Below are 55,318 nucleotides of genomic sequence, written 5' to 3'. Positions count from 1 at the left end.
ATCGGCGTGACGCGTGCGGGCTTTTCCGCGGCGACGTTCGCGCTTGCCACGGCGATATTTCCTGCGCTGGTCGGCTTTCGTATGGTCGCTACGTGGCGTGAATATCCGGATTATCAGCGTGTGCTGCTGAACACATTCATCTTTGGCGCCATTCTGATGGGTGTTTATGGCATCTACCAGTTCATCTCGCCGCCGCCGTGGGACGTGTTCTGGCACGTCGCATCCGGGATGACATCGGAAGGCGAACCGGTGCCATTTGGATTGCGGATATCGAGCACGATGAATTCGTCCGGTCCGTTCGCCAATACCGCGCTGGTATGCATCCTGATGGCGCTCGCGGGTAAGGGCAAGCTGCGCGTAGCCGCTTCGATCGCGTTGCCGGCGCTGATGTTTACCTCGGTGCGCAGCGCATGGGGCGGTCTTCTGCTTGGCCTGATCTATCCGGTCATGATGCTCGATGGACGCAGCCGGATGCGCCTGATCGCCGGCATCGTTGCCTGTGTGGTGATCTGCCTGCCGGTCACGATGATCGATGAGGTATCGAAGAATTTCGGCTCGCGGCTTGGAACGGTCCAGAACCTTGGCGAAGACAACAGCTACCAGGTGCGCGCCGCGATGTATTCGAGTTTCATGACGCGTGCACTGACCGACATCTCGGGCCAGGGCTTTGGTACGACGGGGACCGCGAGCAAGCTCGCCGACAATGGCTCGGAGGTGATCGCCGTGCTCGATAGCGGTCTGATGGAAGTGCCTTACACGATGGGCTGGCCGGGCACGCTGCTCTACGTTGCCGGCATTGCCACGCTGATCACCCGCGCGTTCGCGGCGAGCCGTGCGCGGCCGCATGACCGCTTCGCTGTGTCGGGTGTCGGTATCGCTGTCGCCATCGTCGCGATGATGATTTTCTCCAACACGCTGGCAGGGATGACAGGCATGTTCTTCTTTATCGGCGTGCTGATGCCGGTCAACGGGCTACGCTATGCACGCGAGGCTGAAGCGGCCGCGCGTCGCGCGGCCGCGAAACGTCGGGCCGACGCGCCCGCGCCACCCCCAGTCGTCGTTCCTCAATACGGACCGCGCACGGTACCGGCCGTTTCAACACGTGACGGAGTCACGTCATGAAAATACTGATCGTGACGCATGTCGTGGGCAATCACGATGGCCAGGGGCGCGTGAACTACGAGATCGTGCGCGCGTTGCTCGCGGCCGGTCATGCGGTGACGGTGCTCGGTTCGCAGATCGACGACACGTTGCGCGCGCATCCATTGTTGCGTTTCGTACCGATCCGTGAGAGCCGGCTTCCGACGCGGTTGCTGAAGTATCAGGTTTTCGCATTGAAGAGCGGTGCATGGATCGCGTCACATCGCACGGAATTCGACCTCATCCACGTGAACGGTTTCATCACGTGGGCGCGCGCGGATGTGAACAGTGTGCATTTCGTGCACGACGGCTGGTATCGGTGCGGTTTCTATCCGTTCAGTCTTCGCCACGGCGCGTACGCGGCCTATCAGGTGGCCTTCACGCGGGTCAACGCATGGTGCGAGAAGCGGGCGTTCCGCGCGGCACGCAGGGTGGTGCCGGTCTCGCAGAAAGTCGCCGCTGAAGTGCAGGCCACCGGTATCGACGCGGGGCGTCTGCATGTGATCCATAACGGTGTCGACGTCGACGAATTCGCGCCGGGAACGTCGGAGCGTGAGCGCTTCAATCTGCCGGCCGCGCCGTTCCTGCTGCTGTTCGCCGGCGATCTGCGGACGTCGCGCAAGAATCTCGACGCCGTGCTGCACGCGCTGGTCTCGACGCCGTCTCACGTGCATCTGGTGGTGGCGGGCGGCTTGCGCAACAGTCCGTATCCAGCGCTCGCGGCCACGCTTGGCGTCACCGGGCGCGTTCATTTCGTCGATTTCGTGCGCGATATGCCTGCGTTGATGCGCTCGGTGAATGCGTTCGTGTTTCCGTCGCGCTATGAGGCGATGAGCCTCGTCGTGCTCGAAGCGCTCGCCAGCGCGTTGCCGGTCGTGACGGTCGCGACTTCCGGCGGCGCCGAAGTGATCGACCCGGCGTGCGGCGTCGTGCTCGACAGTCCCGAAGATATCGAAGGTCTTGCCGCCGCGATCAGCACGATCGCCGCCGATCCGCAGCGCGCGCGCGCGATGGGCGCGGCCGCCCGTGAACTGGCGCGCTCGTTGAGCTGGGAGCAGATGGCCATGCGCTACCTGTCGCTGTATGAGGACCTGCTGAAGGCGCAGCGTGCGGGCGCGGGCGAAGCGGCGCACGATACCGTGTCGGCGGCGTCATGAGCGCGCCGATCGATTCGCTGCAGATCGGCATGCACTGGTTCGGCGAGCGGCCAGGTGGGCTCGATCGCGTCTTCAAGGCGCTGATCGAATCGCTGCCGGCCCAGGGCGTCAATGTGCGTGGCCTCGTCGCGGGCAGCGCCCGTGTGTTCGGCGATTCCGGCGGCCAGGTGCAGGCGTTCGCCGACGCCGAAGACCGCCTGTCGACGCGCATGTGGCAGGCGCGCCGCCATTCGCAGAAGATGAAGCGCGCGCTGCCACCCGATGTCGTGGCGTCGCACTTCGCGCTCTATACGGCGCCGACAGCGGGCGTGTTCGCCCGGATTCCGCGCGTCGTGCATTTTCATGGGCCGTGGGCAGACGAATCCGCCGTGGAAGGGCACAGCAGCGTCTCGCGCATCGTCAGACATGCAATCGAAAAATCGGTCTACCGCAATGCAAGCCGGCATATCGTGCTCTCGCGTGCGTTCGGCGACCTCCTGCGCACCCGCTATGGCGTCCGCGAAGACACGATCCGTATCGTGCCGGGCTGTGTCGACGTCAACCGTTTCAACGTGACGCAGACAAAAGCCGAGGTGCGGGAGGCGCTCGGTCTGCCCGCCGACCGTCCGCTGATTTTCTGCATCCGGCGGCTCGTGTCGCGCATGGGGCTGGAAGAACTCGTCGATGCAATGTTCGTCGTGCGTCAGACGGTGCCCGATGCGCTGCTGGTCATCGCGGGCACCGGCCCGCTCGAACCCGCGCTGCGCGCGACGATCGCGGCGCGCAGACTTGAGAACCACGTGCGTCTGGTCGGTTTCGTCGCCGACGAAACGCTGCCGTTCTGGTATCGCAGTGCCGACGTGACCGTGGTGCCGACGCTCTCGCTCGAAGGCTTTGGTCTGACGACAATCGAGTCGCTCGCGGCCGGCACGCCCGTGCTGGTGACGCCTGTGGGCGGCCTGCCGGAAGCGGTGGCGCCGCTGTCGCAGGAACTGGTGCTGCCGTCCGTCGGCTATCGGGCGATCGCTGCCGGTATCGCCGACGCGCTGCGCGGCAAACGCGTGCTGCCGGACGAGGCGGCCTGCCGCGATTACGCCCGTGCAAGGTTCGACAATGCCGTGGTGGCTGCCCAGGTCGCCCAGGTCTATCGCGAGGCCGTCGGCGAGCGGTAAGCCGCACGACGTGCCGGGATTTGTGTGTGCGCGCACCGAGATCGCAGAGGAACGCTGGTCCAATACGTCAAACGAGGCATTCCGGCTTGCGCGGGCCCGGTCCGCATGGCGACACGCAGCGAACTGACGATCGCCGCATGAACGGTGATGTCGCCAACCTGGGGGCAAGATGGACAGTCGGATCCTGCGCAACGTCGGCTTGAATCTGCTCGGAACCGCGGTCCCGATCGCGATTTCGCTCGTGACGGTGCCGGGTTACCTGATCACGCTTGGCGCAGAACGCTATGGCGTGATGAATCTTGTCTGGACGCTGATCGGCTATTTCGGCGTGCTCGACATGGGCATCAGCCTCGCCACCGAGAACCGCATATCGATCGCCCGCGCGGCAAGAGACCAGTCGCACGAACGCGTCGAGCAGGTGTTCTTCAGCGCGCTCTTCGTCAACTTCATGACCGGCACGGCCGGCGCGCTGCTGCTCTGGGGTATCTCGCTGACGTGGCTGAAAATGTTCGGGCATCTGTCGCCCGCGTTCAGCCATGAGGTCTATACGAGCCTGCCGTGGCTCGCGGTCGCGATTCCGCTCGCGAACGTCACGTGGGTGATGGCCGGTTCGCTGACGGGCGCCGAGCGCTTCGCCGTGTTCAACCTCAACCAGGTGTTCGGCATGGCGACGTTTCAGTGCCTGCCGCTGGCGGCCGCGCACTGGATCTCCCCGACGCTGCCCGTCGTGATCGCGACCGCGGTTGCCACGCGCTTCTTTGGCGCGATCATCTTCGGTGTGTCGACGTGGCGTGTGCTCGGCCTCACGCGCTGGCGACGGCCGCGCTGGCCTGTCATCAAGGAACTGTTCCAGTACGGCAGCTGGATTGTGATCGGCGGCAGCGCGGAGATGTTCGCGGCGAGCATCGATCGCGTGATCATCGGCACGATGCTCGGCGCACGTGCCGTTGCGTATTACTCGACGCCGCAGAATCTGGTGAGCCGCCTGTCGGTTCTGCCGACCGCGGTGATGCGCACGCTTTTTCCCCGTCTTTCTTCTTCGTCGCACGTCGATGCGCATGAACTGGCGCGCCAGGGCATCGCGCTCGTCGTCGGCATCCTGACCCCATGCACGATCGTCGCGATCTGCGCGTTGCAGCCGTTCCTGACGTGGTGGGTCGGCAGCGAAATGGCCAGCGCCGGGACGGCCGCGGGTCACATCATCGCGCTGTCGGTGTGGGTCGGCAGTTCGGCGAGCGTCGTACGCGTGCTGCTGCAGGCGCGTGCCGACCCGGGCCGCGCGGCGCGCATCAGCCTTGTCCAGTTGCCGGTGCTCGCGCTTCTGCTGTGGCTCGGGATCACGACGTTCGGTCTCGTCGGCGCGGCGCTTGCCGTGCTGCTGAAGACGCTCATCGACGGCGCGGTGCTGATCGTGCTGTCGCGCCTCGGCGGTCGTGCGTTGCTGGGCGTGCTCGTGCCGCACGCGCTCTGTCTGTGCCTTGCGATTGCGGTAGCGAGCCTGGTCGACAGCCGTCTGATGCTGGCGGGCGCGGCGATCGTGCTGACCGTGGCGAATCTGGCGTTGTCGCTGGCGCTTTCGGCGGAACTCCGCGAGTTCGTGCGCAAGCTCTCGGAACGCGCGGGCCTCGGCCGGCGGATCGCGCGGCGCGCCGAGCCAGTCGATGCGGAAACGTAAAGCGATGCAGAGCGCGGGTTCCGCGATTGTGTGCATGCGTACGGAAGCGCGGCGGGCCGCCTGCTCTAATGCGCGGGACAGGACTTCACGCGCCTTGTGCGCTGATGCGACGGGGGATTGAACGGGCGATGGAACCGATCATTTTTGGCGAGTGTGCTGGCTGGCTACACGGCGCGGAAAATCCACGTGCAGGGCGCGGCGTCGTGCTGTGCAGCCCGTTCGGCTACGACATTCTCTGCACGCATCGCGGCTGGCGCAAGCTGGCCGAGGGGCTTGCCGCGAGCGGCATGCCGACCTTGCGTTTCGACTATCCCGGCTCGGGCGATTCGGCGGGAATCGAGGAAGATCCAGGCCGCGTGGACGCGTGGCTCGACAGTATCGATGCCGCCATCGATACATTGCGCGCCCGCACGGGCGTCACCGAAGTGGCGCTGTGCGGCTTCCGGCTTGGGGCGCTGCTGGCCGCGCGGGCAGCCGAACGGCGCGGCGGCGTCGATGTGCTGGCGCTGCTCGCGCCGGTGATCTCCGGACGCCAGTACGTGCGCGAACTGCGCGCGCACCGTCAAAGCTGGATGACGACGCCCGCGGGCTTTAGCGCCGATCCGCTGCCGGAAACGAATACTTACGTCGAAGCCTTCGGTTTTGGCGTGCACGGCGACGACGTCGCGCAACTCTCGGCGCTCGACCTGACGAAGGTGGAATCCAGGGTTGCGAAGCGCGTGCTGCTGCTCGATTCGCGCGGCGGCAAACAGGTCGGCAATCTGGTGAGCCGGTACGAAGCACTCGGCAGCGAAGTGGAAACGGGTCCGTTCGACGAATGCGACAGGTTCCAGCTGGAGGCGCTGTACAGCGAAGTGCCGGAGCAGGTGTTCAGCACGGTGACGGAATGGCTGGCGCGCGATATGCCTCTACGCGATGTTGAGACGCCTGTCGAACAGCTGACACAAGGCGCACAGGGCGCACAAGGCGCACAAGGCGAGCTGAAGCTCCCCGCGCAGGGCGCCTGCGAGACACCGGTTTCGTTCGATGTGCCTTACCAGAGCGGTCGATATTTCGGCATCCATTGTGTGCCGGACCGCATCGATCCCGAATTGCCCACAGTACTCTTCTGCAATACCGGTGCAAGCCATCATATTGGCGACGGACGCCTGTTCGTGCTGTTCGCGCGACGCCTGGCCGGGCAGGGCATCGCATCGTTGCGCATGGATCTGGCGGGGCTTGGCGACAGCTCGCCGCTTTCGCCGACGGTCACGCTCGATACGATCTACGCCGATGAATCCGGCATCGATGTCGCGGCGGGCGCGCAGTGGCTCGCCTCGCAGGGTTATCGACGCGTCGTGGTGGTGGGTGTGTGCGGCGGCGCGTTCAACGGACTGCATGGCGCGCGCAGACATCCAGCGATTGTCGGTTGCGTCGGCGTCAATCTGCAGAAGTTCATCTGGGATGGCGAGGATCGCGCGCCCGGCACGCCGGTGTTTGCGCAGAGCCGTCTCTACTGGCGTTCCGCTTTCAGCCTGAAGAAATGGCTCGAAGCGCTGAGAGGCAAGGCGAACCCCGTGCGCGCGGCACGGGCCGTGTCGCAGCGCGCATGGCGTCTCGTGCGTGCGCGGACAGGCGACGCGCTGGCGCGCGTCGGCGGCGAGGATAAGGATCCGATCCGTACGCTTGCGCGCGATCTGGCAGAAAAGGGCGTGCAGGTGCGGCTCGTGTATGGCGAGTTCGATGTCGGCCTCGAAGAGCTCAAGATTCATTTCGGCACGCATGGCAGCGGTCTTAAGCGCTATCCGTCGATTCGCGTGGTGCTGCTGCCGAAACTCGATCACGCGCTTTTCACCGGCGCGGCGCGTGAAGCAGTGATGCGCGACACCGAAACATGGCTTACGCAGGCAATGCGCGAGCCCGCAGTTGCGAAGTGCGACGCGAAGGAAGCGTCGCAAGTGAGGCAGGGCGCGAACTGGCTGCACGCTGGCGTCGCGCTCGATGCAGCTAATCCTGCCGTCGCGGTTACGGAAAGAGACTCCGACCGTCAGGGCGGCACGGCGCTCCAAGGGGCGCATTTTCCAGGAGTCGGATCATGAATCTGGGCAAGGCACTCGATCACGTTAACCAGAGCGCGTGGAATTCGCGCGACGCCAAACGCGAGTTCACGCACAACCCGGGGTGGAGCGATCCGGGCGAACGGGCGGCCGTCGAATGGGTCGCCTCCCGTACCCGTGGCCAGCCGATTCTCGATATCGGCGTCGGTGCGGGACGCACAGTGCCGTTGCTGACGGCGCTGTCAAAAGACTACACGGCCGTCGACTACACGCAGAAGCTCATCGATCTGTGCAAGGAACGCTATCCGGAAATCGATCTGCGCTGGATGGATGCGCGCGACATGTCCGCGTTGCCTTCCAATCACTATGCATTCGTGCAGTTCAGCTGGAACGGTATCGATTGCGTCGACTACGACGACCGGATGCGCATCCTGCAGGAAATGAAGCGTGTGACGCGACCCGGCGGCCTGATTCTGTTCTCGTCGCATAACCGTGGAGGCCCGGGTTATCGTGAGCCGTTCAGCCGCATTCTGCCGGTGTTTTCGTTCAACCCGGTCAAGCTCGGCTGGCGGACGTTTCGTACGTTGCGCCGCATGCCGATAGCGGCTTACAACTATCTGCATAACGCGCGTCTGACGCGCGATTTCGAAGGTTATTCGATCGCGACGGCCGCGGCACACAACTTCGGCATTGTCATCGTGTACACAACGCTCGCGCATGAACGTCGCCAGATCGCGGACCTCGGTCTCGAACTCGAAGCAGTGTTCGGCAGCACCGACTCACAGCGCATTCCGGACGACGCGGCTTCGTCCGACGCGTGGTGGCTGCATTTCGTGGCGAAGAAGCCGGAGCAGGTGGTTTGAGGCTGCGAGGTGGTTTGAAGCGGCTTGACGCGGCTTGAAGCGGTTATGCGCCGCTTCAGGTCGCATTGACTGGTTTGAATAAAAAGGGCAGAACGTCACCGTGCTGCCCTTTTCTGCATTGACGGGCGTGCGCGCCCTTACACCCAGATCCACGGCGCGACGATCGACAGCACGTTACGCAGCAGATATTTCCCACGTCCACCCAGATGGTATCCCGCGCCATCCGCGCCGCGAATGCCCACGAGTTTCGGCGTCTTCCTGAAGCGATACGGCCCTGCAAAGCGGACGCGCGTCAGGTGCTCGCGCATCAGATGTTCGGCGGTCACCGGGCGGCCATCGGGATCGTCGATGAGTTGCGTATAAACGCCCGACAGATACGCGCGATACGACGCCGGCGTCCACGCCATCAGGTAAAGATCCATCCAGCCTTTCTTCGGCACGTCGCGATAGTTGCAATAGAGCGCGGAGCCGTGCGGGCGCGTGTCGATGATGCTGTGCAGGTTCTCGACGATATAGCGGCCGGTGATCTTCCAGATCGGGTCGTCATCGTGTGCCCTGCGGATGAACTGCGACGTCGCCATCGCGTGCTCGACCATCTTGAACTCGCCGTATCCGCGGCCATACGTCGGCGGAAAATCGTTGCCCGCGAAGCTCAGGAACTCGATCGAATCCGTGACGTTGAACCTGCGCGCGATGTCCTTCAGCGTTGTCAGATCCGAGGCGGAGTTCTCGCAGAAAACGATTTTCTCGCCCGGACGCAGCAGGCGTACGTAATGCTCCAGCGCCTGTTCGTAATCGCGAAGGCGCTGCAGCGGATCGGTACGGCTCAGGTTATTGATGTTCTTCAGCGGGGTGATCGTGGCTGTCAACAGCAGGATGTGCTGCTCGATGCGTCGGCTCATGCTGAATCCTTTCCGTGACGGGTCGTCCAGACCCACGGCGGCTCGGGCGGCAATGGACGTCGATGTGGCGCCCATTCCAGCTTTGCCAGTCTGCATTGACTCTAACGCGAAGACAGGCCGCTTTCCGTTCGCCAGGCCACGCTGAAACGCCCGCCTGGAACGCCTGATATGCCTGATACGCCTGAAACAGCCGTTTCGCGTGTGCGCAACCCGGGACGCACTTCCGGGCGGCACGCAGGCTTCTCTCCTTCTGTGTGACGTATCGCACGGCGGGCGCGCATTGCCGCCACTACGATGCTTCCATGATGCGTCGCAGACGTTCACGCGACGCCGGACCGGCGTTTGCAAAGGTATCCAAGGGATGAAGCGGACCTGTTCGTGGCTGACTTACCTGCTCGTAGGCGCCTCAATCTCACTGGTATGGGCCGTGACGATGTTGAACCCGGCGCATCTGAACTGGAGCCCGTGGGCCTATTCGGAATGGCTGATCAGCTATGACGCGGGCTTTATCCGGCGCGGCATCAGCGGCTGGCTGATCCGCCTCGTGCGCGGCGATGGCGCCGATGTCGCGACGGTCAATCTCGTCGTCTTTGCCAACTACGCGGCGCTCAGCCTGCTGATGGTGTGGGTCTGGGCCCGCTCGCGCGAACGCAGCCCTGCCGCGCTTGCGCTTGCATTCCTTGTGCCCGGTGGACTCTTCCAGATGGCGATCGGCAACGCGTTCTTCTTTCGCAAGGAGATCGTGTTTCATGTTGCGCTCGGCCTCGACTGCCTGCTGTACAGCGTGATTGCGCGTTCGACTGTCGAGCCACGCAGGCTGCGCGCGGCGTGGGTCTTTGCTGCGTTCTTTCTGGTGCAGGCCGCGGTTTTGCCGCTGCTGCACGAGTCGTATGCGTTCATTTCGTTTCCGGCGGCGTGGCTGCTCGCGCGACGTCTTGCCGCGATGTTCCCCGCACAGCCCGCGCTTGCCCGCGTGGTGAAGGCGGCGATCGCGCTGCAGGTCGTGATGTTCCTGATGTGCGCGGCGTTCAAGGGCAATCCGGATATCGCCAGCCAGATCTGGCACATGCTCGCGCCCTCCGACCGCTCGCTGATTTCTCCCGGCGCGCCGGCCGTGCCCGGTGGCGGCATCTCGGCAATCGGCTGGAGCACGGTCTTCAACCTGTCGGGCGTCGCGTTCCTGTTCATGGGCGGCCAGTTCTGGGTCTGGGGTTTCGCGGGCGTCGGCATCGCCGCGATTCTCGTGCTGGTGACGTTGTGGAACGGGCGCGGTTACGGCCTCGCGCACGAAGAGATGCTGCGCCGGCATATGGCGCAACTCGGTTTTCTCTTCGTCGCGTCGTTGCCGATGTATTTGCTCGGCATCGACTGGGGGCGCTGGCTTTCGTCGGTGTCGATTTCGTATCTGTTGCTGTTTTTCGTCGACGGACCGTCGGCGATCACCGTGCCCAACCTGACGCTTCTCGTGCCGCGCGCGCTGAGAACGCGAATGGCGTTGTCTTTCGACATCAGTCCGCTGGACGTGATGCACAGCATCGTTGCCTCGACGTCGCGGCACCGGAAGGCGCTGTTTCTTCTCGCGCTGTTCTTCTGTCTGACGTTCCGGGCGCCCGAGTGCTGCATGACGCTCGGCAGCCCGTTCTACCGGCTAAAGCCGGTACTGGAACAGATCTTCAAACCGGCCGCGTGACCACGCCGGGCGCAGGCCCGATATGTGGCGCCTCGTACAGAGGCAAGCGAGCCGGTCTGCTTCAATGAGCCTGTGATGCGCGCCGCGCGCATCACGTGCCTGTGCAGCGTGTGGTGTGTTGCGCGCGCTGAACGCTGTAGCCACGGGAGAGGGTCGGATGAACGATCTCGCATTGCCTTTAACGCTCCGTGACCGTGACGCGAAGTCGCGTTGCACGGTTCAGCCCGTGATTCTTGCGGGTGGGTCGGGTACGCGGCTGTGGCCGCTGTCGCGCGAGCAGTATCCGAAGCAGATGATCGGCCTCATCGACGACGAGTCACTGCTCGAAGCCACGCTGCGCCGTCTCGACGGCGCGTTCGTGCCGGCCTCCGATGACGCTGGCGACATCGATGTGGTCAAGGCCGCGCCGATGATCGTCTGCGGTGAAGACCTGCGCCTGTTGACCGTCGACAAGCTCGAACGCTGCGGCAAGGCCGCGCGGCTGGTGCTCGAACCGCTGCCGCGCAATACGGCGCCCGCATTGACCATTGCCGCGCTCGCTGCACTGGGCGACGCGCCGGCCGGCAGCGACCCGGTGCTGATCGTCATGCCGGCCGACCATCTGATCGCCGATCAAGCCGTCTTTGCACGTGCGCTCGAAGAGGCCGTCACGCATGCGGCGCGCGGTGCGATTGTCGCGCTCGGCGTGCCGCCGGAGCGTGCCGAAACCGGCTACGGCTATATCCGTACGGGCGTAGCGAGCGGCGAGAATGGCGCGCGCGCAATCGACCGCTTCGTCGAAAAGCCTGACGCCGAACTCGCCGCGCACTACGTTGCTTCCCGCGAATACTGGTGGAATAGCGGCATCTTCGTTGTGCGCGCATCGGTCTGGCTCGATGCGATCGGGTTGTGCTGTCCCGCGATCGCATCGGCGTGCGCGGATGCCTTCGCACGCGCATCGATCGAGGGCGATGGCGCGTTGCGGCTCGATCGCGCGGCCTTCGCGAACTGCCCGTCCGATTCGATCGATTACGCGGTGATGGAACAGATCACGAGCGACACGCGGCTCACCGGCGTCGTCGTGCCGTTCGTCGCGGGATGGTCCGATGTCGGTGCATGGGACGCCGTGTGGGACGTCTCGAAGAAGGATGCCGACGGCAACGTCGCGCGCGGCCGCGTGCTGTTCGAAGGCTCGCACGACAGCTTCGCGCATTCGGATGGACGTCTTGTGGCGTGCGTCGGCGTGAGCGGCGTGGTGGTCGTCGAAACAGCGGATGCGGTGCTCGTCGCGTCGAAGGATCGCGTGCAGGATGTGAAGGCGATCGTCGGCCGGCTGAAGGCCAGCGCCGGCACCGAAGCGAAGGAGCATCGCAAGGTGCAGCGGCCGTGGGGCTGCTATGACTCGATCGATCACGGCGAGCGTTTTCAGGTGAAGCGCATTGTCGTGAAGCCGGGCGGACGGCTGTCGTTGCAGATGCATCATCACCGCGCGGAGCACTGGGTGGTCGTGCGCGGCACGGCGCGTGTCACGCGCGGCGAAGAGCGTTTCCTGCTGTCCGAAAACCAGTCTACGTATATCCCGCTTGGCGTCACGCACCGGCTCGAAAATCCCGGCAAGACGCCACTCGAAATCATCGAGGTGCAATCGGGCAGCTATCTCGGCGAAGACGACATCGTGCGCTTCGACGATCAGTACGGACGCGCCGCGACGGGCGCCGCCGGGCAGGGAACCTTGAACGGAACCGTGACGGGGGCCGACGATGAATGCACGGGCACTTCCGGTCAGTGACACAGCGTGTCCTGACCGTGCGGCGAACGAGGCCGCCGCGGGTTTCGACGAGCGCCATTTTCGGCGCGCGCTCGGCCGCTTTGCAACGGGCGTCGTCGTGATCTCGACGGGTAGCGGGGATCATCTGCATGCGATGACCGCCAACGCGTTCATGTCGGGCTCGCTCAAGCCGCCGCTGATCGTCGTGTCGGTCGGGCATCGCGCGCGCATGCACGAGCGCCTGATGCAGAGCGATCTGTTCGGCGTCAGCGTGCTGTCCGACGAACAGGAGCCCCACAGCCGGCACTTCGCCGGCGAGCCGCAGACCTGGCTTGCGCCGAGCTTTACGGAGGTCGACGGCCTCGACGGTGTCGTGCTGCTCGATCGTGCAGTCGCGCGTTTTGGCGCGCGCGTCGTCGACCGGCATCCGTGTGGCGATCACACGCTGTTCGTCGGCGAGGTGCTGGCGTTCTCGCTGGACGAGCACGCGCCACTGGTGTTCTTCGGCGGCCGCTACGCTTCGGTCGCACGCGATCATTGACCCGCCTCGCGTGTTACCGCTCTTTCGAGGCCGCTACGCCTGGCCTTCCCCAGTTTCGAACCGGTGTGTCCCATTCTGTGCGCAGCCACGTGCACGAACGCGTGCGGGAACGCGGACGCGGCAGCCTTCCTGCGCGGACCGATCGCATGAACGACGCGAACGACCGTACGCGTACGTCTTCGCGGTTCTTTCATCTCATGCAAGGCAATGCAATTTTTTCACGTCGCATCCGTTGAGCGCCATGCGGCGTGCGCCTCTCGGGGCAATGCGTTACGCAGACGAAACAATTTGTCAGAGGGATAACCCTGTCAGGACGTATCCCAACTGGCGCATCTCTTATGAACGAAGCAACGTACAGAAAAACAATGAGTAAACACACGAGGGCGCACGGGTCAACGGGCAATGCAGGCGACAGACGCCAAATCGGGGAGAGTGTCATGGAACAGACGAACAAGGACCGCTCGCTGGTGAGCAAGGTCATGGATGGGCTCGTCACGGGCATCGTCGAAGAGAAATATGGTGCGGTGCTGCCACCGCAGGATGTGCTGTCGAAGGATTTCGACGTCAGTCGAACGGTGATGCGCGAGGCGCTTTCGATGCTGCTCGCGCGCCACATGCTCGACGTGCGTCCGAAGATCGGCACGCGCATCCGCCCCATGCACGACTGGCGCATGATCGATGAGGAAGTCGTGAACTGGCGCTTTCGGGCGAAGCCGGACCCGACCTTCCTGCGCGATGTGATCGAGTTCCGTATGCTGATCGAACCCCGCGCGTCGGCGCAGGCGGCCGCGCGCGCGACGCCCGCCGAGATCGCGGGCATCCGCGATGCGTACACGGCGTTCCGTGCGCTGCGCCCGGGCGATGCGGGTTACGTGGACGCGGACGAGCTGCTTCACACGCGGATCCTGGTGGCGAGCGGCAACCAGTTCTTCCAGCAGATGGCCGCGATCATTCGTGGCGCGCTGTCGGCGGCGCGTGAGGTGGTCGACCAGAAAGAAGGCGTCTGGCAAACGACCGTCGATACGCATGCCCGCGTGGTGGACGCGATCGAACGTCATGATCCGAAGGAAGCGGAGGCGGCCTCGCGCGCGCTGATCGACTTCACGTCCGATGAGATCTGCCGCATGTTCGAAGCGGAACGGCCCATGTCCGGCTGACGATGTGACACTGCAATTCCAGTGAAGGGCGGGTGGGCGATGCGGGCATCGTCTCCCGGCGGTGCTGACATGCGCGACAATGTCGCTGTCAGCCATTGCACTGGAAGCGCTACATCGATGAAAGAAGACACCGTGATCCGCTGGGGCATCGTCGGGACAGGGCGCATCGCGCGTCGTTTTGCGCAGGGTCTCGCGCACGTGCCCAACGCACAGGTCACCTCGCTATGGTCGCGCCGGGCTGAACCCGCTCACGCGTTCGCCGCGGAGTTCGGCGGCGCTGCGTACGGAAGCCTCGACGCGCTGCTCGCGAGCGATATCGACGCCGTTTATATCGCCACCCATCAGGACAGCCACGCAGACTACGCGATCGCCGCGCTCGCAGCCGGTGCTCACGTGCTGTGCGAAAAGCCCGCGACCGTCAACGCGGCGCAATTCGATCGCGTGGTTGCTGCGGCGCACGCCGCGCAACGGCTGTTCATGGAAGCGATGAAGCCGCCGTTCTATCCGCTCTATCGCAAGCTGCGCGCGCAGCTCGCCGACGATCCCATCGGCGCCGTCGGGCTTGTGCGTGCCGGCTGCTCGGTGCCGGGCGTGCCGCCCGATCATCCGTCGCTGTCGTTCGATCACGCGGGCGGCGCGCTGCTCGACATCGGCATCTACGAGATGTTTCTGGCAGTCGACTGGCTCGGCGCGCCGCTCGATGTGCAGACGATCGGCCGGCTGGGCGCGACGGGCGTCGATATGTTCGCGAGCCTCAACAGCCGTCATGAACACGGCATCGCGCAGTTATTCTGCGGTCTCGATCTGGCGGGCAAGGGCGATGCGCTGATTGCCGCGACGGGCGGCCACGTGACGATCCATGAGAACTGGTGGAACCCGGTGCGCGCGACGATCTGTTACACGGGTGGCCGCGTCGTCGAACTCGATGCGCCATTCGAAGGCGGCGGCCTCAACTATGAGACCGCGCACTTCTGCGAGCTGATTCGCGAGGGGCAAGCCGAAAGCCCGATTATGACGCATGCAAAGTCACGACAGATGATCTCGATGGCGGACGCCGCACGCGCGGCGCTCGGTCTGCGGTTCGCCGCCGACGAGTGATACGATCTGCACGTTCATGCCGCTGCAGACTGTCTGCAACGGCATGTTCGAGCTTTCGATTTCCTTGCCGCAGGAGCAGGTTGTGACCCGCATGTTGATGAGATTCTGGCGTAGCAATAAAAGCCTGATTGCCTTCCTCGCGCTGATGGTGCTGTTTCGCAGCGCGGTGGCCGACTGGAACGTCGTGCCGAGCGGCTCGATGCTGCCGACGATCCGCGAAGGCGACCGCATTCTCGTCGACAAGATGGCCTACGACCTGCGTATTCCGCTCACGCACATTGCGATTGCGCACCTGCACGATCCGCAGCGCGGCGATATCGTGACGATCGATTCATCGGCGGCGCATGAGCTGATTGTGAAGCGGCTGATCGGCCTGCCTGGCGACCGCATCGCGATGCGCAACAACGTGCTGTATGTGAACGGCGTGCGCGCGAACTATCAGCCGGTGCAGCTGATGCCGCTGCCGGGCGACGCGTTTTCGCCGGGCGACTATCTGCGGGAGCGCTTTGCGGGTGTGTCGCACGTGGTGCGGCTGTCGGAGATTTCGCCGAGCCCGCGTCGTTCGTTCGGGCCTGTGATCGTGCCCGCGAACGAATATCTGATGCTCGGCGACAATCGCGATGACAGCGCCGATTCACGCTACTTCGGCTTCTTTCCGCGCAAGGAACTGATGGGCCGCACGCGGCGCGTCGCGTATTCGCTCGACCCCGATCACTTCTACAGGCCGCGCTTCGATCGATTCGGCGCGGCCCTCGATGGCCTGGCGCGCGGCGGTTGAACTGCTTTACGCGCTGGCGGTAGCCGAGGCGAGCGCCCGCGCGCATTCCGAAACCAGCGCCGGGCCGCGATAGATGAACCCCGTGTAAAGCTGCACCAGCGACGCGCCGGCTGCGAGCTTGGCGCGCGCATCGTCGCCCGAGAAAATGCCGCCGACGCCGATGATCGGCACCGTCTCGCCAACTTCCGCGTGCAGCTTGCGGATCACTTCGTTCGATGCATCGAACACCGGACGGCCGGACAGGCCGCCCGCTTCGTCCGCGTGCGGCAGACCCTTGACGGCTTCGCGCGACAGCGTCGTGTTGGTTGCGATCACGCCTTCGAACTGGTGGCGCAGCAGCGTGTCGGCGATCGACTTGATCTGCTCGTCGTCGAGATCCGGCGCAATTTTCAGCGCGAGCGGGACCAGTTTGCCGTGCAGATCGGCGAGACGCTGCTGCTTGTCCTTCAGCGCCGCGAGTAGCGCGTCGAGTTCACCCGCGCCCTGCAACTGGCGCAGATTCTTCGTATTCGGCGACGAGATGTTGACCGTCACATAGCTCGCGAACGGGTACACACGTTCGAGACAGTACAGATAGTCTTCGGCGGCGCGCTCGATCGGCGTGTCGGCGTTCTTGCCGATATTCAGGCCCAGGATGCCGCGATAGCGCGCGGCCTGCACGTTCTTCACGAACTGGTCGACGCCCGCGTTGTTGAAGCCCATCCGGTTGATGACCGCATTCGCTTCCGGCAACCGGAACATGCGCGGCCGCGGATTGCCTGGCTGCGCGCGCGGCGTGACCGTGCCGACTTCGATAAAGCCGAAGCCCAGTGCAGCGAGGCCGTCGATGCACGCGCCATCCTTGTCGAGCCCGGCCGCAAGGCCAACCGGATTGCGGAACGTCAGACCCATGACGGTGCGCGGCGAGTCGGGCACACGCGGTGCGAGCGCGCCGGCAAGGCCGGTGCGGCCGGCGGCGCCGAGCATACGGAGCGTCAGATGATGAGCGTCTTCCGCGTCCATGCGAAAGAGCCGGGCGCGCACGAGCGGATACAGGGAGCTGAACAAGGGGGAACTGAACACGGGACGAAGCCGGGCGGCCGGAAAATGGGAACCCGCTATTTTAGCCGATGCCGCCGCCGCGTCCGTTGGGTCCGCTGCCTGGTCCGACGCTGGGTCCACCGTGTAAGGCCGGGCCGACCGGAGACAGGTCGAGGTTCCCGGTATCGAGCACTTTCCACAGGCCTTCGTGAAGCCCTTCGAGCGGCCGGAAATTCGCCTTGTACGCCATCTTCTGGCTCTCGCGAATCCAGTAGCCGAGATAGACGTACGGCAGGTTCAGGCTGCGCGCCTGTTCGATCTGCCAGAGGATGTTGTAGGTGCCGAAGCTCGCATGCTGCTGGTCCGGATCGAAGAACGTATAGACCGAGGACAGGCCATCGCCGAGGATGTCGATCATGCTGACCATCCGCAGGACGCCAGGCAGGTCCGGATGGCCGCTGTGCGGCGCCTCGCGGAACTCGACGAGACGCGAGTTGATCCTGCTTTGCAGCAGGAACTGTTCGTACTGGTCGCGGCTGTCGCGATCCATGCCGCCGCCGGCGTGCCGTGCCGACTGGTAGCGCATGTAGAGCGCGTAGTGTTCTTCGTCGTAGTGAAGCGGCGAGACGGACGCGATCAGCTGGCCGTGCTTTTTCCATACGCGACGTTGCGTGCGGTTCGGCTCGAAGCGCTCGACGGGCACACGCACCGGCACGCAGGCGCGGCAGCCGTCGCAGTAAGGGCGATAGGTGAAGACGCCCGAGCGCCGGAAACCCGCCTTGACGAGCTCGGTGTAGACGTCGGAGTTGATCAGGTGACTGGGCGTGGCGACCTGCGAGCGTGCGATACGCCCCTCCAGGTAGCTGCAAGGGTAAGGCGCCGTCGCGTAGAATTGCAGCGCCGAAAGCGGTGACAGCGGCAGCTCATTCGGGTGAGTCACGTTGGCAGCTCTCGAAGCGTTTTCTGGTCCCGCAAACCCGGCGGTGCTTTCCGTGGCGCGGATCTGAACGACCGCTTCGCGCCAGCGTTGCCCCACCGTTTGCCCTTCACGCCGCCCGCGTGACGACGTCGGACAGTACGGTCTTGTCGAAGCACCAGGGAATCGAAGGAGCATCGACAGACGCGCGGACATGCGCGACGAACGCCTTGCGCGCTATCTCGCGACCGCCCAGCGAAGCCAGATGCGACGTGTTCTGCTGGCAGTCTATCATTTCTATTTCATGACGTCGCAAGTGGGCGACCAGCGCGGAGAGCGCTATTTTCGAGGCATCCGAGACTTCGGCGAACATCGATTCGCCAAAGAACATGTGCCCGAACGACACGCCGTACAACCCGCCGACGCGCCTGCCTTCGTACCAGGTTTCGATGCTGTGCGCGTCGCCCGCGCGGTGCAGCGACGTATAGGCTTCCACCACATCCGCCGTGATCCACGTGCCGCGCTGGCCGTGGCGTGGCATCAGCGCGCAGGCGCGCATCACGCTCGCGAAGTCGTCATCGACGCGGATCTCCCACGCGTCGTCGCGCAGCACGCGTTTGAGCGTCTTCTTCAGCGAAGGTGAGATCTTGAATTCGCCCGTCTGCAGGACCATGCGCGGGTCGGGACTCCACCAGAGCACCGGCTGGCCGTCCGAATACCACGGGAAGATGCCGCGCCGGTAGGCGTCGATGAGCCGGGACGGCAGCAGGTCGGCGCTCGCGGCGAGGAGACCAGGCGCACCGCTGGCCGCCCCGAGCGCGCGCTCGACGGGCGGAAACGGATCGTCGGGTCCGAGCCAGGGCACCATGCTCGCGGCCCGCTCAGCCGTCGCGCAGCGAGCGGAAGATGTCGCCGGTATGCAGACCGTAGTTGCCCGACGCACGATCAGCGAAGAAGAACCGCAGCGTCTGGCCGACGGTCGGGAACGCGATGTCGTCCCAGGGGATTTCGTGTTCTTCGAAGAGGCGGACTTCGAGGCTTTCCTCGCCGGCGGCGATGTCGAGATCGAGCAGGCGCGCCATATAGAACAGATGGACCTGATGCACGTGCGGCACGTTCAGGAGCGAGAACAGGTTCTGCACTTCGACGCGCGCGCCGGCTTCCTCGAGCGTTTCGCGCGAAGCCGCTTCGGCCGTGGTTTCGCCCATTTCCATGAAGCCCGCGGGCAGCGTCCAGTAGCCGTAACGTGGCTCGATCGCGCGACGGCACAGCAGCACCTTGTCGTCCCACACCGGAACGGTGCCGACGACGTTGCGCGGATTCTGATAGTGCACGGTGCCGCAATCGGCGCACACGAAGCGCTCGCGGTTGTCGCCGGGCGGAATGCCGAGGCTGACCGCGTGGCCGCAGACGGAACAGAATTTCATGGAAAGGGGAGCGAGGAACGGTGATGGGAGTTTATCACCGGGGCGAGGGTTCACGACGGGCTGTCGATCTTCCCGCCGGGCGTTCCATCGTGAACCGCTGTCGCGATCCCGCCTTCAGGTCAGTGGCACGCGCGCCGTTCGAACAGCGACCAGTCGGGCACTGCCTTCACGAGTACCACCTCGCACTCGTCGTTCTTGAAGAGCGTGGCCGGCAGCGGCTGCGTGTGACGCACGAAGAAGTAGCGGTACGCGCGACCGTCCACTGCGTGCCAGTCGAAGCCATCCGCCGTCGACTCCTGCGGACCCGGCCGCACCGCAGGAATGCGATCCGGCCGGAACCGCACGATCTGTGGCAGGAAAAATGCGAAATTGAAATCGACGAAGCCCTGGCGCTCGGCCTGATACCAGAGCGGATACGTGTGATACGTCCACAGGTTATGGATGGTCGTGCTCTCGGGCGCGAAGATCAGGCTGAGCGCACGCTGGCCCGGTTCCGTCGCCGAAAGCAGCGTTTCGAACGGTGCGTTCTCGACCGCGAAGCGATGGTCGCGCACGGCCAGCATCCCCAGATACGACCAGCAGAACAGCGCCAGCACGATCGGCGTCAGCCGCGTGACGGCGGACGATGCCGCGCGGCTTGCCGATGCTGGATCAGCCTGAAACATCAGTGCGTACACGGGCAGCAGGAAAATCGCGAAGCGTTGATAGAGCAGGGCGATGCCGAGCGCGTCGGATGGCGCGCAAAACCAGATGAACACGATCGCGAGCATCGGCAGCAGTGCGGTCGGATCCCGATAGTTGAGTTTCGCGCGCAGCAGCCATGGCGCCGCCAGCATGAATACCGCGCCGAGGAAGAAGTACCCGTCCTTCATCTCGGAGGCGAGGGTATAGAGCAGAAAATTGTAGACACGGTGCCAGCCGATCGGACCCTTCCAGTCCCATGTCATGTCGGACGATGCCTGCGTCGCCGCGCCCGGTATGACGAGATCGTTGTGCCGCACGTAGACCAGATACGCGAGCGTCAGTGCGCCGAGCAGCACGTATGGGACGACCGCGCGCGCGATGCGCGCCGGTTGCCTGATGAAGCACGGAATGAACGCAGCGCCGACCGCGCACGCAAACAGGAAGACGAGGCCGTGAGAGAAGAACAGCACCACGCCGGCGACGGCCAGGCCGATCCCGCGTGCGACGGACGGCGCACTGGCAAAGCGTCGCGCGAGAACCAGGAAGTACAGTCCCACCGGCACGGCGAGCAGGTACGTATAGAAACCATATTGATACGCGAAGCCGAAAAAGCCAGGCACGTATAGCCAGTCGAGGCGCGCATCGGCATCGTATTCCTTGCGAAGCGCGACGCCGGCTGCGACGTACGCGTAGAACGCCAGCATCATGAAGAGCTTCAGCGCGCTGACGACCGGCATCACGAATGACAGCACGAACGCGAGACCATAGCCGAGCAGATAGGGCGTGAAGAAGTTGGCGCGGACGAGATCGGCCCAGGGCGACGTGCCCGTGACCAGATCGTGCAGCATCGAGACCTGGGCGGCGTGTTGCGGCAGATCGCCCATCGGCGGCCGGGGCGCTATCCAGAACAGCGCGCCCGCGAGCAGCACCGTGCACAAGAAAAGGAACCGGCCAAGCCGTGCGCCTGTGTTGTTGCGGTTATCGGCGACGATCGGCGGAATGGGGGCAGTGTTCAATTTATTAACCTCGTTTGCCGGATACGTTCGCCGTGGATGCGAAACGCCGCTGCATTCCTGTCACGTGAGCGCGACGGAAGTGCCTTGCTGGCCGCTCAGGCCTGCGGCGTAATGGATGAAAAAAGCAGAACCACGCCGACCAGCAGGAATCCCGCTCCCGTCAGCGTTCTTAATGTCAGTGCCTCGTTGCTCACCATTCCGAAAACGAAGATCTCGAACACCGTCACGCCGACCATTAACGGGTATGCGACGCTCAGTTCGATTTTCTTCAGGGCGATTGCATAAAAGATAAAGCCCAGACCATATGCGCCAAGTGCGCCGACGCGCAGCAACATCGCCTGATTGAGGAGTGCGGAGAGATGGCTGAAATCGTCCACCGATTTGCCGGCGATTCGAAGCAGCACGCTTGCCGTCGCACTGCAGGTGCCGCTTAGCAGCAGAAATATTATGTACATTTTGGCGTGTAGCTAGCGGTCAGGAGATCGGCATGCCGCTTTGACATCGCGCGACACTCTATTTTCGTGAAACATACAGGGCCGGTGAATAGACGTGTGTTCGCTATCCCACGTCGCGGAATATCGAGAGGCCTGGCGAGGCGGCGGAAGAAGGGAAAGGGAACGGCATGCGCGCTGGGTGTAGCGCATGTGTTTGATCAGGTGTAGTGCGGATTCGTGGATCGCGGCGAGCAAACACGCCGCCGCTGATCAGAAAGCAAAAAGCCCATCACAGGGATGGGCTTTGATGCTTCGAACTAATTCTTTCGAGGACTTAGGCTTTCTATTCACCATTCACAGGCGACATCTTTGAATGGTTGCGGGGGTAGGATTTGAACCTACGACCTTCGGGTTATGAGCCCGACGAGCTGCCAGACTGCTCCACCCCGCGTCCGTCGAAGAAAAGATTATAGGACAGATCGAGAGCCGGTGCAACAGCTATTCAAGAACCGGCTTAAATGTGCTTCGCTCCTGACTCCTGACGCTACCTGCGCGTGCTGCTTCAAGAGCGCCGCGGGAAGGACGCGCAACACGCTGCGCTAGAATTGAGCGCTTCCCGTGCCGCCCGAGCGCGGCCTCATCTCTCATCTCTGATTTTCTCCGCCCATGGACATCGCTCACGATCTTCAGTCGATTCTCGCCCAGGAAAAAGCGCTGGTGTTTCCCCGCTTCGATGCCGACCGTGCCTGGCAGGTCGGCGCATATCTGCATGAAGTGGCGAAGGCGCGTGGACTCGCGCTCGCGATCGACGTGCGTACGTTTGGCCAGCCGCTGTTTTTCAGCGCACTCGATGGCGCGACACCCGACAATGTCGACTGGGCGCGTCGCAAGGGCAACGTGGTCGCGCATTTTCGCCGTAGCTCGTATGCAATCGGGCTGCGCATGCAGCAGGCCGGTTCGACGCTCGCCGAGAAACATGGTCTGCCGGCGAGCGAGTACGCGTCGCACGGCGGCGCGTTTCCGCTGACCGTCGCAGGTGCGGGCGTTATCGGCTCGGTAACGGTGTCGGGGTTGCCGCAGCGCGCCGATCACGAACTGGTTGTCGAAGCGCTGTGCGCGCTGCTCGAAATGGACTACAGCAAGCTCGCGCTCGCGAAGGCCTGACCCCATGCGCCTGCCTCCTTACGCATGGCTCGCCATTGCGATCGTCGCGGAAGTGATTGCGACCTCCGCGCTGCGTGCATCCGACGGCTTCTCGCGGCTCGTGCCTTCGGCGGTCGTCGTGACCGGCTATGCACTGGCGTTCTACTGTCTTTCGATGACGCTTCGATCGATTCCCGTGGGCGTCGTCTACGCGATCTGGTCGGGTGTCGGCATTGTGCTGATCACACTCGTCGCGATCGTGATGTACCGGCAGGTGCCGGATTTCGCGGCCGTCTGCGGCCTCGGGCTGATCGTCGCGGGTGTCGTTGTGCTCAATCTGTTTTCCAGGATGCAGGCGCACTGAAGACGCGCCTGGCACCATCCGGGCGATTCGGGCGCAGCGTGGCCCGGGCGCTATTTGCAGCGAATGATCATCGAGCGGTTCTTCACGTTCGCCGACACCACGTTCGTGACGCCGCCGCCCGCGGCGCCGCCTTCGTCGTTGTCCTTCGAGATGATGTCGTAGCCCGTCGCGCCGCACGCATTGCCGGCCTGAACGTAGCACGATGCCCAGCTCGAGCCGGCATCGGCGCCGCTACAGTTCACCGCGAAGCCAGTCTGGCCGTTCGGCAGATTGATCAGCGATGTCGTATTCGACGATGCGCACGCGCTCAAGCCTGCAATCAGCAGCGCGGCACAGGGCAGGGCGGCAATGCGCGCCGCGGTAAAAAGGGCAGACGGGCGCATGCGCCGCTCGAATGACTTCATTGTGTGTCCTCGCGAATGATGTTGCGTGTGTTGCGTGTGTTGCGTGGTGTTCCGGTAACGCCGGCCGGCAGATGGACCGGCGCGCGTCATGCGATTTCGGGATCGATCCGGATCCCGGCGCCGCTGACGATGCGACGACTTTCGGCGCCGCTTTCGCTCGCCGCGTCTTCCCAGATGCTGATGGCTTTCGGTATGTCGATGCCGTGACGCCCGGCATACGCAAACCACTCACTGGCCGCATCGGGCTCGGGGACTTCATTGTCCCGCAGGAAATATTTTCCCATATCGACGTTCTCTCTCCGGATCTGCGTGGATTCAGGGAACTCCCTTCAACAGTTCGACTATTTGCGCGACGACAAGTGCGCTGCCATCGCTGCGCAGCTCGTCGCAGTGTATGCGGAGACGAAAGGGGCGCCGGCGGATCACAGGGGGCGCGCGGAGACGGCGAAATATGCCGGCACCGGTGGCCTCTTTGCATCGAACGCGCGTGGCTGGACCTTCATGTGTCCCTGCGAGTACCATTACCCCGCCATCCGCTCCTGCGCGCCGATCCCCTTTGGCATCTGCGCCACGAAGCGGTTTATGCCGGATTTTCCTGACGAGGCGACCATGGAAATTCGTTTTCTCGCGGACGCACCCGCTTACCGCGACTTCAACCTGACCCTCGTGTTTCCTGCACTCGTGGACGGCGAACCGGTGCCGTGCGCAATCTCGGTCGAAGCGCTCGAAGACCATTTTGGCGCGCAATCCCACGACAGCGAAGGCTGGCGCCGCGCGTTCGACGCGGGCCGCGCGCACATCGAAGCCGTCGCACGCGAGCATCTGCGGATCAGCAACGGCACACCGGTGCTTCTGAAGAGCGGCCACTTTCCGCCGGGCAACGTGCCGGGCGCGTGACTGCTCAGTGACTGCTCAGGCAGCCGCGCATTTCGCGTAGCGTTCAGGCGGCGCGCGCGACGGCGGTTCGCGCCGCCTCAAACGAACGTGCGATGCCTTCCTCGTACGATGTTTTGCGGATCGGCCCGATCAGCGTGCCGAGCGCGGTGTCGTCGAGCACGACCGGGTCGGTCACGAGGTAGTGCATCTCCACCAGTTCCCGCATCACCGGATTAAAGAGCCCCATCACGCGCAGCGTGGGCTTGCCCGCGACCATCAGCTTCGGTGCACGGCCCGCCAGCGCGTAAGCCTTTTCCGCGACTTCCCGCTGGGTAATCGTGCCCGCGCCGGCCAGATGCAGCACGCGGCCGTATGCCTGCGGCGTACGCGTCAAGGTTTCGACTACCGGGCCGACGTCTGGCATGAAAACGAACTCGTGCGGCACGTCGATCGGGCCGATCATCTGTGCACGCGTGCCACGCGCCGCGCCCTCGAACACGCCGTGCAGGAAACTGCGTTCGATGCCCGGACCGTAAAAATCCGGCAGCCGCAAAACGAGCGTTTCGAGCCCGTGATGGCCATGCGCGTCGAGCACGAGATTTTCCTGCGCAAGACGCATCTTGCCCTTGAAGGTATGCGGCTCGCGCGGATGCGATTCTGTGACCGGCATCGTCTGCGCCCGCCCGTATGGATACACCGTGCCGATCAGGACCAGCCGCTGCACGCCGGCTGCGATCAGTCCGTCGAGCGTTTTCTGCATCAGCGGCGGGTGCATCGCGAACTGGTCATACGGCACGCCGACGAGGTACACCGCGGTGTGCAGGCCCGCTGCGGCCGCCTTGACTGACGCCGGGTCGTCCGGATTCCACGTGACGATTTCCGCATTCGGGTCGCTCCCGAACGACGTTTGCAACGCCTTCCGCCCGCGTCCGATCACCCGGTATTGCCGGCCGGCCGCGCTCAACGCCGCCGCGATGCTTTGCCCAGCCGCGCCTGCGGCACCAAACAGACCTGTTTTTCCTGCAGTTTCCATGTCGACTCCGGGTTTCGCGATGACTTTGGACGGCCTCAGAACGCCATCCAGACTGGCGGTTGATTAACACTTGAGGGTTTACTGAACAACGTTCACTAAACGGTGTTCAGTTTAATTTGACTTTTCAGTTTGTCAACCCGAAAATGCATGACATGGGAATCGCCGAACGAAAGAACCGTCAGAAAATGGCGCTGCGCGAACGCATCCTCGATGCGTCACGGCGCATCGTGATGCGTGAAGGCTTCGCTGCGCTGTCGATGCGCAAGATCGCCGACGCCATCGAATATTCGCCCGCCACGCTGTATCTGCATTTCGCGAGCCGCGACGAGATCGCGCGGGCGTTGTGTGCGGAAGGCTATGCGCAGCTGCTCGCAAGCTTCGAGCCGCTCACGCAGATCGCCGATCCGGGCGAGCGTCTCCGGGCGCTGGGGCGCGCGTATGTCGCCTTCGGCATCGCGCATCCGGAAACGTACCGGCTGATCTTCATGGAGGATCCGACCTACACCGACGCCGCACTCGCCGAGGCCGCCGATGCATCGGACGAAGCGGGTGACGCATCGTTTCGTCTGATGGTCGACTCGATCGATGAACTCAAGGCGGCAGGGCGATTGCCCGCATCTGCGGAAGGCGCGGTGTGGGCCGAAGCGCTGTGGGCCACCATGCACGGCATCGTCGCGTTGAAGCTCACATGTCCCGTCTTTCCACGCACGCCGGTCGATACGCTGATTAACGTCGCGTTCGATGCGTGGTTCGGCTCCGCCACCGCCAGCACTGACGCCGCGACCGCCCAGACGGCACCGCAGGCGCATGCAATGGCCCAGCCCGAACCTGAATCGAAGCCGCGCCCCAAACGCGCGCGTCGCACGGCTGCGAAACCGGAATCGCCGGTCACGTGATACCGTTCAGTTCCCGATTCATTCAATCTCCCCGCAGCCCATGTCCATCACCGCAACGCCCGCAACCAGCGACGAAATCATCACCTATGTCGCAAACCATATTGGCTTCATCGAACTCGAGCGTCCCAAGGCGCTGAATGCACTGTCCACCGGCATGATCCGCGCGATGCATGCCGCGCTGGAAAGCTGGCGTGAAGATCCCGACGTGCTCGCGGTCGTCGTGCGCAGCCAGCATGCGCGGGCGTTCTGCGCGGGTGGCGATATCCGCTTTCTGTACGGGGCGGCGCAACGTGGCGATCGTGATCTGCTGGACACTTTTTTCACTGAGGAATACGCGCTCAATCACGCGATCTTCACGTATCCGAAGCCGTATATCGCGTTGATGAGTGGCGTCGTGATGGGCGGCGGCATGGGCATTTCGCTGGGCGCGCATCGCACGCACGGCTTGCGTGTCGTGACCGGCTCGACCCGCATGGCAATGCCCGAAACCCGTATCGGACTATTCCCCGACGTCGGCGCCGGCTGGTTTCTCGCGCGCACACCGGGCGCACTCGGCCGCTATCTGGCGATCACTGGCGAGACGATCGGCGCGGCCGATGCGCTCTATGCAGGTCTCGCCGATACCTATATCGACGATGCGGCGTTGCCTGCCCTGATCGATACGTTGAAGAGCGAGTCGTTCGAATCTGGCGCGGATATCGTGGCGTGCGTCGAGCGCGAAGCGGCCCGCTGCAAGGTCATGCCGAGGCCGGATGCATCGCCGCTTGCGCAGGCGCGTGCGCTGATCGACCGGCATTTTTCGAAAGCCGACGTCGCGCAGATTCTGAAATCGCTGGAAACGGAAGAGGAATGTGAGGCGGCCGAATGGGCCGAGCAGACCATCGCCGTATTGCGCGAACGCTCGCCGCTATCGATGGCGATTTCGCTCGAGGTGGTGACGCGCGCCGAAGGATCGATGGCGGAGTGTCTGCGTCGCGATCTCGATCTGACGCGCTCGTGCTTCAGTCACGGCGACGTGATCGAAGGCGTTCGGGCGCGCATCATCGACAAGGACAATCGTCCGGCATGGCGCTCCGCGCGGATCGAAGATGTGCCGGCCGAAGAGGTCGAGAAGATGTTCGACAGCCCGTGGCCGGCGGCAGAACATCCGTTGCGTGAGCTTCACGACTAGCCAGCTGGAGGCCGGGCTGTAATGGCCCGGTCGTTTCTGCCGCGCCGCAGTCCGTGCGATCCCGGCAGTTGCAACAGTCCCAATCCCCGGTCGCTCGGTCACGCGCCATTCGCCGGGGCATTCCGCAAACGCCTACTCCTCCTCATGCGCGGCCATGAACGCCCGCATGAAGACCAGCGCGCCCCAGCCCCACATCGCATTGGCCGCGAAGCCGACGGCAAGCCGCGGCAGCATGTTGCCGCTCGGCCAGATGCCGCGCAACGGATCGACAACGAACACGCTTGCTGCGGTCAGCACGATGCCGCCGAACACGAACGCCTGAACCCACGGCGCGATCCGCTCAGGCGATATGCGCAACAGCCACGCCATCAGCACGGCCCAGACCGAACTCCAGATTGCATTCGCGATGAATCCGGGCAAACCGAGTGGCAGAAAAGGGTCGGTCGAGAAGCCCGTCGGGTCGATCAGCCCGGCGGCGTGCAACAACGCGAGCGTCGATTCGTGAAAGAACAGGGAAGCCAGAAAGCCAGACACGAACGGCAGGATGATCTTTTGCATGCATTGCACCGCCAGGGGCACGTCGGCGAGGTTCGCAGCGCCGTGCCGGGATTATCGGAAAACGTGCGTCATTATATAGACCGCCAGCGCCCACACCGCGCACGCGGTGGCGCGTGCCACGCTCGCCGTGCCCGTATGCTAAAGCGTCGGGCAAATCACGAAAGTGGAAAACCTAAGCTCAAATAAATCGTTCAAAAGCTTCAACCCCGTCCCTAGACTGTTTCCCCATGCAGACGCTTTAGCCGTCGCCCCTCTGGCGCACGACAGTGCGCGTCGCGCGTTCCTCGATGATGCCGCTTCATCGCCGTTGTCATGGATGGCGAGGCGTGTTGTCGCGTGTGTCCGCCCGACCGGATTCACCCGTTTCGAATAAAAGCAGGAGCAGCCCATGAATGTGTTCTGGTTCATTCCGACTCACGGCGACAGCCGCTATCTCGGCACGTCCGAAGGCGCGCGCGCAGCCGACTACGACTACTTCCAGCAGATCGCCGTCGCAGCCGATACGCTCGGCTACGAGGGCGTGCTGCTGCCCACCGGCCGTTCGTGCGAAGACGCCTGGGTGGTTGCGTCGAGTCTGATTCCGGTCACAAAGCGCCTCAAGTTTCTCGTCGCGATCCGGCCGGGCATCGCGTCGCCGGGTCTGTCGGCGCGTATGGCGGCGACCTTCGACCGTCTCTCCAACGGACGTCTGCTGATCAACGTCGTGACGGGCGGCGACGCAGCCGAACTCGAAGGCGATGGACTCTTCGTCGATCACGATACGCGTTACGAAATCACCGACGAGTTCCTTCGCATCTGGCGTGCCCAGCTCACCGCCGCGCACACGAACGATTCGATCGACTTCATCGGCAGGCATCTGACGTCGAAGGGCGGCAAGGCGCTGTATCCGCCCGTGCAGAATCCGCATCCGCCGCTGTGGTTCGGTGGTTCGTCGCCGGCGGCGCACGAGATGGCGGGCGAGCACATCGATACGTATCTGACGTGGGGCGAGCCACCCGCAGCCGTCGCGAAGAAGATCGCCGACATCCGTTCGCGCGCCGAAGCGCGGGGCCGCAAGATCAGATTCGGCATCCGCCTGCACGTGATCGTGCGCGAAACCGAAGAAGAAGCATGGGCCGCCGCCGACAGGCTCATCAGCAAGCTCGACGATGAAACCGTCGCACGCGCGCAGGCTTCGTTTTCGAAGATGGATTCCGAAGGACAGCGTCGCATGGCCGCGCTGCACGGCGGCAAGCGTGGCAGTCGCCAGGAACTCGAGGTGTATCCGAACGTGTGGGCCGGTGTCGGGCTCGTGCGCGGCGGCGCGGGCACCGCGCTTGTCGGCAATCCGCAGCAGGTCGCGGCGCGCATGAAGGAGTATGCAGAGCTGGGCATCGAGACATTCATTCTGTCCGGCTATCCGCATCTCGAAGAATCGTATCGCTTCGCCGAACTCGTGTTTCCGCTGTTGCCGGACCGGCTGAAGAAGACCGCGAGCGGTCCGCTGTCAGGACCGTTCGGCGAGATCGTCGGCAACAACTATCTGCCGAAGGCAGCGCAGAGTTGACCGAGTGTTGAACGCGCGTTGCGCTGGTTGAACCGTTGACCTGAAACGGTCAGCTGACGCAACTGGCCATGAGCGGCAGTAACAGGCAACGTCGAAAAAGCATCGAAAAGGAATCACATCATGGCTGAATCGCGTATCAGGACGGGACGTCTCCGGCGGCTCGGCGCACACGTCGCACCGTGGATCGCACCTTTGCTGATCCTGCTCGCGTGGGAAGTGGCCGCGCGCAGTGGCGTGCTGTCCGCGCGCGTGCTGCCCGAACCGCTGGCGGTCGTGAAGGCCGCGTGGTCGCTGATCCGCTCAGGCGAAATGTGGGCCGACGTGAAGGTCAGCACGTGGCGCGCGGTGTCGGGATTTGTCGTCGGCGGGGGCATCGGTCTCGTGCTCGGTCTCGCGACGGGTCTCTTCGGGCCGGCCGAAGTCGTGCTCGATTCGACCGTGCAGATGATCCGCAACATTCCCGCGCTCGCGATGATTCCGCTAGTGATCCTCTGGTTCGGTATCGAAGAAGAGGCGAAGGTGTTTCTCGTCGCGCTCGGCGTGTTCTTTCCGGTTTACGTGAACACGTACCACGGCATCCGTTCAGTCGACGCGAACCTGGTCGAGATGGCGCGCAGTTACGGCGTGAAGGGCTTCGCGCTTTATCGACATGTGGTGCTGCCGGGCGCGTTGCCTTCGATTCTCGTCGGCGTGCGGTTCGCGTTCGGGCTGATGTGGGTCACGCTGATTGTCGCGGAAACGATCTCCGCGCAGTCGGGCATTGGCTATATGACGATGAATGCGCGCGAGTTTTTGCAGACCGATGTCGTGGTGGTCGGCATTTTGTTGTACGCGGCGCTGGGCAAGCTCGCCGACATGCTCGCGAAGCGTCTGGAGCGCGTCACGTTGCGCTGGCATCCTGCGTATCAACGAGGAGCGAAAGCATGAGCGCAACGCTTTTTTCCGCCTCGTATGCCGGCGTCTCGGGTCTCGATCTGGAAGCCGAACTGGCGCAACCGCGCACGCTCGATCACGATCGTGCCGAAGCCGCGGCGCTCGATGTTTCTGACAGTGCGTTTGATCTCGACAGCGTTTCCAGCGGGGCCCGCGTTGACACTGCATCGCAGGCACTCATCCGCGAAGCGCCGCGCGCAGCCGGCAACGCCGTCGAGCTGCGCGGCGTCGGTAAACGGTATGGCGAGCGCACGGTGCTGTCGGATTTCAGTCTTTCGATCGAGCGCGGCAGCTTTGTCGCGATCGTTGGCCGGAGTGGTTGCGGCAAGTCGACGCTGCTGCGCCTCGTCGCCGAACTCGAAGCGCCCGACGCCGGCGTGCTCGAAAAGCGCGACGCACACGGCGCGCCGCTCGACACGCGGATCATGTTTCAGGATGCGCGTCTCTTGCCATGGAAGACCGTGCTGCAGAACGTGATGCTGGGCCTCGGCCGTGGCGCCCGCGAAGACGCGCGTGCCGTGCTGGCCGAAGTCGGCCTCGCCGGGCGCGCGAACGACTGGCCTGCGCAGCTATCCGGCGGTCAGCGTCAACGCGTTGCGCTGGCGCGCGCGCTCGTGCATCGGCCGCAACTGCTGCTGCTCGACGAGCCGCTTGGCGCGCTCGATGCGCTCACGCGAATCGAGATGCATGCGCTGATCGAGCGGCTGTGGCGCGAGCATCAGTTCACCGCGCTGCTCGTCACGCATGACGTGCACGAGGCCGTGGCACTCGGCGATCGCATTCTGCTGATCGAGGAAGGGCGCATCGCGCTCGACCAGCCTGTGCCGCTCGCACGTCCGCGTGCGCGCGCGTCGGCGGCCTTTGCCGCGCTCGAAGAACACGTGCTGCAGCGTGTGCTGAAAACCGCATCGAACGACGACGCCCTGTCGTATCCCGCTGATGTCGCCGAAGGTGCCACGGGTGTCTTCGGGAACACCGATGTGACAGGTCATCCCGTGCGGCCGACGGAAGTCCGTTGGGCCGTTTGATGTTCGTTGCCTGACCGCTTTTTAATCGTTCTACTGGAGTCACTCGATATGAGCATTTCCGCAATCAATGTACGTAATCAGTTCAAAGGCAAGGTCAAGGAAATCATCCGCGGACCGGTCGTATCCGAAGTCGATGTCGATACGCCATTTGGCATCGTGACTTCGGTGATCACGACGCGTTCCGTCGATGAACTCGAACTGAAAGTCGGCGCGGAAGTGGTCGCGCTGGTGAAGTCGACAGAGGTGTCGATCGCACGCCTGTAAGACGTGATCCGCGCGTGTCCGTGACTGCGTTTCACGGCATGTCACGACGGGCGATCGCGTGCTGTTGCGGTATTACCCAGCCGAACCGGGGACGCGTGCGTCCCAGAATCGCCGCTGTGCGATTCCGTGGAAGTGCTAGGATGAATTGAGCATGTTGAAGGAGACAGCCATGCCGAAATCCCTGAGTACGGAAGCGATCGACGCGCTGCGGCTGCTGAACGAGGTTGGCATCGGGCAGCCCGCGCCCCAGCTGCCGTCAGGCGTCGCGGCTGAATTGCTGAGTGCCGGCGTTGCGACCCGCAGCGCGGACCACGTCGAAATTACCTGCGACGGCAGAAAATATCTATCCGGCGATTGCGATTGATCCGACCGCTACGGTCGATCGCACCCGTGTACGCTGGATCGTGATGACATGAAGCTGATTGCGGATGCGCCGTCGTCCGCGGGATGGTTGCGCGTTGCCGTTCAGAAAACGTGAGGAAAGGCATGAAACCCGTCGGCGCCGACATGGGCGACTACACAGAACGTTACGGGGACTACGACATCGAGGTCGCGGTCGAGCAGGTGCTGACCGGCGTCAAGGCGCACTTTCGCGTGCTGAAGGCGGGCGCCGTCGCGATCGACTGGCGCCTCGTGCATATCGACCGGCTGTGGTCGACGGAGCACGGCGCGGCCGAAGCCGGCTTTCGCGCTGCACGCGAGGCCATCGACGCAGCTGACGGCACCGGCACCGACATGCGCTGATCGTGCGCGAATCGTCGCGTCTCGCGATGTTCCCGGGCGTCGAGCAGACAGGCTGGGGCAGGGTGATGGAGGTTTTCGATCCGTTCGGGAACTGGATACGGTTCTGCGAATTGTCGAAGCAGACAGCGGGAGAAGACGCGCGGAGGAAGGCTGGATGAGCCGGTTAAGCGAGAGCGGTGAGGCGGTAACAGCGGGGCGGTAAAGCGGGGAAAACCGGAAAAGCGAAAGCCGGACGCCCTTGTGAGGCGTCCGGCTTGCAGTCAATTAATGACCGAAGAACACCGAGCCAGGGCCGGTTTGTTCTGCGCGGCTGCCGGATTGCGACGACGACGCGTTGACACCGCCGTAGGCGCTATTGGAAGCCTGAGCGGCACGCTCAGCAGCGACGGTCTGCGCATTCTGGCCTTGCTGCGAAGCAGGCGCGCCGACGGTCGGGTTGTAATGCGGCGCCGGGCCGTAGCCACTTGCGAAGGCAGGAGCTGCGATTGCAGCAGAGGCGGCGATCAGGACGGCGGCGATAAGCTTGCTCTTCATGGTGACTCTCCAATAAACGTTGATTTCGGTACGAAGCCGTTGCGGAAGCGTTTTGTTTTTCACCTGTCGCAACGTCGATGGAGCTAGTGTATTCCCCTACTATCGAAAATTTGTACCCATAATTTGAATTTACTATTCTGCAATCAGGAACAATGGTTCGAAGCCTTTGAGAACAGGCGTTCCGGACGTTTCGACCCCTGTTTGGGGCGTTCCGGACGGGTTTAAGTCCTCAACGTCGGCAGGGACAAGCTGTGTCGACGGCATGCTGTAAAATCGCGGTTTGATTCCCGCCGTCTGGCCGTTCCCATGTCTTCATCTCAATCCCCGAGTCCCCGTCGCGTCAGCGTTGCGCCGATGATGGACTGGACCGATCGCCACTGCCGCTCGTTTCACCGCATCCTGTCGCGCCACACGTGGCTCTATACGGAGATGGTGACGACGGGCGCGCTGATTCACGGCGATGTCGCGCGTCATCTCGCGTTTACGGCCGACGAAGCGCCCGTTGCGTTGCAACTGGGCGGGAGTGAGCCGGCGGACCTCGCGCGCGCAGCGAAACTGGGTGAGCAGTGGGGCTACGACGAGATCAATCTGAATTGCGGCTGCCCGTCGGAACGCGTGCAGCGCGGCGCATTCGGCGCGTGTCTGATGAACGAGCCGCAGCTCGTTGCGGACTGCGTGAAGGCAATGCGCGATGTGGTGTCGGTGCCGGTGACGGTGAAGCATCGGATCGGCGTTGACGCGGTGGAAGAGTACGGTTTCGTGAGCGACTTCGTCGGCACGATCGCCGACGCAGGCTGCGACGTGTTCATCGTGCATGCGCGCAATGCGATCCTCAAAGGGCTGAGCCCGAAGGAGAATCGCGAGATCCCGCCGCTCAAATACGATTACGCGTACCAGTTGAAGCGCGAGTTCCCGCACCTCGAAATCATCCTGAACGGCGGCGTGAAAACACTCGACGAGGTCGAGACCCATCTGCAGCATGTCGATGGCGTGATGCTCGGGCGCGAGGCGTATCACAACCCGTATGTGCTCGCGGATGTCGACGCGCGTTTCTACGGTTCGTCAGAACCTGCGCTGAGTCGCGAAGCCGCTGAAGCAAAGCTCATCGAGTATTGCGCGGCCGAGCTTGCGCGCGGGACGTTCCTCGGTGGCGTGACGCGTCATGCGCTTGGGCTGTATCGCGGTGTCGCGGGTGCGCGTGGGTGGCGTCGTGTACTGTCCGATAACAAAAAGCTCGCGTTGGGCGATCTCGCGATCTTCGACGAAGCGCGCACGCATCTGCGTGAGCCCGCCGAAATGTTTGAATAAGGGGCTAGGCAAACGCTATCCATGTTTGTATAATCTCGCTTCTTGATCGGCAAGCCAGTTCATGGCGAGCTACGAAGCAGTTCAAAGTTGTCCCAGTGGTGGCTGTAGCTCAGTTGGTAGAGTCCAGGATTGTGATTCCTGTCGTCGTGGGTTCGAGTCCCATCAGCCACCCCATCGTTTAAATTCCCCCTGTCTGTTTTATGGCTATTCCCGGAAGCGAATTCTTTCGTCGCGTCGTCGCGTTTGTACGCTTCGTCGAGCCTTCTTCGCCCTGCGTCGAGCCATCGCAAGACATACAACCGTCAAACCCCACTGCGCCCATGTCCGCTCACGTGTGCGCCTGCCCGCCGGTCGAGGCCGACCACGTCGACGATTGCCGCGAACCCCAGCGCGGCCACGATCAGAAACGCCAGGCTGAAGTCGGCGGTGGTCACCGTCTGGCCGTCGTGTCCGTGAACCCACGCCGCGATCCGCAGCGCGATCGCGCCGAATGCGACGCCCATGCCCACGGTCATCTGCCCGAGCGTGCTCGAGAGCGTCGACGCGCCGCTCATCTGCGATTTGGGGACGTCCGCGAAACTGAGCGTGTTGATCGCGGTGAACTGCAGCGAACGCGCGAGGCCGCTGACGAACAGCACCACGACAATCCAGAACGAGGGCGTCGTGGGCGTCAGCAGACTCATCGCTGCAAGCGACAATGCTGCGAACGCGCCATTCACCAGCAGCACGGAGCGGAACCCGTATCGTCGCATGATGGGCGTCGTGACGAGCTTCATCGACAGGTTCCCGGCGAACACCGCGAGCGTGAGCAAGCCGGACTGGAACGCGTTCAAGCCGAAGGCGATCTGGAACATCAGCGGCAGCAGAAAGGGCACCGCGCTGATCGACACGCGAAAGAGCGATCCGCCGCCCATCGCGACTGCAAAAGTCCTGATCGTGAACGCGGAAAGGTCGACCACCGGATGCGTCGTGCGCCGCAGATGAAACAGCGCGGCCGCGCCGGCCACGACGCCGATGACGAGGCACACCAGCGCCTGAATCCACGGCGCGTCCGCGCGACCGGTCAATTCCATCGCGTACATCAACGCTGTGCAGGCGAGCCCCGACAACACGAAACCCGGCGCGTCGAACGGGCGCTTTTCCGCTTCGCGTTCGTTGCCGATGAAGCGCCATGCCAGCACAAGGCCAATCAGGCCAAGCGGCAGATTCAGATAGAAGATCCAGCGCCACGATGAATACGTCGTGATCAGGCCGCCCAGTGGCGGCCCGATCACCGGCGCCACAAGTCCTGGCCAGGTGATGATCGAGATCGCGCGCATCAGGTTGTCCTTGGGCGTCGCGCGCAGGACCGCCAGCCTGCCGACCGGCACCATCATCGCGCCGCCGATGCCCTGAAGGATGCGCGCCGCCGTGAATTCAACGAGACCATTTGTGATGCCACACAGCACCGACGAAGCGGTAAACACCGCAAGCGCGGCGGTGAACACGTTGCGCACGCCGAAGCGGTCGGCTGCCCAGCCGCTGATCGGGATGAAGACGGCGAGCGTCAGCAGATACGACGTGATGCCGATGCTGAGATCGACCGGATGCACGTTGAACGATCGCGCCATCTGCGGCAGGGCGGTTGCGATGATGGTGCCGTCGAGGTTTTCCATGAAGAACGCGGCGGCCACAAGCACGACGATCAGCGACGAATCACCGGGATGTGGTGTGACGGACGATGAACCTGACATCTACATGACACTCCGGAGCGAAGTGAGGCGGGGCGGCGCATCCGCATGCGTCGCGCGAGAGCGTCATTCTAGCGGTCCTGCACGCGTTGCGGCGGCGTGGTAACTTCGATGCTCTCCGCCCACATCAAGCATAAGGAACAGTTCGATGGAATACCGCAGACTCGGCGCAACGGACGTAAAGGTCAGCGTCATCGGCCTCGGCACGATGACGTGGGGTGAGCAGAACACCGAAAGCGAAGCGCATGCGCAGATCGACTACGCGCTCGACCACGGCGTCAACCTGATCGATGCCGCGGAAATGTATCCGGTGCCGCCGCGTCCCGAGACGCAGGGTTCGACCGAGCGCTACATCGGCACGTGGATCGCGCAGCATCGAAGCGCGCGCGAGAAGATCGTGCTTGCCACCAAGATCGCCGGACCGGCGCGTCAGCCGCACAACCCGCGACATATTCGCGGCGAGGGCAACCAGTTCGACCGCAAGAACCTGACCGAAGCACTCAACGACAGCCTCAAGCGTCTGCAGACGGACTACGTCGATCTGTATCAACTGCACTGGCCTGATCGCAGCACGATGACGTTCGGCCGCACGGCCTATCCGTGGATCGACGACGCATACACGGTGCCGATCGAGGAAACGCTCTCGGTGCTCGCGGAGTTCGTGAAGGAAGGCAAGATCCGCCACATCGGCGTGTCGAACGAAACGCCGTGGGGCGTCGCGCAGTTTCTGCGTGCTTCGGAGAAGCTCGGCTTGCCGCGCATCGTCAGTATCCAGAATCCGTACAGCCTCCTGAACCGCACGTTCGAACTCGGCCTGTCGGAGTTCAGCCATCGTGAAGACGTCGGTCTGCTCGCGTATTCGCCGCTCGCGTTCGGCTGGCTGTCGGGCAAGTACGAAGGCGGTGCGCGTCCCGCAGGCGCACGTATCACGCTGTTCGAGCGCTTTCAGCGCTACAGCAAGCCGCAATCGGTCGAAGCAACGACGCGCTATGTCGAACTCGCGAAACGTCATGGACTGTCGCCGGCGCAGTTCGCGCTTGCGTTCGTCAACAGCCGTCCGTTCCTGACGAGCAATCTGATCGGCGCGACATCGCTCGATCAGCTGAAGGAAAACATCGCGAGCGCAGATGTGATGCTCTCGCCGGAAGTGCTGGCCGAGATCAACGCATTGCACGAACGGCAACCGAATCCGGCGCCTTAACGATGTCGCGACGCGGCGTCGCTCCGTTGGATGCGCGGGGATGCATCCTGAAATGGGCCATGCCACAATCTGCCCTGCTGACCCACACCGACCGTCACCCAAAACAATGATGAACACCACACGTCAAACACAACCGGTTTCCGGCTGGCTGGTCTTCCTGCTGATCGCCGTGGTCGGGCTCTTCTACGTGAAGTGGTTTCCGTATTACAACCGCGCGTTCACTGCCGCGTCGACGCATTCGATCGGCAAGTCGATCCTGATGGGTACGGCAGCGAGCCCGCCCGAGCCGTCGCTCGCGGCCGCGCTCGATTACGCATGGGCGTACGGCAAGGCGATCTGGCAGGCGATGGTGCTGGGCCTGCTGCTCGGCTCGGCGGTTCAGGCGCTGATACCCGCGCACTGGGTCGCGCGACTTCTCGGCAGGACCAGCTTTGGCAGCGTCGCGGCGGGCGGCATGCTGGCGATTCCCGGCATGATGTGCACCTGCTGCGCCGCGCCGGTTGTCGTCGGTCTGAGGGCGCGTGAGGCGTCGCCGGGCGGTGCGATCGCGTTCTGGCTCGGCAACTCGGTGCTCAATCCGGCGACGCTCGTCTTCATGGGCTTCGTGCTCGGCTGGAACTGGTCCGCCTTGCGGCTCGTGCTCGGCGTGCTGATGGTATTCGGACTCGGCTACGTGGTGAACCGTTTCGTCGCGCCGCAAGACGCTCAAGCCGCCGACGCCCGTCTCGCGGAACGCGTCGCGCTGCAACAGACGGGCAACGTGTTCGCCCGCTGGCTGCAGATTCTGGCGCGCATGGCCGTGCGCCTGATTCCCGAATACCTTGTGCTGATCCTGCTGCTCGGCGCGGCGCGGGCCTGGCTCTTTCCGCACATTGGGCCGGACATTGGCAATCACGTTGGCTGGATCGTCGCACTGGCCGTCGCCGGCATGCTGTTCGTGATCCCGACGGCCGGCGAGGTGCCGATCATTCAGGCGATGCTGTCACTCGGCATGGGCGTCGGCCCGGCGGGCGCGCTGCTGATGACGCTGCCGCCGGTCAGCGTGCCGTCTCTCGCGATGCTCGTCCGTTCGTTTCCGCCGCGCGTGCTGGCGCTGGTGGCCGTGTCGGTGGTCGGGTTTGGGGTTGTCGCGGGGGCGCTCGCGGTCGCACTGGGCTTCTGATCGCGCCCCGCCAGATTGGTGCGCTGCCACGCGATCGGTAACGAATTGCCGTGTTCAATCGTCAAACGCGACCTAAACTGGGGGAACTGAGCGGGGGAACTGAGCGGCGAAACCGGGAACGGTGCGCACGATGTTCACAATGCGCCGTGGCCCGCGCGACGGCTGCGTCGGGCGTCCGGATGGTACGATTCAGCCCGCGATGGCAACCTGCACAACCCGCGGCGACCTGCCGTAACGCGGCTGTCCGCCCGAAAAGAACGATTGAATCCAGGAAACAGAATGGCGCAACAAAAAACGAATCCGAAGCTTGAACAGGCGCTCACGCGCGGGGACCTCGCCATCCGCCAGGCGAACTCGGCGCGGGCGACTGCGCTGCTGCGCGCGCTCGGCAAGATGATCATCGACGCTTCGGCGACGATCGGTGTGGAAGCGTTCACGCTGATTCCCGACGGCGATCGCATTTACGATCCGGCCGACGGTCTGTGGCCGCAAACGCTGCTGATCTCGCTCGACGGTCCGGTGGAAGAAGCGGATCAGGACGAAGTGCGCACGATCCGCCTCCTGGCTGACGATCCGGGCACGGTGTTCCGCGTCGAATGGCAACGCGCGGACGGCAAGGTCGGACGTCAGGACGGCGGTCCGTTCGCCACCGTCGCGTTCATTTCGGACGTCGATATTCCGTGGACCGACGACGAAGACTGACCGTCGACTTCGTCGTACCTTCGGTGTGATCGCGCCGTCGTTCAGCGCATCATGCGACGCCGGAACAGCATCGCAGAAATGATGAACGGCACGATCACATATGCCGCGAGCACGCCGACGTGCAGCGCGGCATCTTCGACCGGACGGCCGAGCATCGCCGGCCGGATCAGCTCCACAGCGTGCGCGAGCGGCAACAGCAGCGTGATCTGCTGCGCGACGGCGGGCAGTTGCGTCACCGGAAAGAACACGCCGGAAAGCAGCATCATCGGCGTAAGCGCGAGCGTCTGATAGAACATGAAAAAGTCGTACGACGGCGCGACCGCTGTCACGATCATCGCGACACTCGCGAAGGCGAGGCCCGTCAGCACGACCACGGGCAGCGCGATTAGCATCGACGGAAAGCTCGCGTAGCCGAGCAGGCCCGCCACCAGCATGATCGCCACGCCCGACAGCACCGACTTGCTGGCCGCCCAGATCACTTCACCCAGCACGATATCGCCGAGTGTCAGCGGCGTATGCATGATCGCTTCCCACGTGCGCTGCACGTGCATCCGCGAAAAACCCGAATACATCGACTCGAAACTCGCCGACATCATCACGCTCGATGCGACCGTGCCCGCCGCGAGAAACGAGATGTACGACACGCCTTCGACGTGTCCGACCATCAGTCCGAGTCCCAGACCCAGACCGAACAGATAGATCATCGGATCGGCGAGGTTGCCGAACATCGAGGCGATGGCGAGCTTGCGCCACACCAGATAGTTGCGGCGCCAGACGGCGATCCAGTTGACCGCGTTCGCGGGCAGGGCAGCGATGCCTTCGTGCAGCCGGGAAGGCTTCGCGGGGGAGGAGTCGTAACTGCGTGCGTCCATATATTTCCGGTGAATCTTTGCCTTTGCTGCGGGTTGGGTGGCGAGCGCTTTCGGTCGCTTATGTCTGCGTTTGCGTTTTTGCAGTGGCTCAGTCCTGCATCTCGCGGCCGGTGAGCCGCAGAAAGACGTCTTCGAGATTGGCCGGCCGATGCAGATAGCGCAGATCGGTGCGCTGCTTGAGTTTCGTGTGCACCGGCTGCGGATCGTCGACGTAGCAGAACAGCGTCAAGCCACTGATTTCAGTGCGTACTGCGAACGGCGCAAGTTCGTCGCGCAGCAGCGCCGGGTCGGGACCATAGATTTCGATCACATCGCAACCAATCTCCGACGCGATCAGTTCACGGGGCGCGCCTTCCGCGATCTTGCGACCTTCCTCGATCACGCACACGCGATGACACAGCCGCTCGGCTTCTTCCATGAAGTGCGTCGTGAGCAGGATCGTCTTGCCGCGCGCGAGCAGCGAACGAAGCCGCTCCCAGATCAGGTGCCGCGCCTGGGGATCGAGACCGGTGGTGGGCTCGTCCATGATCAGTACGTCAGGATCGTTGACGAGCGCGCGGGCCAGTGTGAGGCGCCGCTTCATGCCGCCCGAGAGTTCGCCGACGCGTGCGTCGGCCTTGCTTTCAAGGCGCGCGAATTCGAGCAGCGACGGCACGAGATCGCGCGTTTGCGCCGCGCTCAGGCCGAAGTAGCGGCCGAACACCAGCAGATTTTCGCGGACGGTGAAATCGGGATCGAGGTTGTCGAACTGCGGCACGACGCCGACGCGCGCCCGGGAGTAACGCGCGCGCGCCGGAATGGGCTCGCCGCAGAGCTGGATCGTGCCCGCATCCGGCGCAGCGATGCCGAGCAGCATGCGCAGCGTCGTCGTCTTGCCGGCGCCGTTTGGACCGAGCAGGCCAAAACATTCACCCGCGCGGACATGGAATGAAAGGCCGTCCACGACCGTTTTCTCTCCATAGTGCTTTTTCACCTCTTCGAATCCGATTGCTGCGTTTGGTAGGTACATGGATCGACACTTGCTCCGGACTTGCTTCTGACTTGCTCGATACGCGCCTGCGAGGCGAGGGCAGGCTATTCTAGGGCATCGCCGTCGTCGCCGCCGGGCGCCAGATTGCTGCGATGGGGCGCTTTTTGCACTGCGGCAGGGCGTCAAACACGGTGGCGACGCACTTAGCGTTTTCCATCCCTTGCAACCTGAATTGCGGCGCACCATGATTGAAGCGATGCCGCGATCGACGCGGATGGGAGATGACCATGGCGAGCTACAAAAAAATCCTGCTGTGCTACGACGGCTCGCGCGAAGGCCGCAAGGCGCTGCGCTGCGGCGCGGACCTTGCGCTTGACCTTAAGGCCGAGACGCATCTGCTCTCGGTGGTCGACATGCGCTCGAGCATTGCGCAAAGCGCGGGTCTATTGACTGACGTCGCATGCGGCCGTTTCGAAGACACGGCTCGCGACATCCTTCAGGAAGGCGTGAACTGGCTGACCGAGCGCGGGGTTCAGGCGCACGGTCATTTCGCATTCGGCCATCCGATCGATGAAATTGCCAATCTGGCCAATCAGTTGCAGGTCGATCTGGTCGTGGTCGGCCATCGGTGCCGGACCGGTCTCTCGCGATGGTGGATGGGCGCCGGCAACACGCCGTTGCTCGATAGAGTGTCGTGTAGCATCCTGGTGGCGTGTTCATCGGTGGAAGAGCAGCATCAGACGGCGGCCGCGGCCTGACATCGAATGCGATTCTGGACGACGCGCGTGTTCGCGTTCAGCCGTTGAGATCGACAGCTGACAGCTTCCACGAAAAGAGTCCATCGCGTCGCAGGATCGCGGAATAGTGCGTATCGCCGACACCGTGCCGATACGTTACGACGAACTCGTTGATCCCGTGATATTCCGCCGTGGTCTGTGGAGGTTGTGGCGGCGTCTGCTGGACCGGCGACGTTGAAGCGGCGGGCGGCGCAGGTGCCTGTGGCGCTGCTGCGCCCGGCGCCCCGGTGGACCGCCCGTTCGGTGCTCCATCCGATACCGGACCGGCCGCTACCGGTGGCCGCTCGCCGAGGTCGCCGCGCGGCGGCATGCCGTTCAGCAACGCTGCGACGCCGTCCGGCGTCGCATACGCATCCACCAGTGGACCAATCAACGCAACGCCGATCATCGCGCCGATGGCGGCCAGCGGATTTCCGTTGTGCTGCGCATCGAGCCGCCTTGCGAGCAGCCCGGTGACCTGCTGCTTCAGACTTTCGCGCAACGCGGGAAAGTCGACGTATTCATTGACCGTCTCGGCGTCGCGGGCATCCGCAGCCCGCTTAAGGCTGTCGAGCGCGATGTAGGGCGACGCATATCCATACCCCAGCGCAGCCACGACCACGATTACAACAATCGCGATGGCAAACGCGCGCAGGGAACGACGATTTCTTGTGGGTACCGAAACGCTCATAGGTTGCGACTCGCCGTTAAACGTCAATTAACGTGGACCGCAACGAAGTGAAAACGATCCCTTGCGGCTCCTGATGCTACCGCAAGAATCCGTTTTCGCACGCCTTCAACTATTCGAACAGCGCGCCTTGCATGGCCGCGCTTTCTTCCGCGATACAGCGGTCGATCATGCGGCACACTGCGTCGACAGTTCCCACCATGATGAGCCGCGACGGCCCGTGATACACGCGCACCGGCGCGCGACGGCCCGGCTCCGCGTTCAACCCTGAGTTCAGCGAAACACGCGCAAAAGCCGGCATCGCGGACGGCAAGGTCGACGCTTCCGTCATCACCTCGCGGTCGAACAGCGACGGCGCACCGGCAGCGTCGAGCGGTGCGCACGGCACCAGCTTGCGCAGATGACGCAGACGTCCGAACTGACGAAAAGGGAGCAGGCGGGCAAGGCGTTCCATGAGACTCTCCAGGCGAAGTTCAGAATTCGGTCGGGCGAATCAGCCCAACCGCGATGCCTTCGAGCGCAAATTCCCCGCTGCCGGCCTGAACAAAGATGTTTTCATAATCGGGGTTCTCGGCGATCAGCTCGATACCGTCCGGCCGGCGCTTCAGGCGCTTGACCGTGACGTCGTCGCCAATACGCGCAACGATGATCTGACCGTCTTTCGCTTCGCTCTTCTTCTGCACGGCGAGCAGGTCGCCGTCGAAGATGCCCGCATCGCGCATCGACAGCCCGCGCACCTTCAGCAGGTAGTCCGGCCTGCTGGAGAAGAGCGCCGGGTCGCACGCGTAGTGCTGCGAGATGTGCTCCTGCGCGAGGATCGGGCTACCTGCCGCCACCCGGCCGATCAGCGGCAATGACAGCTGCATGATGCTCGAGTGCGGCAACGTGAACTGGTAAGGGCTGTCGTCCGAACCGGACAGCAGCCGGATACCGCGCGACGCGCCCGCCGCAAGCTCGATCACGCCTTTGCGCGCCAGCGCGCGCAGATGCTCTTCCGCCGAGTTCGCCGAGCTGAAACCGAGCTCGGCGGCAATCTCCGCGCGGGTGGGCGGGAAGCCGGTGCGTTCGATGGCCCGGCGGATCAGATCGAAAACCTGCTGCTGTCGTGCGGTGAGTTTGGTCATGGCGCCACTGTATGGATGAACAGGTGACTGTATTTTTATACAGTAATCGGCGCATTTCAAGCTTTACTTTAAGTTCGTCCGGATCGCCGCCGCCAGAACGCCGGTTTTCGGCGTTGTCGCAGCCGGATTCGTGTCGCAACGCTACGCCAGGCCGTCGTTACCACTTTTGAGTATTAAAAAATGAAGAACAATTATTTTTAATGATGAAAGCCGTTCGATAGACTGGCCTCCAGTTGATGCAAAGCAACGCACACGCGCCGCGATAACGAAAGAACAAACCGGAGAAAATCGGATGAGCAGAAATACGGGGCTGGCAGGCAAAACACGAAAAATCGTCACGGCGCTCGCGCTGGGCGTCGCGGCAGCAGCGGGTGTCGCCGGTCAGGCGCTGGCAGCGGATACGACGCTGCTGAACGTGTCGTACGACCCGACGCGCGAGCTGTATCAGGACGTCAATCAGGCGTTCGGCAAGGAATGGAAGGCGAAAAACGGCGAGTCGGTCACGTTCAAGCAGTCGCACGGCGGCTCGGGTGCACAGGCGCGCTCGGTGCTCGACGGTCTGCAGGCTGACGTGGTGACGCTGGCGCTCGCATACGACATCGACGCGATTGCGAACAAGGGCCTCATCGACAAGGGCTGGCAGAAGCGTCTGCCGGACAACGCGTCACCGTACACGTCGACCATTGTGTTTCTGGTGCGCAAGGGCAACCCGAAGCACATCAAGGACTGGGACGACCTGATCAAGCCGGGCGTTTCGATCGTGACACCGAACCCGAAAACCTCCGGCGGCGCACGCTGGAACTACCTGGCTGCGTGGGCGTACGCGGAGCATCAGCCGGGCGGCAACGACCAGAAGGCGAAGGAATTCGTCGGCAAGCTTTACAGGAACGCGGGTGTGCTGGACTCCGGGGCCCGCGGCGCGACGACAAGTTTCGTGCAACGCGATATCGGCGACGTGCTGATCGCGTGGGAAAACGAGGCGTTTCTGTCGGTGAAGGAATTCGGCCCGGACAAGTTTGAGATCGTCGTGCCGTCGGTGAGCATCCTGGCTGAGCCGCCCGTCGCGGTGGTCGACAAGGTCGTCGACAAACACGGCACGCGCAAACTGGCTGAGGCGTATCTGAATTTCCTCTATAGCGAGGAAGGTCAGGAGATCGCCGCGAAGAATTTCTACCGTCCGCGTTCGAACAAGGTGCCGGCCGCGCTGACGGCGAAGTTTCCGAAGCTGAAGCTGTACACGGTGGACGACAGCTTCGGCGGCTGGACCAACGCGCAGAAGACTCACTTCGCGGACGGCGGCGTCTTCGATTCGATCTATCAGCCGCAATGACGCCAATGCCAATACGTATCAGGCAGTGAAACCAGACAGGCGCGCCCATCGGGCGCGCTTTTTGGCCAGATGGACCCCGAAGTCTTGACCCGGCTTGAAGCGCGGGTTTAACCCTGAAAGAGCACCCAGCATGACGACGTTGACCTTCCGAAAGCCGAGCGCGTTACCCGGCTTCGGCCTGACACTCGGCATCACCGTGGCGTATCTGAGCCTCGTGGTGCTGATTCCGCTCGCGGCGACCTTTCTGAAAACCGCGACGCTCGACTGGTCGCAGTTCGTGCGCGCCGTGACGTCGCCACGCGTGCTCGCGTCGTACCGGCTGACGTTCTTCGCCGCGCTCGGCGGCGCGCTGATCAACGCCGTGTTCGGTTTCCTCGTGGCGTGGGTGCTGGTGCGCTACACGTTTCCGTTCAAGCGGATCGTCGATGCGGTCGTCGATCTGCCGTTCGCGCTGCCGACTTCGGTGGCCGGCATTTCGCTCGCGGCCGTGTATTCGGGCAACGGCTGGCTCGGACAGTTTCTCGTGCCACTTGGCATCAAGGTCGCGTTTACGCCGCTCGGTGTGCTGGTCGCGCTGACGTTTATCGGCCTGCCGTTTGTCGTGCGAACCGTGCAGCCGGTGCTCGAGGATTTCGAGCGCGAACAGGAAGAGGCCGCCGCGTGTCTGGGTGCGTCGCGCTGGCTGACGTTCCGTCGGGTGGTGTTGCCTTCGGTGTTGCCCGCGCTGCTGACGGGTTTCGCGCTTGCGTTCGCGCGTGCGCTCGGCGAATACGGCTCGGTGATTTTCATCGCGGGCAATGTGCCGATGAAGTCCGAAATCACGTCGCTGCTCATCATCACGAAGCTCGAACAGTACGACTACGCGGGCGCGACCGCGCTTGCCGTCGTGATGCTGGTCGTGTCGTTCCTGATGCTGCTGCTGATCAATACGCTGCAGTGGTATCTGCAACGGCGCACGAGTCGCGGCGCGTCGGGGCCGACCGTGCCGCCGGTGGGCGCTTCCACTGCGGCCGCCGTCGCCGGAGGTGCGCAATGAGCGAGGATTCCGTGACGTTCGCCTCGGGCAATCCGCGCAACGGCGCTGCGGTCAACCGCCGCCCTGATCCCGTGACCGAGCCGCGCGCCGTGCGCTGGCTGCTCGTCGGCATCGCGTTGCTGTTTCTCGCGCTGTTTCTGGTCGTGCCGCTTGCCGCTGTGTTCTATCAGGCTTTCAGCAAGGGCGTCGGTTTCTACTTCGAATCGCTCGCCGATCCGGATGCGCTTTCCGCCATCAAGCTCACGGTGATTACCGCGGCGATCGCCGTGCCGCTGAATCTCGTGTTCGGTCTGGCCGCGTCGTGGTGTATCGCGAAGTTCGAGTTCCGCGGCAAGGCGCTGCTGACGACGCTGATCGATCTGCCGTTCTCCGTCTCGCCGGTGATCTCAGGTTTGATCTATGTGCTGATGTTCGGCGCGCAAGGCTGGTTCGGTCCGTGGCTCGAGGCGCATAACGTGCAGATCATTTTCGCCGTGCCGGGCATCGTGCTCGCGACGATCTTCGTCACGTTCCCGTTCGTCGCGCGGGAGCTAATTCCGTTGATGCAGGCGCAGGGTAACGATGAAGAAGAAGCCGCTCACGTGCTCGGCGCGTCGGGCTGGCAGATCTTCCGCCGCGTGACGCTGCCGAATGTCCGGTGGGGTCTGCTGTACGGCGTGATCCTGTGTAACGCGCGTGCGATGGGCGAGTTCGGCGCGGTGTCGGTGGTGTCGGGCCACATTCGCGGACAGACCGACACGATGCCGCTGCACGTCGAGATTCTCTACAACGAATACAACTTTTCCGCGGCGTTCGCCGTGGCCTCCGTGCTCGCGCTGCTCGCGCTCGTCACGCTGGGCCTCAAGCTGCTTGCGGAACGTCATATGTCGGCAGAACGCGTCGATGCGCAGGCTGTGCCCGCGCACGCCGGTCCCGTCACCCCGTCGCCGGCGCCGTCGAATGCGGCCAGCCGTCCGGTCCAGTAAGGAGAGCAGCACATGGGCATCACCGTTCGTAACCTGCAGAAGCGCTTTGGCGATTTCACCGCGCTCGATAACGTTTCGCTCGATTTCCCGCCCGGCGAGCTCGTCGCCCTGCTTGGCCCTTCGGGGTGCGGGAAGACCACGCTGCTGCGCGTGATCGCGGGCCTCGAATACGCGGATGCCGGCCAGGTCGTGCTGCAAGGTCAGGATGTGGCGGAAGTCGGCGCGCGTGAGCGTCAGGTCGGTTTCGTGTTCCAGCATTACGCGCTGTTCCGTCATATGACGGTGTTCGAAAACGTCGCGTTCGGTCTGCGTGTGAAGCCGCGCAAGGAGCGGCCGTCGGAAGCGGTGATCCGCGAGAAAGTGCATGAGCTGCTCAAGCTCGTGCAGCTCGACTGGCTCGCGCAACGCTTTCCTTCTGAGCTGTCGGGCGGACAGCGTCAGCGTATCGCGCTCGCGCGTGCGCTCGCCGTCGAACCGAAAGTGCTGCTGCTCGACGAGCCATTCGGCGCGCTCGATGCGAAGGTCCGCAAGGAACTGCGCAGCTGGCTGCGTCGTCTGCACGACGATCTGCATATCTCGACGATCTTCGTCACGCACGACCAGGAAGAAGCGCTCGAAGTCGCGGACCGTATCGTCGTGCTGAATCGCGGACACGTCGAGCAGGTCGGCAGCCCGCAGGACGTGTACGACCATCCGCAGACATCGTTCGTCTACGAGTTTCTCGGCGCGGCGAACCGGCTGCATGGCAAGGTCGATCGCAGCGGATTCGTGGTCGACGGCGCGGCGCTGCCGATCTCGATTGCCGCGGGTTTCGAGGGGCCGGCGTTTGCGTATGTGCGTCCGCACGATCTCGCGTTGTACCCGAAGGCCGACAGTCATCGCGATGGCATCACGGTCGGCGTGCGGCGCGTGGTGACGCTGGGCGGCTCAGTGCGCGTCGAACTCGAAGGGCACGAAGGCCGCGTGCTCGAAGCGGAACTCGATCGTGAAGCGTGGCGCGAACTGCGTCTGAATGTCGGCGATGGCGTGACGGCGGTGCCGCGCGCACTGCGCGTGTTTCCCGCGCATTGATCGCGCATTGATCACATAACCCTAACTTCGGCAGAACCGGAGACAAGCCAATGAACTTCCAGCAATTGCGTTTTGTGCGTGAAGCGGTGCGCCAGAACATGAACCTGACCGAAGTCGCGAACGTGCTGTACACGTCGCAGTCGGGCGTATCGAAGCAGATCAAGGATCTCGAGGACGAACTCGGCGTCGATATCTTCATCCGTCGCGGCAAGCGGCTCACGGGTCTCACTGAGCCGGGCAAGGCTGTCCATCAGCTGATCGAACGGATGCTGCTCGACGCGGAGAATCTGCGCCGTGTCGCGCGGCAGTTCGCGGATCAGGACAGCGGCCACCTCGTGGTTGCGACGACCCACACGCAGGCGCGCTATGCGCTGCCGAAGGTGATCCGCCAGTTCACGGAGGTGTTCCCGAAGGTGCATCTGGCGCTGCGTCAGGGTAGCCCGCAGCAGATCGCGCAGATGATCATCAACGGCGAAGCGGACATCGGTATTTCGACCGAAGCGCTCGACCGCTATCCGGACATCGTCACGTTTCCGTGCTATTCGTGGCATCACGTGGTGGTGGTGCCGAAGGGCCATCCGCTCGTCGGCCGCCCGAATCTGACGCTCGATGAAATCGCCGAATTCCCGATCGTCACCTACGATCAGGATTTCACGGGCCGCTCGCATATCGACCAGGCGTTCGCAAAGGCCGGCGCGCTGCCCGACGTCGTACTCACCGCGATCGACGCCGACGTGATCAAGACCTACGTCGAACTTGGCATGGGCATCGGCATCGTGGCGGCGATGGCCTACGATCCGAAGCGCGATACCGAACTCGTCGCGCTCGATACGCAGCACCTGTTCGAGGCGAGCACGACGCGCGTCGGTCTGCGCAAGGGCGCGTTTCTGCGTGCGTATGCGTACCGGCTGATCGAGATGTTTGCGCCGCAACTGAGCGAAGCGGAAATTGCCGCACAGTTGCGCGAAGCGGCGTGATGGTGTTGTGCGATAAGGATGGGGCATAAAGCGTCCGCGCGGTCGGGCGGACTCCTCGCGGATCGCGCGGCGCATCGCTTACAATCGCCGCATGAATACTTCCAGTTCTTCTTCCAGCGCAGCACCGTCGAACGGCCTGCCGCGTATTGCCGTCCTCGCGACGGGCGGCACGATCGCGGGCTCCGCCGCCGATGCCGCGAATACTGCCGGCTATCAGGCGGGCGTTGTCGGCGTCGACCGGCTGCTCGCAGCGGTGCCGGCGTTATCGGATGTCGCGCAGGTGGTGGCCGAACAGGTTGCCAGCATCGACAGCAAGGACATGGCGCTTCTGCTGTGGACGACGCTCGCGCAGCGCGTGAACGCGCTGCTCGCGACCGACGACATCGACGGCGTCGTGATCACGCACGGCACTGACACGCTCGAAGAAACCGCGTACCTGCTGCATCTGACCGTGAAAAGCACGAAGCCTGTCGTGCTGACCGCAGCCATGCGGCCTTCGACGGCGCTTTCCGCCGATGGTCCGCTGAATCTGCTCAACGCGGTCGTGGTGGCGGCCAGCGCCGCGGCGCACGGGCAGGGCGTGCTCGTCGCGATCAATAACCGGATCCACAGCGCGCGCGATGTCGTGAAGACGAGCACGTTCGCCGTCGATGCGTTCCAGTCGCCGGAAGTCGGCGCACTGGGCTGGGTGCAGGACGGGCGCGTCGAGTTCCAGCGCAGCGTCGTCCGCCCGCATACGGTCGATACGGAATTCGTGATCGGCGCGAAGTGGCCGGGCGTGGAGATTGTCGCGAGTTATGCGGGCGCATCGCGCGTGACCGTCGATGCACTCGTGACGGCCGGCGTGCGCGGCATCATCGTGGCGGGGACCGGAAACGGCTCGATTCACGCGTCGATCCAGCAGGCGCTCGCCGACGCCGTGTCGCAGGGCGTGGCCGTGGTGCGCGCGTCGCGTGTCGGCTCGGGACACGTGATGCGCAACGGCGCGGCGCCCGACGATACGCTCGGTTTTGTCGCCGCGAACGGGCTGAACCCGTACAAGGCGCGTGTGCTGCTGATGCTGGCGCTCGCCGCAGGCGGCGCCGGGCCGGTGGTGCTGCAGCGGGCCTTCGATACGTATTGACCGACGCCCGGCCCGGCGGGCGCTGCGGGTTTCCAGCGCAACCGGGCCGGACACCGTCCACGGCCAGCCCGACCACCCGGCGACCGGGCGACCGGGCGCGCCCATCTGGTTAACCCCATCTGTGAGGTAACCCACGCGCCTTGCGGGCGTTTCGTGCCAGGATGACGCTCATATCGTCCACCGTGGCACCCAATGAGCGCGTCGAAGCTCCAGTCGTGGGGGCATTACCCCTACGCGCCTCAATCCAGTCATCCGCTGTCGTGGCGAGACGCCATCCAGGCCCAGCTGGACGACGCGCGCGCCCGCTTCGGCACGACCTTGCCGTTCGGCAACGGCCGGAGTTATGGCGACTGCTGTCTTGCGGCGACCGATCACGTTTTACATATGCGCGGCCTCGGCCGCTTTATCAGCGCCGACTGGGAGCGCGGCATCGTGCGGGCCGAAGCCGGCGTCATGCTCGGTGAAGTGCTCGAACTGTCGATTCCGCGCGGCTGGATGCTGCCGGTCACGCCCGGCACCCAGTTTGTGACGCTCGCCGGCGCAGTCGCCAACGATGTCCACGGCAAGAATCACCACGTGCGCGGCACGTTCGGACGGCACGTCCGGCGATTTTCACTGCTGCGCTCGGATCGCGAACCGGCCGAATGCGCGCCCGGCGAAAACGACGAACTGTTTTGCGCGACGATCAGCGGACTGGGTCTCACCGGCGTGATCGAATGGGTCGAAATCCAGCTGATGCCCGTGCGCTCCAGCCGCATTTCGATGACCAGTATCCGTTTTGGCGACCTGGACGAGTTTCTGTCGCTATCGAGCGAACTCGATCCGCAGCACGAATATGGCGTCGCGTGGGTCGATTGCCTCGCGAGCGGCGTCCAGTTGGGGCGCGGCATCTACATGTCGGGCGATCATGCCGCCGACGGCGATTTCACGCTGAAAGGCAAGCGCCTGCGCAACGTCCCGTTCGTGCTGCCGTTGTCGCCGCTGAACCGCTACACGCTCAAGGTCTTCAACGAGTTCTACTACCGGCGACAGGCGCAGCGCGTCGAACACACCAGCGTCGATTTCGCGAGCTTCTTCTATCCGCTCGATGGCGTTCGCAACTGGAACCGGATCTACGGGCGGCGCGGCTTCCAGCAACATCAGTGCGTGATTCCCGAGGCGGCGTCGCGCGACGCACTGAAGGCCATTCTTGCGACGATTGCAAAGAGCGGTCTGGGTTCGTGTCTCGCCGTGCTGAAGCGTTGCGGCACGCTGGTTTCGCCGGGGCTGCTGTCGTTTCCGATGCCCGGCGTATCGCTCGCGCTGGATTTCCCGCAGCACGCGCGCCGCAATGAAGCGCTTTTCCGGCAGCTCGACGCAATCGTCAACGAAGCAGGCGGCCGCCAGTATCCGGCCAAGGACGCCCACATGAGCGGGGCGGACTTTCGCGCGGCGTATCCCGCGTGGCAGGAACTTGAACGCAATCGCGATCCTGCCCTGATGTCTCGTTTCTGGAAACGGACCACACAATCATGAAGAATATCCTGATCGTAGGCGGCTCGTCTGCCATTGCTGTCGCGTGCGCGCGGCGCTGGACGAAGGAGGGCGCGAACCTGTTTCTGACGGGCCGGCACGAAGTCCGGCTGGAAGCCGTCGCACAGGATCTGCGGGTGCGCGGCGCGCCTTCGGTCGAAACCTACCTGCTTGACATGAACGATCACCTGCAGCACGCCACGATGCTGAAGGCCTGTCAGGCGGCGTTCGGCCGGATCGATATCGTGCTGATCGCGCATGGCACGCTGTCCGACCAGGCGCAATGCGAACGCGATGTGGAGGCGGCGATGCGCGAACTGCAGACGAACGCAATGTCGACCATCGCGCTGCTTACGCTGCTGGCCGGCGTGTTCGAAAGCCAGAAAAGCGGCACGATCGCCGTGATTTCGTCCGTTGCGGGCGACCGCGGGCGTCCGTCGAACTACGTGTACGGGGCCGCCAAGGCCGCGGTGGGGACCTTCTGCGAAGGATTGCGCGCGCGGCTCTTCAAATCCGGCGTGCGCGTGTTGACGATCAAGCCAGGATTCGTCGATACGCCGATGACCGCCGGGCTGTCGTTGCCGGGGCCGCTGGTGGCGTCGCCGGATCGGGTCGCGACGGATATCGTGCGCGCCATCGAACGCGGCAGGGACGCGCTGTACACGCCGTGGTTCTGGAGCGGGATCATGCTGATCATCCGCTCGCTGCCCGAATTCGTTTTCAAGCGGGTTTCGCTGTGAACGCGGCCGCACGCGCCGCCGCACGCGCAATCGCGTGGCTTTCGTGCCGGCGATGCCCGGTGTTTCGCGCGCGGAGATCGACATGAACAGTCCGACATTCGACGCGCCCTTTGGTCGCTCGCGCCTTGTAGTCTGGTACGCGATTTTCGCGGCGATCTCGATCGGCGCGAATCTCGGCAGCCAGAAGCTCGCGTTCTGGCTTTATCAGGGACGGTTTGCCGTGCCGCTTTCGGTGTGTATCGGCACGGGCGTCGGTCTCGTCGTCAAATACCTGCTCGACAAGGCGTGGATCTTCCGCTATCCGCACCGCAGTGTCGCGCACGGCATTCAGACGTTTGTGATGTACGTCGCGATGGGCCTCGGGACCACACTGGTCTTCTGGGCGGTGGAATTCGGCGCCGACGCCATCTTCCATTCCGAGCCTGCGCGGCTCACCGGTGGGGCGATCGGCCTCACGCTCGGCTATCTCGCCAAGTATCACCTCGATAAACGCTTCGTCTTCGCGTAATCCGAAGTGCGCTGGCGCACAGAGTTGCGCGCGCCGCGTCGATAGCATTCAGGCAGGTCATGCGTGATTCCGTCAACGGAACGTGCATTACACCGACCGCGTCGCTGTTCATGGTGCCCATGCCGTTCGGGCCACGTGCCGGCGCGGCGGCAAAACCCGGTCCAATGCGAAACCGACGCTCTGGCGGCGAGGTGTGATATGACAAGCGCGACGATCCCGCTGTGTGTGGATCTGGACGGCACGCTCACGCGAACCGACTTTCTGCTCGAAAGCTTCTTGGTCCTGCTGAAGCAGAACCCGTTCGCGCTGTTTCTGTGTATCGGCTGGGTGCTGCGCGGCAAGGCTCATCTGAAAGAACAGATCGCAAAGCGCGTGACGATCGACGTCGGCGTTCTGCCGTACAACACACAACTCGTCGACTATCTGCGCGACGAACATTCAGCGGGCCGCACGCTCTATCTGTGCACGGCGTCGAACCAGCGTTTCGCGAGTCAGGTCGCCGATCATTTCGGGCTCTTCAAGGGCGTGCTGGCGAGCACGGCTGACCATAACCTCATCGGTCGCAACAAGGCCGATGCGCTCGTCGAACAGTTCGGCGATCACGGCTTCGACTATTGCGGCGACGCGCTCGCGGACGTGCCGGTGTGGCGCAGGGCGCGGCAGGCGATCGTCGTCGGCGACAAGAGCATGGCGGCCGCCGCGCGCAAGGTGAATCAGGCGATTATTTTCTTCGAGCGCAAGCGTCAGATCATTCCCCTCGTGCTGAAAGAAATGCGCGTGCATCAGTGGGTCAAGAACGTGCTGATTTTCGTGCCGTTGCTGACCGCCCACAAGTTCACCGATCTCGGTGCGATCATTGCCGCGTGCATCGCTTTCGCGTCGTTCAATCTGTGTGCGTCGTCGGTGTATCTGCTCAACGACATGCTCGATCTGGACGCGGACCGGCGCCACGAACGAAAACGCAGCCGGCCATTCGCATCCGGGAATCTGCCGCTGTCATTCGGTATCGTGATGACGATTGGGTTGCTGGTCGCGGGCGCAGGGCTCGCGGCGTTGCTGCCGTGGCAGTTCGGCGTCGTGCTCGCGGGTTACCTTGCAGCGACGGTCGCCTATTCGTTCAGCCTGAAGCGCATGGCGCTGATCGATGTGTTCACGCTCGCGTGTCTCTACACGGTGCGCGTGATCGCGGGCGGCGCCGCCAACGACATTGCGTTGTCGTACTGGTTGATCCTCTTCTGCGTGCCGATCTTCCTGAGCCTTGCGATGGTCAAGCGCTACGTGGAACTCGAAGGCATTCTGCGTCTTGGCAAAATGGAAGCGGCGGGGCGCGGCTACATCACGCAGGACATGTCGATCCTGCGCTCGTTCGGTACGTCGTCGGCATATCTTGCGGTGCTCGTGCTGGCGCTCTATCTGAACTCGCCGGAACTCAAGCTGCTGTACCGTCATCCGCAGATGCTGTGGGCTGTGTTCGCGCTCACGCTTTACTGGGTCAGCCGTATCTGGATGTTCGCGTTTCGCGGGCAGATGCACGATGACCCGATTGTGTTCGCATTCAAGGATCGCGTGAGTTGTGCGGTGATCGGACTGTGTGGTGTGAGTATGGTGCTCGCGATCTAGTCTTTTACGCGACTCAGTTCGCTGCGCGTGATGTGACACGTGGCGCAGAAATAAAACGCGGCGGTGCAGGTGCTGAGCCTGTACCGCCGCGCTGTCATTGACCCCACGCTTGACGTGAAGCCTTGAAACGGTCTCACACCGCCGGAATCACCAGCACCTGGCCCGGATAGATCTTGTCCGGGCTCTTCAGCATCGGCGTGTTCGCCTGAAAAATCAGATCGTTCTTCGCGCCGCTGCCGTAATACTTTTCCGCGATCTTCCACAGATTGTCGCCAGAGACGACGGTGTGGAACTGTGCTTCAGGGGCGGGACTGGTGACCGTGAGCTGATCATCGACTTTCTCGACGTTGTGCACGTTACCTGCCGCGACCAGGATTTTTTCTTTCGTTGCCTGATCGGGCGCTTCGCCCGATACGGTGACAGTGTGGCTCGCGCCGTCGTATGCAACCAGCAGGTTAGTGGCGCTCAGCCCCTGCACGCTGATGTAGTTCGCGATGGCGTCACCGGCAATCTTGTTTAGCGCGTCGACATCGACTGGTGCGGCGGCGGGAGCATCCTGAGCGGCTTGCGCCGGCGCGGATGCGGTGCCGAACAGCTTTTCGCCTGCTTCCTTGATGAAACTGAGAATACCCATCGATCATTCTCCTGACGTGGTGAACAGGACTGATGCAGTCCTCGGGAATCTGATCGCGAAACAACCAGACGGAACCGATGCATTGTAGGAAAGAATGCCGGGAAGAGTTGTCAAAAAAGGTAGGGGCAGACGGCCCTTTAATCCGGGCAACGCTGCCATCTCTCAAGAAACCCGGCAGAAAAGATCGGTTCTCAGGGAATCGGCGCGTTTGGCTGGAGCTGGAATCCGAGGGCGGAAGCACGTCGCCTGAGGGCTGCGATGCTGCGCTGGCGCTGCTGTTCCTCATAGCGCTGCTGCCCCTGGTCGACGAAGGCTTCGCCGCGCGTGAGCATGAAGTACACCA

At 63.6% G+C, this 55,318-nt stretch carries 58 protein-coding genes, 2 tRNA genes and 1 pseudogene (1 of these 61 cut by a window edge); 40 read left to right on the top strand and 21 right to left on the bottom strand.

The genetic code is table 11. The features are described from left to right. The 6 genes from P3T16_RS30605 to P3T16_RS30580 form a co-directional block, all read left to right on the top strand. A protein-coding gene (locus tag P3T16_RS30605; RefSeq protein ID WP_429345085.1) for a hypothetical protein crosses the window boundary here: on the top strand, positions 1 to 1,122 show its 3' portion. It extends 573 nt beyond the left edge of the window; the window shows 1,122 of its 1,695 coding nt (coding positions 574-1,695); the start codon falls outside the window, past its left edge; it ends in the stop codon at positions 1,120 to 1,122. Beyond that, positions 1,119 to 2,297, top strand: a complete 1,179-nt coding sequence (locus P3T16_RS30600; RefSeq protein ID WP_429345084.1) for a glycosyltransferase family 4 protein — start codon at positions 1,119 to 1,121, stop codon at positions 2,295 to 2,297. The genes P3T16_RS30605 and P3T16_RS30600 overlap by 4 nt, the downstream gene beginning before the upstream one ends. Then, on the top strand, positions 2,294 to 3,448 hold the full coding sequence (locus P3T16_RS30595) for a glycosyltransferase family 4 protein (RefSeq protein ID WP_429345083.1): 1,155 nt from the start codon (positions 2,294 to 2,296) through the stop codon (positions 3,446 to 3,448). The genes P3T16_RS30600 and P3T16_RS30595 overlap by 4 nt, the downstream gene beginning before the upstream one ends. Before the next feature lie 169 nt (positions 3,449 to 3,617). After that, the gene (locus tag P3T16_RS30590; RefSeq protein ID WP_429256552.1) at positions 3,618 to 5,123 is read left to right on the top strand and encodes an oligosaccharide flippase family protein; all 1,506 of its coding nucleotides are present in this window, start codon (positions 3,618 to 3,620) and stop codon (positions 5,121 to 5,123) included. Positions 5,124 to 5,251: 128 nt separating this feature from the next. Next, positions 5,252 to 7,201: an alpha/beta fold hydrolase gene (locus P3T16_RS30585; RefSeq protein ID WP_429345082.1), complete on the top strand. Its 1,950-nt coding sequence runs from the start codon at positions 5,252 to 5,254 to the stop codon at positions 7,199 to 7,201. Next, the gene (locus tag P3T16_RS30580) at positions 7,198 to 8,022 is read left to right on the top strand and encodes a class I SAM-dependent methyltransferase (protein ID WP_429345081.1); all 825 of its coding nucleotides are present in this window, start codon (positions 7,198 to 7,200) and stop codon (positions 8,020 to 8,022) included. Before P3T16_RS30585 ends, P3T16_RS30580 begins: the two co-directional genes overlap by 4 nt. Before the next feature lie 137 nt (positions 8,023 to 8,159). On the opposite strand, the gene P3T16_RS30575 is transcribed toward P3T16_RS30580, so the two are convergent. Continuing rightward, on the bottom strand, positions 8,160 to 8,924 hold the full coding sequence (locus P3T16_RS30575; protein ID WP_429345080.1) for a hypothetical protein: 765 nt from the start codon (positions 8,922 to 8,924) through the stop codon (positions 8,160 to 8,162). 361 nt (positions 8,925 to 9,285) lie between these two features. Between P3T16_RS30575 and P3T16_RS30570 the strand changes: the two genes are divergently transcribed. From P3T16_RS30570 to lepB, 6 genes are all read left to right on the top strand, one after another. Further along, a complete protein-coding gene (locus tag P3T16_RS30570; protein WP_429345079.1) occupies positions 9,286 to 10,614 on the top strand; it encodes a hypothetical protein in 1,329 nt (442 codons plus the stop codon). Positions 10,615 to 10,771: 157 nt separating this feature from the next. Next, the gene (locus tag P3T16_RS30565; protein WP_429345078.1) at positions 10,772 to 12,382 is read left to right on the top strand and encodes a mannose-1-phosphate guanylyltransferase/mannose-6-phosphate isomerase; all 1,611 of its coding nucleotides are present in this window, start codon (positions 10,772 to 10,774) and stop codon (positions 12,380 to 12,382) included. After that, positions 12,354 to 12,902, top strand: a complete 549-nt coding sequence (locus tag P3T16_RS30560; protein ID WP_429256546.1) for a flavin reductase family protein — start codon at positions 12,354 to 12,356, stop codon at positions 12,900 to 12,902. Before P3T16_RS30565 ends, P3T16_RS30560 begins: the two co-directional genes overlap by 29 nt. Before the next feature lie 437 nt (positions 12,903 to 13,339). After that, entirely contained in the window at positions 13,340 to 14,059 is a 720-nt protein-coding gene (locus tag P3T16_RS30555; RefSeq protein WP_429256545.1) for a FadR/GntR family transcriptional regulator, read from the top strand. Between the two features lie 117 nt (positions 14,060 to 14,176). Beyond that, positions 14,177 to 15,157 carry a Gfo/Idh/MocA family protein gene (locus P3T16_RS30550; protein ID WP_429345077.1) on the top strand — a complete coding sequence of 327 codons (981 nt, stop codon included), beginning with the start codon at positions 14,177 to 14,179 and terminating at the stop codon, positions 15,155 to 15,157. A gap of 43 nt (positions 15,158 to 15,200) precedes the next feature. Continuing rightward, entirely contained in the window at positions 15,201 to 15,935 is a 735-nt protein-coding gene (gene lepB, locus P3T16_RS30545) for a signal peptidase I (protein ID WP_429345109.1), read from the top strand. Positions 15,936 to 15,941: 6 nt separating this feature from the next. Here lepB and P3T16_RS30540 read toward each other — a convergent pair whose 3' ends face one another. From P3T16_RS30540 to P3T16_RS30510, 7 genes are all read right to left on the bottom strand, one after another. Continuing rightward, the gene (locus tag P3T16_RS30540) at positions 15,942 to 16,982 is read right to left on the bottom strand and encodes a quinone-dependent dihydroorotate dehydrogenase (RefSeq protein ID WP_429345076.1); all 1,041 of its coding nucleotides are present in this window, start codon (positions 16,980 to 16,982) and stop codon (positions 15,942 to 15,944) included. A 55-nt stretch (positions 16,983 to 17,037) separates the two neighbouring features. Continuing rightward, on the bottom strand, positions 17,038 to 17,895 hold the full coding sequence (locus P3T16_RS30535) for an arginyltransferase (RefSeq protein WP_429256542.1): 858 nt from the start codon (positions 17,893 to 17,895) through the stop codon (positions 17,038 to 17,040). A 106-nt stretch (positions 17,896 to 18,001) separates the two neighbouring features. Beyond that, on the bottom strand, positions 18,002 to 18,739 hold the full coding sequence (gene aat / locus P3T16_RS30530; protein WP_429345075.1) for a leucyl/phenylalanyl-tRNA--protein transferase: 738 nt from the start codon (positions 18,737 to 18,739) through the stop codon (positions 18,002 to 18,004). Positions 18,740 to 18,752: 13 nt separating this feature from the next. Next, positions 18,753 to 19,298, bottom strand: a complete 546-nt coding sequence (locus P3T16_RS30525) for an NUDIX hydrolase (protein ID WP_429256540.1) — start codon at positions 19,296 to 19,298, stop codon at positions 18,753 to 18,755. A gap of 119 nt (positions 19,299 to 19,417) precedes the next feature. Then, positions 19,418 to 20,998, bottom strand: coding sequence for a hypothetical protein (locus P3T16_RS30520; protein ID WP_429345074.1), 1,581 nt, complete (start codon positions 20,996 to 20,998; stop codon positions 19,418 to 19,420). 95 nt (positions 20,999 to 21,093) lie between these two features. Beyond that, complete coding sequence (locus P3T16_RS30515; RefSeq protein WP_429345073.1) at positions 21,094 to 21,402, bottom strand: ligand-binding protein SH3; 309 nt, start codon at positions 21,400 to 21,402, stop codon at positions 21,094 to 21,096. Positions 21,403 to 21,806: 404 nt separating this feature from the next. Further along, positions 21,807 to 21,883, bottom strand: a tRNA-Met gene (locus P3T16_RS30510). Between the two features lie 215 nt (positions 21,884 to 22,098). Between P3T16_RS30510 and P3T16_RS30505 the strand changes: the two genes are divergently transcribed. Both P3T16_RS30505 and P3T16_RS30500 read left to right on the top strand, forming a co-directional pair. Next, positions 22,099 to 22,596 carry a heme-degrading domain-containing protein gene (locus tag P3T16_RS30505; protein WP_429256537.1) on the top strand — a complete coding sequence of 166 codons (498 nt, stop codon included), beginning with the start codon at positions 22,099 to 22,101 and terminating at the stop codon, positions 22,594 to 22,596. A gap of 10 nt (positions 22,597 to 22,606) precedes the next feature. Beyond that, positions 22,607 to 22,939, top strand: a complete 333-nt coding sequence (locus tag P3T16_RS30500) for a DMT family transporter (protein WP_429256635.1) — start codon at positions 22,607 to 22,609, stop codon at positions 22,937 to 22,939. A gap of 50 nt (positions 22,940 to 22,989) precedes the next feature. On the opposite strand, the gene P3T16_RS30495 is transcribed toward P3T16_RS30500, so the two are convergent. Both P3T16_RS30495 and P3T16_RS30490 read right to left on the bottom strand, forming a co-directional pair. Next, positions 22,990 to 23,343, bottom strand: a complete 354-nt coding sequence (locus P3T16_RS30495; RefSeq protein ID WP_429345072.1) for a hypothetical protein — start codon at positions 23,341 to 23,343, stop codon at positions 22,990 to 22,992. 86 nt (positions 23,344 to 23,429) lie between these two features. Continuing rightward, positions 23,430 to 23,627: a hypothetical protein gene (locus P3T16_RS30490; RefSeq protein WP_429345071.1), complete on the bottom strand. Its 198-nt coding sequence runs from the start codon at positions 23,625 to 23,627 to the stop codon at positions 23,430 to 23,432. A gap of 325 nt (positions 23,628 to 23,952) precedes the next feature. On the opposite strand from P3T16_RS30490, the gene P3T16_RS30485 reads away from it, so the two are divergent. Next, positions 23,953 to 24,240, top strand: a complete 288-nt coding sequence (locus tag P3T16_RS30485) for a DUF1488 domain-containing protein (RefSeq protein WP_429256534.1) — start codon at positions 23,953 to 23,955, stop codon at positions 24,238 to 24,240. 43 nt (positions 24,241 to 24,283) lie between these two features. On the opposite strand, the gene P3T16_RS30480 is transcribed toward P3T16_RS30485, so the two are convergent. Beyond that, positions 24,284 to 25,252 carry an NAD-dependent epimerase/dehydratase family protein gene (locus tag P3T16_RS30480; protein ID WP_429345070.1) on the bottom strand — a complete coding sequence of 323 codons (969 nt, stop codon included), beginning with the start codon at positions 25,250 to 25,252 and terminating at the stop codon, positions 24,284 to 24,286. Positions 25,253 to 25,404: 152 nt separating this feature from the next. Here P3T16_RS30480 and P3T16_RS30475 point away from each other — a divergent pair, with 152 nt between their 5' ends. Together P3T16_RS30475 and P3T16_RS30470 are read left to right on the top strand one after the other, a co-directional pair. Beyond that, a complete protein-coding gene (locus tag P3T16_RS30475) occupies positions 25,405 to 26,148 on the top strand; it encodes a TetR/AcrR family transcriptional regulator (RefSeq protein WP_429345069.1) in 744 nt (247 codons plus the stop codon). A 40-nt stretch (positions 26,149 to 26,188) separates the two neighbouring features. Next, entirely contained in the window at positions 26,189 to 27,319 is a 1,131-nt protein-coding gene (locus P3T16_RS30470; RefSeq protein WP_429345068.1) for an enoyl-CoA hydratase/isomerase family protein, read from the top strand. A 132-nt stretch (positions 27,320 to 27,451) separates the two neighbouring features. Here the strand turns inward: P3T16_RS30470 and P3T16_RS30465 are convergent, their stop codons facing one another. Beyond that, on the bottom strand, positions 27,452 to 27,877 hold the full coding sequence (locus tag P3T16_RS30465) for a hypothetical protein (RefSeq protein ID WP_429256530.1): 426 nt from the start codon (positions 27,875 to 27,877) through the stop codon (positions 27,452 to 27,454). Positions 27,878 to 28,265: 388 nt separating this feature from the next. Here P3T16_RS30465 and ssuD point away from each other — a divergent pair, with 388 nt between their 5' ends. From ssuD to P3T16_RS30430, 7 genes are all read left to right on the top strand, one after another. After that, entirely contained in the window at positions 28,266 to 29,423 is a 1,158-nt protein-coding gene (gene ssuD / locus P3T16_RS30460; protein WP_429345067.1) for an FMNH2-dependent alkanesulfonate monooxygenase, read from the top strand. 120 nt (positions 29,424 to 29,543) lie between these two features. Then, positions 29,544 to 30,350, top strand: coding sequence for an aliphatic sulfonate ABC transporter permease SsuC (gene ssuC, locus P3T16_RS30455; protein WP_429345066.1), 807 nt, complete (start codon positions 29,544 to 29,546; stop codon positions 30,348 to 30,350). Beyond that, positions 30,347 to 31,384, top strand: coding sequence for an ATP-binding cassette domain-containing protein (locus P3T16_RS30450; RefSeq protein WP_429345065.1), 1,038 nt, complete (start codon positions 30,347 to 30,349; stop codon positions 31,382 to 31,384). Before ssuC ends, P3T16_RS30450 begins: the two co-directional genes overlap by 4 nt. A 48-nt stretch (positions 31,385 to 31,432) precedes the next feature. Continuing rightward, on the top strand, positions 31,433 to 31,648 hold the full coding sequence (locus P3T16_RS30445; protein ID WP_117333809.1) for a TOBE domain-containing protein: 216 nt from the start codon (positions 31,433 to 31,435) through the stop codon (positions 31,646 to 31,648). A 169-nt stretch (positions 31,649 to 31,817) separates the two neighbouring features. Then, entirely contained in the window at positions 31,818 to 32,012 is a 195-nt protein-coding gene (locus P3T16_RS30440) for a hypothetical protein (protein WP_429256525.1), read from the top strand. A 122-nt stretch (positions 32,013 to 32,134) separates the two neighbouring features. After that, a complete protein-coding gene (locus P3T16_RS30435; protein WP_429345064.1) occupies positions 32,135 to 32,392 on the top strand; it encodes a hypothetical protein in 258 nt (85 codons plus the stop codon). A gap of 26 nt (positions 32,393 to 32,418) precedes the next feature. Further along, the gene (locus P3T16_RS30430; protein WP_429345108.1) at positions 32,419 to 32,550 is read left to right on the top strand and encodes a glyoxalase superfamily protein; all 132 of its coding nucleotides are present in this window, start codon (positions 32,419 to 32,421) and stop codon (positions 32,548 to 32,550) included. A gap of 106 nt (positions 32,551 to 32,656) precedes the next feature. Here P3T16_RS30430 and P3T16_RS30425 read toward each other — a convergent pair whose 3' ends face one another. Then, positions 32,657 to 32,926: a hypothetical protein gene (locus P3T16_RS30425; protein ID WP_429256522.1), complete on the bottom strand. Its 270-nt coding sequence runs from the start codon at positions 32,924 to 32,926 to the stop codon at positions 32,657 to 32,659. Between the two features lie 306 nt (positions 32,927 to 33,232). Here P3T16_RS30425 and dusA point away from each other — a divergent pair, with 306 nt between their 5' ends. Further along, positions 33,233 to 34,234 (top strand): tRNA dihydrouridine(20/20a) synthase DusA, encoded by a 1,002-nt coding sequence (gene dusA / locus P3T16_RS30420; protein ID WP_429345063.1) that lies wholly within the window; start codon positions 33,233 to 33,235, stop codon positions 34,232 to 34,234. 98 nt (positions 34,235 to 34,332) lie between these two features. Next, positions 34,333 to 34,408: transfer RNA gene (locus tag P3T16_RS30415), tRNA-His, on the top strand. A 128-nt stretch (positions 34,409 to 34,536) separates the two neighbouring features. Here the strand turns inward: P3T16_RS30415 and P3T16_RS30410 are convergent. Then, positions 34,537 to 35,967, bottom strand: coding sequence for a DHA2 family efflux MFS transporter permease subunit (locus tag P3T16_RS30410; protein ID WP_429345062.1), 1,431 nt, complete (start codon positions 35,965 to 35,967; stop codon positions 34,537 to 34,539). Positions 35,968 to 36,112: 145 nt separating this feature from the next. On the opposite strand from P3T16_RS30410, the gene P3T16_RS30405 reads away from it, so the two are divergent. The 3 genes from P3T16_RS30405 (at position 36,113) to P3T16_RS30395 (ending at position 39,029) form a co-directional block, all read left to right on the top strand. Next, positions 36,113 to 37,165, top strand: a complete 1,053-nt coding sequence (locus P3T16_RS30405) for an NADP(H)-dependent aldo-keto reductase (RefSeq protein ID WP_429256519.1) — start codon at positions 36,113 to 36,115, stop codon at positions 37,163 to 37,165. Between the two features lie 109 nt (positions 37,166 to 37,274). Further along, positions 37,275 to 38,327, top strand: coding sequence for a permease (locus tag P3T16_RS30400; protein ID WP_429256518.1), 1,053 nt, complete (start codon positions 37,275 to 37,277; stop codon positions 38,325 to 38,327). 279 nt (positions 38,328 to 38,606) lie between these two features. Continuing rightward, on the top strand, positions 38,607 to 39,029 hold the full coding sequence (locus P3T16_RS30395) for a hypothetical protein (protein ID WP_429256517.1): 423 nt from the start codon (positions 38,607 to 38,609) through the stop codon (positions 39,027 to 39,029). 41 nt (positions 39,030 to 39,070) lie between these two features. Here the strand turns inward: P3T16_RS30395 and P3T16_RS30390 are convergent, their stop codons facing one another. Next, positions 39,071 to 39,901, bottom strand: a complete 831-nt coding sequence (locus tag P3T16_RS30390) for an ABC transporter permease (protein WP_429345061.1) — start codon at positions 39,899 to 39,901, stop codon at positions 39,071 to 39,073. 88 nt (positions 39,902 to 39,989) lie between these two features. Next, entirely contained in the window at positions 39,990 to 40,910 is a 921-nt protein-coding gene (gene nodI, locus P3T16_RS30385; protein ID WP_429345060.1) for a nodulation factor ABC transporter ATP-binding protein NodI, read from the bottom strand. A gap of 248 nt (positions 40,911 to 41,158) precedes the next feature. Here nodI and P3T16_RS30380 point away from each other — a divergent pair, with 248 nt between their 5' ends. Beyond that, on the top strand, positions 41,159 to 41,629 hold the full coding sequence (locus P3T16_RS30380) for a universal stress protein (protein ID WP_429256514.1): 471 nt from the start codon (positions 41,159 to 41,161) through the stop codon (positions 41,627 to 41,629). A gap of 37 nt (positions 41,630 to 41,666) precedes the next feature. Here P3T16_RS30380 and P3T16_RS30375 read toward each other — a convergent pair whose 3' ends face one another. The 3 genes from P3T16_RS30375 to lexA form a co-directional block, all read right to left on the bottom strand. Continuing rightward, positions 41,667 to 42,338: a DUF2939 domain-containing protein gene (locus P3T16_RS30375; protein ID WP_429345059.1), complete on the bottom strand. Its 672-nt coding sequence runs from the start codon at positions 42,336 to 42,338 to the stop codon at positions 41,667 to 41,669. 109 nt (positions 42,339 to 42,447) lie between these two features. After that, positions 42,448 to 42,789 carry a hypothetical protein gene (locus P3T16_RS30370; protein ID WP_429256512.1) on the bottom strand — a complete coding sequence of 114 codons (342 nt, stop codon included), beginning with the start codon at positions 42,787 to 42,789 and terminating at the stop codon, positions 42,448 to 42,450. A 19-nt stretch (positions 42,790 to 42,808) separates the two neighbouring features. Beyond that, on the bottom strand, positions 42,809 to 43,459 hold the full coding sequence (gene lexA, locus P3T16_RS30365) for a transcriptional repressor LexA (RefSeq protein ID WP_429256511.1): 651 nt from the start codon (positions 43,457 to 43,459) through the stop codon (positions 42,809 to 42,811). Positions 43,460 to 43,751: 292 nt separating this feature from the next. Between lexA and P3T16_RS30360 the strand changes: the two genes are divergently transcribed. The 10 genes from P3T16_RS30360 to P3T16_RS30315 all read left to right on the top strand — a co-directional run bounded on the left by P3T16_RS30360 (position 43,752) and on the right by P3T16_RS30315 (position 54,341). Next, positions 43,752 to 44,789, top strand: coding sequence for a sulfate ABC transporter substrate-binding protein (locus tag P3T16_RS30360; protein WP_429345058.1), 1,038 nt, complete (start codon positions 43,752 to 43,754; stop codon positions 44,787 to 44,789). A 130-nt stretch (positions 44,790 to 44,919) separates the two neighbouring features. Continuing rightward, entirely contained in the window at positions 44,920 to 45,825 is a 906-nt protein-coding gene (gene cysT, locus P3T16_RS30355; RefSeq protein ID WP_429345057.1) for a sulfate ABC transporter permease subunit CysT, read from the top strand. Continuing rightward, positions 45,822 to 46,790: a sulfate ABC transporter permease subunit CysW gene (gene cysW / locus P3T16_RS30350; protein WP_429345056.1), complete on the top strand. Its 969-nt coding sequence runs from the start codon at positions 45,822 to 45,824 to the stop codon at positions 46,788 to 46,790. Before cysT ends, cysW begins: the two co-directional genes overlap by 4 nt. Before the next feature lie 12 nt (positions 46,791 to 46,802). Beyond that, positions 46,803 to 47,861 (top strand): sulfate/molybdate ABC transporter ATP-binding protein, encoded by a 1,059-nt coding sequence (locus P3T16_RS30345; protein WP_429256507.1) that lies wholly within the window; start codon positions 46,803 to 46,805, stop codon positions 47,859 to 47,861. A 50-nt stretch (positions 47,862 to 47,911) separates the two neighbouring features. Then, entirely contained in the window at positions 47,912 to 48,838 is a 927-nt protein-coding gene (locus tag P3T16_RS30340; protein WP_429345055.1) for a CysB family HTH-type transcriptional regulator, read from the top strand. Between the two features lie 91 nt (positions 48,839 to 48,929). Beyond that, the gene (locus P3T16_RS30335; RefSeq protein WP_429345054.1) at positions 48,930 to 49,961 is read left to right on the top strand and encodes an asparaginase; all 1,032 of its coding nucleotides are present in this window, start codon (positions 48,930 to 48,932) and stop codon (positions 49,959 to 49,961) included. A 192-nt stretch (positions 49,962 to 50,153) separates the two neighbouring features. Continuing rightward, positions 50,154 to 51,476: an FAD-binding oxidoreductase gene (locus tag P3T16_RS30330; RefSeq protein ID WP_429345053.1), complete on the top strand. Its 1,323-nt coding sequence runs from the start codon at positions 50,154 to 50,156 to the stop codon at positions 51,474 to 51,476. Beyond that, positions 51,473 to 52,213 carry an SDR family oxidoreductase gene (locus P3T16_RS30325; RefSeq protein WP_429345052.1) on the top strand — a complete coding sequence of 247 codons (741 nt, stop codon included), beginning with the start codon at positions 51,473 to 51,475 and terminating at the stop codon, positions 52,211 to 52,213. Before P3T16_RS30330 ends, P3T16_RS30325 begins: the two co-directional genes overlap by 4 nt. Positions 52,214 to 52,295: 82 nt before the next feature. Then, the gene (locus P3T16_RS30320; RefSeq protein ID WP_429256502.1) at positions 52,296 to 52,721 is read left to right on the top strand and encodes a GtrA family protein; all 426 of its coding nucleotides are present in this window, start codon (positions 52,296 to 52,298) and stop codon (positions 52,719 to 52,721) included. 198 nt (positions 52,722 to 52,919) lie between these two features. Further along, a complete protein-coding gene (locus P3T16_RS30315; protein ID WP_429345051.1) occupies positions 52,920 to 54,341 on the top strand; it encodes a UbiA family prenyltransferase in 1,422 nt (473 codons plus the stop codon). A gap of 133 nt (positions 54,342 to 54,474) precedes the next feature. Here P3T16_RS30315 and lysM read toward each other — a convergent pair whose 3' ends face one another. Continuing rightward, positions 54,475 to 54,975 (bottom strand): peptidoglycan-binding protein LysM, encoded by a 501-nt coding sequence (gene lysM, locus P3T16_RS30310; RefSeq protein ID WP_429345050.1) that lies wholly within the window; start codon positions 54,973 to 54,975, stop codon positions 54,475 to 54,477. A 191-nt stretch (positions 54,976 to 55,166) separates the two neighbouring features. After that, a pseudogene (locus P3T16_RS30305) lies at positions 55,167 to 55,318 on the bottom strand (IS110 family transposase); the annotation flags it as partial.

This window comes from Paraburkholderia sp. GAS42, from assembly GCF_050436565.1.
GTDB lineage: Bacteria > Pseudomonadota > Gammaproteobacteria > Burkholderiales > Burkholderiaceae > Paraburkholderia.
This window is presented reverse-complemented; position numbering and strand designations above follow the sequence as displayed.

Coding starts and splice junctions, on each gene's coding strand:
- P3T16_RS30600 (WP_429345084.1), top strand. CDS start 1,119: ATGAAAATACTGATCGTGACGCATGTCGTGGGCAATCACGATGGCCAG.
- P3T16_RS30595 (WP_429345083.1), top strand. CDS start 2,294: ATGAGCGCGCCGATCGATTCGCTGCAGATCGGCATGCACTGGTTCGGC.
- P3T16_RS30590 (WP_429256552.1), top strand. CDS start 3,618: ATGGACAGTCGGATCCTGCGCAACGTCGGCTTGAATCTGCTCGGAACC.
- P3T16_RS30585 (WP_429345082.1), top strand. CDS start 5,252: ATGGAACCGATCATTTTTGGCGAGTGTGCTGGCTGGCTACACGGCGCG.
- P3T16_RS30580 (WP_429345081.1), top strand. CDS start 7,198: ATGAATCTGGGCAAGGCACTCGATCACGTTAACCAGAGCGCGTGGAAT.
- P3T16_RS30575 (WP_429345080.1), bottom strand. CDS start 8,924: ATGAGCCGACGCATCGAGCAGCACATCCTGCTGTTGACAGCCACGATC.
- P3T16_RS30570 (WP_429345079.1), top strand. CDS start 9,286: ATGAAGCGGACCTGTTCGTGGCTGACTTACCTGCTCGTAGGCGCCTCA.
- P3T16_RS30565 (WP_429345078.1), top strand. CDS start 10,772: ATGAACGATCTCGCATTGCCTTTAACGCTCCGTGACCGTGACGCGAAG.
- P3T16_RS30560 (WP_429256546.1), top strand. CDS start 12,354: ATGAATGCACGGGCACTTCCGGTCAGTGACACAGCGTGTCCTGACCGT.
- P3T16_RS30555 (WP_429256545.1), top strand. CDS start 13,340: ATGGAACAGACGAACAAGGACCGCTCGCTGGTGAGCAAGGTCATGGAT.
- P3T16_RS30550 (WP_429345077.1), top strand. CDS start 14,177: ATGAAAGAAGACACCGTGATCCGCTGGGGCATCGTCGGGACAGGGCGC.
- lepB (WP_429345109.1), top strand. CDS start 15,201: ATGTTCGAGCTTTCGATTTCCTTGCCGCAGGAGCAGGTTGTGACCCGC.
- aat (WP_429345075.1), bottom strand. CDS start 18,739: ATGGTGCCCTGGCTCGGACCCGACGATCCGTTTCCGCCCGTCGAGCGC.
- P3T16_RS30525 (WP_429256540.1), bottom strand. CDS start 19,298: ATGAAATTCTGTTCCGTCTGCGGCCACGCGGTCAGCCTCGGCATTCCG.
- P3T16_RS30505 (WP_429256537.1), top strand. CDS start 22,099: ATGGACATCGCTCACGATCTTCAGTCGATTCTCGCCCAGGAAAAAGCG.
- P3T16_RS30495 (WP_429345072.1), bottom strand. CDS start 23,343: ATGAAGTCATTCGAGCGGCGCATGCGCCCGTCTGCCCTTTTTACCGCG.
- P3T16_RS30490 (WP_429345071.1), bottom strand. CDS start 23,627: ATGGGAAAATATTTCCTGCGGGACAATGAAGTCCCCGAGCCCGATGCG.
- P3T16_RS30485 (WP_429256534.1), top strand. CDS start 23,953: ATGGAAATTCGTTTTCTCGCGGACGCACCCGCTTACCGCGACTTCAAC.
- P3T16_RS30480 (WP_429345070.1), bottom strand. CDS start 25,252: ATGGAAACTGCAGGAAAAACAGGTCTGTTTGGTGCCGCAGGCGCGGCT.
- P3T16_RS30475 (WP_429345069.1), top strand. CDS start 25,405: ATGGGAATCGCCGAACGAAAGAACCGTCAGAAAATGGCGCTGCGCGAA.
- P3T16_RS30470 (WP_429345068.1), top strand. CDS start 26,189: ATGTCCATCACCGCAACGCCCGCAACCAGCGACGAAATCATCACCTAT.
- P3T16_RS30465 (WP_429256530.1), bottom strand. CDS start 27,877: ATGCAAAAGATCATCCTGCCGTTCGTGTCTGGCTTTCTGGCTTCCCTG.
- ssuD (WP_429345067.1), top strand. CDS start 28,266: ATGAATGTGTTCTGGTTCATTCCGACTCACGGCGACAGCCGCTATCTC.
- ssuC (WP_429345066.1), top strand. CDS start 29,544: ATGGCTGAATCGCGTATCAGGACGGGACGTCTCCGGCGGCTCGGCGCA.
- P3T16_RS30450 (WP_429345065.1), top strand. CDS start 30,347: ATGAGCGCAACGCTTTTTTCCGCCTCGTATGCCGGCGTCTCGGGTCTC.
- P3T16_RS30445 (WP_117333809.1), top strand. CDS start 31,433: ATGAGCATTTCCGCAATCAATGTACGTAATCAGTTCAAAGGCAAGGTC.
- P3T16_RS30440 (WP_429256525.1), top strand. CDS start 31,818: ATGCCGAAATCCCTGAGTACGGAAGCGATCGACGCGCTGCGGCTGCTG.
- P3T16_RS30435 (WP_429345064.1), top strand. CDS start 32,135: ATGAAACCCGTCGGCGCCGACATGGGCGACTACACAGAACGTTACGGG.
- P3T16_RS30430 (WP_429345108.1), top strand. CDS start 32,419: ATGTTCCCGGGCGTCGAGCAGACAGGCTGGGGCAGGGTGATGGAGGTT.
- P3T16_RS30425 (WP_429256522.1), bottom strand. CDS start 32,926: ATGAAGAGCAAGCTTATCGCCGCCGTCCTGATCGCCGCCTCTGCTGCA.
- dusA (WP_429345063.1), top strand. CDS start 33,233: ATGTCTTCATCTCAATCCCCGAGTCCCCGTCGCGTCAGCGTTGCGCCG.
- P3T16_RS30410 (WP_429345062.1), bottom strand. CDS start 35,967: ATGTCAGGTTCATCGTCCGTCACACCACATCCCGGTGATTCGTCGCTG.
- P3T16_RS30405 (WP_429256519.1), top strand. CDS start 36,113: ATGGAATACCGCAGACTCGGCGCAACGGACGTAAAGGTCAGCGTCATC.
- P3T16_RS30400 (WP_429256518.1), top strand. CDS start 37,275: ATGAACACCACACGTCAAACACAACCGGTTTCCGGCTGGCTGGTCTTC.
- P3T16_RS30395 (WP_429256517.1), top strand. CDS start 38,607: ATGGCGCAACAAAAAACGAATCCGAAGCTTGAACAGGCGCTCACGCGC.
- P3T16_RS30390 (WP_429345061.1), bottom strand. CDS start 39,901: ATGGACGCACGCAGTTACGACTCCTCCCCCGCGAAGCCTTCCCGGCTG.
- nodI (WP_429345060.1), bottom strand. CDS start 40,910: ATGTACCTACCAAACGCAGCAATCGGATTCGAAGAGGTGAAAAAGCAC.
- P3T16_RS30380 (WP_429256514.1), top strand. CDS start 41,159: ATGGCGAGCTACAAAAAAATCCTGCTGTGCTACGACGGCTCGCGCGAA.
- P3T16_RS30375 (WP_429345059.1), bottom strand. CDS start 42,338: ATGAGCGTTTCGGTACCCACAAGAAATCGTCGTTCCCTGCGCGCGTTT.
- P3T16_RS30370 (WP_429256512.1), bottom strand. CDS start 42,789: ATGGAACGCCTTGCCCGCCTGCTCCCTTTTCGTCAGTTCGGACGTCTG.
- lexA (WP_429256511.1), bottom strand. CDS start 43,459: ATGACCAAACTCACCGCACGACAGCAGCAGGTTTTCGATCTGATCCGC.
- P3T16_RS30360 (WP_429345058.1), top strand. CDS start 43,752: ATGAGCAGAAATACGGGGCTGGCAGGCAAAACACGAAAAATCGTCACG.
- cysT (WP_429345057.1), top strand. CDS start 44,920: ATGACGACGTTGACCTTCCGAAAGCCGAGCGCGTTACCCGGCTTCGGC.
- cysW (WP_429345056.1), top strand. CDS start 45,822: ATGAGCGAGGATTCCGTGACGTTCGCCTCGGGCAATCCGCGCAACGGC.
- P3T16_RS30345 (WP_429256507.1), top strand. CDS start 46,803: ATGGGCATCACCGTTCGTAACCTGCAGAAGCGCTTTGGCGATTTCACC.
- P3T16_RS30340 (WP_429345055.1), top strand. CDS start 47,912: ATGAACTTCCAGCAATTGCGTTTTGTGCGTGAAGCGGTGCGCCAGAAC.
- P3T16_RS30335 (WP_429345054.1), top strand. CDS start 48,930: ATGAATACTTCCAGTTCTTCTTCCAGCGCAGCACCGTCGAACGGCCTG.
- P3T16_RS30330 (WP_429345053.1), top strand. CDS start 50,154: ATGAGCGCGTCGAAGCTCCAGTCGTGGGGGCATTACCCCTACGCGCCT.
- P3T16_RS30325 (WP_429345052.1), top strand. CDS start 51,473: ATGAAGAATATCCTGATCGTAGGCGGCTCGTCTGCCATTGCTGTCGCG.
- P3T16_RS30320 (WP_429256502.1), top strand. CDS start 52,296: ATGAACAGTCCGACATTCGACGCGCCCTTTGGTCGCTCGCGCCTTGTA.
- P3T16_RS30315 (WP_429345051.1), top strand. CDS start 52,920: ATGACAAGCGCGACGATCCCGCTGTGTGTGGATCTGGACGGCACGCTC.
- lysM (WP_429345050.1), bottom strand. CDS start 54,975: ATGGGTATTCTCAGTTTCATCAAGGAAGCAGGCGAAAAGCTGTTCGGC.